Source organism: Pseudomonas sp. NY8896 (genome assembly GCF_039634505.1).
This window is the reverse complement of the sequence record NZ_CP132350.1, coordinates 1,004,493-1,061,866: the sequence shown is the minus strand read 5'-3', so window position 1 is coordinate 1,061,866 and position 57,374 is coordinate 1,004,493. Positions and strand designations below refer to the sequence as shown.

The following is a 57,374-nucleotide window of genomic DNA, read 5'->3' as shown; positions in this document are numbered from 1 at the left end:
CCGTGGGTGGAGTCGAAGCGGGTCAGGTATTCCAAGCTGGCCTGGTCGGCCAGGTCGTTCAGCGCGACGATCTCGAAACCGGCCTTTGCCCCCCGCTCGAACAGCGCGCGCAGGACACAGCGGCCGATGCGGCCATAACCGTTGAGTGCAACTTTGTAGGGACGCAGGTGGGGCATTCGTTGGCTCGCTAACGCATGATGGCTTTTGGGGCCGCGTTGCGGCCCATCGCGACACAAGGCCGCTCCTACAGGTACCGCGGCAACATCGGGGTTGCGCGGTACCTGTAGGAGCGGCCTTGCGTCGCGATGGAGGGCGAAGCCCTCCCCTTGCACGACCTGGAGGGCGTCACTGCCCTCCATTGTTACATCAGTCTTCCAGCAGCTCTTCGGCAGTACCCAGGATGTTCTCCAGGGTGAAACCAAACTCTTCGAACAGTGCCGAAGCTGGCGCCGACTCACCGTAGGTGGTCATGCCAATGATACGACCTTCCAGGCCGACGTACTTGTACCAGAAGTCGGCGTGGGCGGCTTCGATGGCGATGCGCGCACCGACTTCCAGCGGCAGCACGGACTGCTTGTAGGCAGCGTCCTGGGCATCGAACACGCTGGTGCACGGCATGGAGACCACGCGCGCCTTGCGGCCTTGCTCGGTCAGCTTGTCGAAGGCCTGAACAGCCAGGCCCACTTCCGAACCGGTAGCGATCAGGATCAGCTCAGGCTCGCCAGCGCAGTCCTTGAGCACGTAGCCACCACGGCTGATGTCGGCGATCTGCTGGGCGTTGCGGTCCTGGTGCTGCAGGTTCTGACGCGAGAAGATCAGCGCCGAAGGGCCGTCCTTGCGCTCCAGGGCGTTTTTCCAGGACACGGCGGACTCCACCGCGTCGGCTGGGCGCCAGGTGTCCAGGTTCGGCGTGCTGCGCAGGCTGGTCAGCTGCTCGATCGGCTGGTGAGTCGGGCCGTCTTCGCCCAGGCCGATGGAGTCGTGGGTGTACACGTGGATCACGCGCTGCTTCATCAGCGCCGACATGCGCACGGCGTTGCGGGCGTATTCCATGAACATCAGGAAGGTCGCGCCGTAAGGCACCAGGCCACCGTGCAGGGCAACGCCGTTCATGATGGCGGTCATGCCGAACTCGCGCACGCCGTAGAACACGTAGTTGCCGCTGGCGTCATTGGCTTCGACACCCTTGCAACCTTTCCACAGGGTCAGGTTGGAGCCGGCCAGGTCAGCCGAGCCGCCGAGGAACTCGGGCAGCAGCGGGCCGAAAGCGTTCAGGGCGTTCTGGCTGGCTTTGCGGCTGGCGATGGTTTCGCCTTTGGCAGCCACTTCGTTGATGTAGGCCTGGGCCTTCTCGCTGAAGTCGGCCGGCAGCTCGCCGCTGTCACGGCGCTTGAACTCGGCAGCCAGCTCCGGGTAGGCCTTGGCGTAGGCGTCGAAGCGCTGGTTCCAGTCGGCTTCGGCCTTGGCACCGGCGGCCTTGGCATCCCACTCGGCATAAATGTCGGCTGGGATTTCGAACGGGCCGTGGTTCCAGTTCAGTTCCTTGCGGGCCAGGGCGATTTCGTCGTTGCCCAGCGGGGCACCGTGGCAGTCTTCCTTGCCCTGCTTGTTCGGCGAACCGAAACCGATGATGGTCTTGCAGCAGATCAGGGTCGGACGGTCGCTTTTGCGCGCCGTTTCGATGGCCATCTTGATTTCTTCGGCATCGTGGCCGTCGACGTTGCGGATCACCTGCCAGTTGTACGCCTCGAAGCGCGCCGGGGTGTTGTCGGTGAACCAGCCGTGCACTTCGCCGTCGATGGAAATGCCGTTGTCGTCGTAGAAGGCGATCAGCTTGTTCAGGCCCAGGGTGCCGGCCAGCGAGGCGACTTCGTGGGAGATACCTTCCATCATGCAGCCGTCGCCGAGGAACACGTAGGTGTTGTGGTCGACGATGTTGTGGCCGTCACGGTTGAACTGGGCAGCCAGCACTTTTTCGGCCAGGGCGAAGCCCACGGCATTGGCGATACCTTGGCCGAGCGGGCCAGTGGTGGTCTCGACGCCTGGGGTGTAGCCGTATTCCGGGTGGCCCGGGGTGCGGCTGTGCAGCTGGCGGAAGCCTTTGATGTCATCGATGGTGACGTCGTAGCCGGTCAGGTGCAGCAGCGAGTAGATCAGCATCGAGCCGTGGCCGTTGGACAGCACGAAGCGGTCACGGTCGGCGAAGCTCGGGTTGCTCGGGTTGTGCTTCAGATAGTCGCGCCAAAGCACTTCGGCGATATCCGCCATGCCCATGGGGGCACCTGGGTGGCCGCTGTTGGCCTTTTGCACGGCATCCATGCTGAGGGCACGAATGGCGTTGGCACGTTCACGACGGCTGGGCATCGCTGATCTCCTGGGGGGCTTGAATAGGTGGTGTCACGAAAAAAGGCGGCCATTTTCGCCCACTGGGGGGGCTTGGGGCAATGACGTATGGTCGCAGTCGGGGGATTTTCCTGTGATTGGCATTCAATTCGGGGCAAAACCGGGTTAGCCGCCCCGCTTATCACTCAATATCAAAACTTTTTGATATTGGCCTTGCTAGGGCATCGATGCCTGTCTAGACTGCCGCCCCATGAACCTGCGCGCGCAATCGACACCCGAGCAACGCGAAGCATTGGCCGCCCTGTGCAAAGCCAGTGGCGATGCGTTGCGCCTGAACGTATTGCGCGCCCTGGCCAACGATTCGTTCGGCGTGCTGGAACTGGCGCAGATTTTCGACATCGGCCAGTCGGGCATGAGTCACCATCTGAAGGTGCTGGCCCAGGCCGAGCTGGTGGCAACCCGGCGCGAAGGCAACGCCATCTTCTACCGCCGCGCCCTGCCTGACGGCCTGCGCCTGGGCGGTCGGCTGCATGTGGCGCTGCTCGAAGAAGTCGACGACCTGGCCCTGCCGCCCGATGTGCAGGCACGCATCGCCCAAGTGCAGCAACGCCGCGCGGCCACCAGCCAGGACTTCTTCCTGCGCGTGGAAGAGAAGTTCCGCGCCCAGCAAGACCTGATCGCCGGCCTGCCGCAGTACCGCGAAAGCCTGCTGGCGCTGCTCGACAAGCTGCATTTCGACCCGGCTGCCAGCGCGCTTGAGGTCGGCCCCGGTGACGGTGGCTTCCTGCCTGACCTGGCACGGCGCTTCGCCCAGGTCACCGCCCTGGACAACAGCCCGACCATGCTCGAACTGGCGCGCCAGGTGTGCCAGCGCGAAGGGCTCGAAAACGTGAACCTGCAGTTGGCCGATGCACTGGGTGCAACGGATGTGGCCGCCGACTGCGTTGTGCTGAACATGGTGCTGCACCATTTCAGCGACCCGGCCCTGGCCTTGCGCCAGCTGGCCAAACGGGTGAAGGCAGGCGGCAGCCTGCTGGTAACCGAACTGTGCAGCCATGACCAGGGGTGGGCGCGCGAAGCCTGCGGCGACCTGTGGCTTGGCTTTGAGCAGGACGACCTGGCGCGCTGGGCCAACGCTGCCGGGCTGGCCCATGGGGACAGCCTGTACGTGGGCTTGCGTAACGGTTTCCAGATCCAGGTCCGCCATTTCCAGCGGACGGCTGACGACATACACCATCGGTAAATTTCAGGAACCTTCGAGATGAGCGAATACTCCCTTTTCACCTCCGAGTCCGTGTCCGAAGGGCATCCGGACAAGATCGCCGACCAGATTTCGGACGCTGTCCTCGATGCCATCATCGCCCAGGACAAGTACGCCCGCGTAGCCTGCGAAACGCTGGTCAAGACCGGTGTCGCCATCATCGCCGGCGAAGTCACCACTTCGGCCTGGGTCGACCTGGAAGACCTGGTGCGCAAAGTCATCATCGACATCGGCTACAACAGCTCCGACGTCGGTTTCGACGGTGCCACCTGCGCCGTGATGAACATCATCGGCAAGCAGTCGGTAGACATCGCCCAGGGCGTGGACCGCTCCAAGCCAGAAGACCAGGGCGCCGGTGACCAGGGCCTGATGTTCGGCTACGCCAGCAACGAAACCGAAGTGCTGATGCCGGCGCCGATCTGCTTCTCGCACCGTCTGGTCGAGCGCCAGGCCGAAGCGCGCAAGTCCGGCCTGCTGCCATGGCTGCGTCCGGATGCCAAGTCGCAGGTCACCTGCCGCTACGAAAATGGCAAGGTAGTCGGCATCGACGCCGTGGTGCTGTCGACCCAGCATAACCCGGAAGTGTCGCAGAAAGACCTGCAAGAAGCCGTGATGGAGCTGATCGTCAAGCACACCCTGCCGGCCGAACTGCTGCACAAAGGCACCCAGTACCACATCAACCCGACCGGCAACTTCATCATCGGTGGCCCGGTGGGTGACTGCGGCCTGACCGGCCGCAAGATCATCGTCGACTCCTACGGCGGCATGGCCCGCCACGGGGGTGGCGCGTTCTCCGGCAAGGACCCGTCCAAGGTCGACCGCTCCGCCGCCTACGCCGGCCGCTACGTGGCCAAGAACATCGTTGCCGCCGGCCTGGCCGAGCGCTGCGAGATCCAGGTGTCGTACGCCATTGGCGTGGCCCAGCCGACCTCCATCTCGATCAACACCTTCGGCACCGGCAAGGTTTCCGACGACAAGATCATCCAGCTGGTGCGCGAGTGCTTCGACCTGCGTCCATACGCCATCACCACCATGCTCGACCTGCTGCACCCGATGTATCAGGAAACCGCTGCCTACGGTCACTTCGGCCGTACCCCGCAGCAGAAGACTGTCGGCGACGACACCTTCACCACCTTCACCTGGGAGCGCACCGACCGCGCCCAGTCGCTGCGTGACGCTGCCGGCCTGTAAGTTTCCTACAGCACCAGGCGAAAGCCCCTGCCGAGCAATCGGCAGGGGCTTTTTTGTGACATATCGGCTGACAATGGTGCTTCAGCAAGCGCCAGAGAACCTGCCTAGTCTGGGGGTTCCTACCTGCCATGCAAGGATGCTGGCCATGCCGTACCTGCTGTTGTTCGCCATGCTGTTTGCGCTAAATACCCCACTGGCCTGGGCCGCCTCATGCCCCGACTGGACCCCGCAAAAGGCCGAGGCTGAAGCCGCGCAACTACAGGCCACCCTTACCGGCTGGGACGAGCACTACCATCGCCAGGGTATCGCGCTGGTGGCTGATGAGCTTTACGACCAGAGCCGCCAGCGCCTGGTGCACCTGCAGCAGTGCTTTGGCCTCGCGCCCAGCCCGTCACCCTTGACCAGCGCTCGCGGTCCACTCCCTCACCCCGTGCCGCATACCGGTGTCGACAAGCTGGCGGACCGCCAGGCCGTGGCACGCTGGATGGCCGGGAAAACCGGGGTATGGGTACAGCCCAAGTTCGACGGTGTCGCAGCTTCCCTCATTTATCGACAAGGCCAATTGGTACAGCTGATCAGCCGGGGGGACGGGCTGCAGGGGCATGACTGGAGCAGGCACATTCCCCAGCTCGGTGCAGTCACCCGGCAGTTGCCTCAGGCGATTGACCTGCACTTGCAGGGTGAGCTGTACCTGCGCCTGAACGAACACGTACAGGCCAAGGCAGGCAGTGCCAACGCTCGCGGTACCGTGGCCGGGCTGCTCGCACGCAAACAACTGACTCGCGAGCAAGGGAACACGATCGGCCTGTTCGTGTGGGGCTGGCCGCATGGCCCCGAGCGACAGGCCGATCGCCTCGCGCAGCTGGCACAACTGGGCTTCCCGGATAGCCAGCATTACAGTATCGCCGTCGACACGCTGGAGGATGCAGCGCGCTGGCGTGAGCACTGGTACCGTTCACCCCTGCCCTTTGCCAGCGACGGCGTGATCCTGCGCCTGGGCAGCCGGCCGCCTGCCGAGCGCTGGCAGGCCAAGGCGCCGTACTGGATCGCCGCCTGGAAATACCCCTATGTACAAGCGTTGGCCGAAGTACGCGACGTGCGCTTTCGGGTTGGCCGCACTGGCAGGATCACGCCCATTGCGCATGTGCAGCCGGTAACCCTCGATGACCGGCGCATCACCCAGGTCAGCCTCGGCTCGCTGGCGCGTTGGCAAGCCCTGGATATTCGCCCCGGTGACCAGGTCGCTATCAGCCTCGCCGGGCTGACCATCCCTCGCCTTGAGCACGTCGTGCACCGCGCGGTCGAACGCCAACCACTGGGCGCGCCTGCACCCGGTCGGCATCATGCCCTCAGTTGCTGGCAGCCCAGCGAAGGCTGCGAGGAACAATTCATCGCCCGGCTCACCTGGCTCAGCGGCAAACAGGGCTTGGCCCTCCCACGTACCGGGCCCGGCACATGGCGTCGGCTGGTCGATGCGGGCCTGGTAACTTCGATGACCGATTGGCTGCAGCTCGATGCCGAACGCCTGCAGCAGGTGCCCGGCATCAGCAGCCTTACAGCGGCCCAACTGCTGGGCAGTTTCGACCAAGCCCGCTCACGCCCCTTCGATCAGTGGCTGCGCGGCCTTGGCGCGCCCATTGGCAAGCATTTGCAACTGACAGGCGGCTGGCAAGAAATGGCTTCGCGCAGCGCGGGTCAATGGCAAACAGTGCCCGACATCGGCGTAAAACGCTCGCGTCAGCTTGTGGGTTTCTTCGCGGCCGCGGAGGTGCAAGCCATTGCCACACGGTTGGCGGAATCCGGCATTGAAGGGTTTTCGCCCCCCCCTGAGCGCATCGAGCAATGATTTTTTACCAAAAAGCCTGCAGGAAAACCCGGGATTCAACCGGAAAACCTCACCAAGGGTTTCTAAATGGGCAAAACCAAGGCAGGATTTCCAGCAACTTTTGCTGCCCCGCCCCGTTCAGGAGGCTTTTCATGAAACGCATTTCAACTCTTTTCCTGCTCGCATCGCTGGGTTTGGCTGCAGGCGCCGTGCAAGCGGCCCAGCCGGACCCTGGCCTGACCGGTTGCGCCGCCAAACGCAGCGCCATCGAGAACCAGCTGAAAATTGCCCGTGACCACGGTAACAGCGACCAAGTCGCGGGGCTGGAAGAAGCGCTGCGCGGCGTAGACAACTGCACGGATGCCAGCCTGCGCAAAGAGCGTGAGCAGAAGGTGCTCGATGCACGTCACGAAGTGGCGCAGCGGGAAAAGGACCTGAAGAAAGCCGAGAAGAAAGGCGACGCGGAGAAGATCAACAAGCGCAAGGACAAGCTGGCCGAATCGCGTAAAGAGCTGCAGGAAGCGGTCGACGACCTCGACCGCTGAGGCATCCGACGGATAAGCGCGGCCGCCCTACAGGAATTCAAGACAGTTCCACAGAGGGCAGCGCAGGCCATCAATGATTACGAAACTCGGTATGGCACGCCTTGCAAGCCGCTTCGACCTTGTCCATCGGCACTTTCAACTGCGCAGCATCCAGCGGCTGGCTGCGGGTTACCTCGACCAGTTCGCCGGTAACACCCTCCAGCTGACGGGCCAGGTCATGAAAGCGCGCCTGACGCACCCATACTTCGGCACGGGCGGCGCTGTCACCCCCATCGCGTACCTGTGGAAAGTGCTGCCAGGGCTGGTGCGCAAGGCCGTCCAGCTTCAACGCACCGTCGGCAAATTTCACCCCGTCGAACGGCAACCGGCCACGCAACATGCCGCCCAGGTCTTCGCTGGTCTTGAGCATGTCCTTGAAAATTACCTTGCGCTTGCCCAGCGGCGAGTTGGGGTCGACCCTATCGCACCCACTCAGGGCACCGCCCAGGGCCAGTGCGGCCAGAACAACAACGGTCAATCGCTTCAACATCACACTCACTTCGGCCTACGCAAATGGGCGGCCAGTATCGCTGCCCAAGGGCCAAAGACCAATAGCCACATAAAAAACAGGGGCGAATCTTCATGTTCGCCCATGACAGGAATGCACACATGAAATCTGCCCTGCGCCATCTGGCCTGGACACTGCCAGTGCTGGCTTTGCTGGCCGGTTGCAACGGCGGCGAAAACGCCAAGCCCGAGCCCCACGCCATCGCCACCTACGCCCCGGCCAACTGGAAAGACCTGCCCGCGGTCAGCGATGAAGACTTGCTGGCCGGTTTCTACGCCTGGCGCAGCGGCTGCGAAAAGCTCAAGCGTGACGCGGTGTGGGCCGCCACCTGCGAAGCCGCCGGCAACGCCACAGCCAGCGCCGCCCAGGTGCGTACCTTCCTTGAGCAGAACTTGCAGGTTTACGGCCTGCGCTCCGCCGAGAACAATGCCAACGGTCTGATTACCGGTTACTACGAGCCGGTCTACCCCGGCAGCCTGAGGCAATCGGCGAGCAACCATGTGGCGGTCTACGGCATCCCGGATGACATGATCGTGGTGGACCTGGCCAGCGTGTACCCCGAGCTCAAGGGTAAACGCCTGCGCGGTCGGCTCGATGGCCGGGTGCTCAAACCGTACGACACAGCCGAAGTGATCAACCGCAATGGCGTCAAGGCGCCTGTGCTGGCCTGGCTGACTGATCCAATGGACCTGCAGTTCCTGCAGATCCAGGGCTCCGGCCGGGTTCAACTGGAAGACGGCCGCCAACTGCGCCTGGGCTACGCCGACCAGAACGGCCACCCTTACCGGCCGATCGGCCGCTGGCTGGTGGAACAGGGCCAGCTGAAGAAAGAGGAAGTAAGCATGGGTGCCATTCATGCCTGGGCCCAGGCCAACCCGCAGCGCGTACCGGAACTGCTGGCCAGCAACCCCAGCTACGTGTTCTTCAGCACCCGGCCGGACAGCAATGAAGGCCCGCGCGGTTCGCTGAACGTGCCGCTCACCGCCGGCTACAGCGTGGCCATCGATCGCAAGGTGATTCCGCTGGGGAGCCTGTTATGGCTGTCTACCACACGCCCGGACGGTTCACCCGTGGTACGACCGGTAGGCGCACAGGACACCGGCGGGGCGATTACGGGTGAAGTGCGTGCAGACCTGTTCTGGGGCACCGGGCCGGAAGCCGGCGAGTTGGCCGGGAACATGAAGCAGCAAGGGCAGATCTGGATGTTGTGGCCCAAGGGCCAACCACTGCCAGAAGTACCTAAAGTACTTTGATCGGCGTTGGTTTCTTCGCGGGCGTTGCCCGCGAAGCAGGCAACGCGGCTTCAGATGGAAACCACGAAGAACGATACGATAATTGCCAATCCGGCAAACCACACCAGCGAGCGCAAGGCCGCCCAGTCGGCCAGGTAGCAGATGATGTATAGCAGGCGGCTGGTGATATACATCACCCCCAACACATCCTGGGTCACCTGCTCGGCATTGCCGACGATATCCGCCACCAGCACCGCCGCTGCAAATGCCGGAAACGCCTCATAGCCGTTCTGCTGCGCAGCATGGGCGCGCCGTGGCAGGCCCGACAAGGTATCGAGGAAGGCACGCGGATCGTGATTGTCCTTTAGTCCGAACCGGCCACTGCTCACCTTGGCGATCAAGGCACAAAGCGGGTTCAACAGCAGCGCGATCAGGATGCACCACAGGGCAACGGTCATGCTCAAGACTCCTTGTTCGAAAATGGGTTAGAGCTTCATCACCAGCGTGCCTGCCAGGACCAGCCCGCAAGCTAGGAGTCTCGGCCCGCCAAAAGGTTCTTTGAGGTAGCGCATACCCAGCAGCACCACCAGAATCACGCTCAGTTCCCGTAACGCTGCCGCCTCGGCCACCGACCCCAGGTGCATGGCCCACAACACCAGGGCATAACTGAACAATACGCAAAACCCAACCGCCAAACCCAAACGCCATTGCGTTCGCCAAAACAGGACGAACGGTGCTCGCCGCGCCACGCTGGCCAGCAACGGGAACTGCCAGGCGCTGAGCAGGGTCAGCCACACCAGGTAATCCCACGGTTTGCCCCATAGGCGCACGGCTTGGCCGTCGAACCAGGTGTAGCAGCCGATGCACAGGCCAATCAAGGCGACTACCGGCAGCATCGACCAGGGCAGCCGGTCACCGCCGCCGCCCTGCCACAACAGGCACGCCATGCCGCAGGGGATCAGCAGGATACCGATGATCTGCTGCTGGCTCAGCGATTCCCCGGCAAAGGCCAGGGTCAGCCCCAGCACCACCAGCGGCGACAGCCCGCGCATCAGAGGATAGACCAGCCCCAGGTCACCCACGCGGTAGGCCTGGATCAGCAAATAGCGGTACAGCTGCTCGGCCAACGCGGAGGCGATCAGCCAGGGCCAGATTTCGGCAGGTGGCACATCGACGAAAGGCACGGCCAGCAACGCGAACGCAAGCGCCACCGTGTCCATGCTGGCGATGACCAGCAAGCGCTCACCGCTGAATTTGATCAGGGTATTCCAGGTCGCATGCAGCAGGGCGGCGACCAGCACCAGGGATGTTGCCAACACGCCTTCTTATCCTTGTGCGGTGTTCAAGGGTTGAATATATGGCATTCCAGAGGGCCACTGCATGGGAACGATTACAGAGATTCCGGTCAAACCCTGTGTCCCGAACCCCGCGCCAGGTCATCAAAGAGCTGCCCGAGCCATTCGGGTTACGACTTGGAAGCCACTGTTACAGGATTCGGGATGCTTGAATTAGTTGCCGCGTTTATCTGCCTCACCACCCTCCTTACCTACGTCAATTACCGCTTCATCGGCCTGCCACCCGCCATCGGCGTGATGGTCACGGCACTGCTGTTCTCCCTGATGCTGCAGGGCCTTAGCCTGATCGGCTTCCCTGGCCTGGAAGAACGTGTCGAAGGCTTGATGAACCAAATCGATTTCAACGACCTGCTGATGCACTGGATGTTGGCCTTCCTGCTGTTTGCCGGTGCATTGCACGTCAACCTCAGCGACCTGCGCAGCTACCGCTGGCCCATTGGCCTGCTGGCCACCTTGGGCGTGCTGATCGCTACCGTAGTCATTGGCTACCTGTCGCACTGGGTATTCGCCCTGTTCGGCTGGCAGGTACCGCTGATCTACTGCCTGCTGTTCGGTGCGCTGATCTCGCCCACCGACCCGATTGCCGTACTGGGCGCGCTGCGTACCGCCAATGCGTCCAAACCGCTGAAAACCACCATCGTTGGCGAATCGCTGTTCAACGACGGCACGGCGGTCGTGGTGTTCACCGTGTTGCTGGGCATCATCCAGCTGGGTGAAACGCCAAGCCTGACCGACACGGCGATCCTGTTCGCCCGCGAGGCCATTGGCGGCGTGGTATTCGGCGGCCTGATCGGCTATGCCACGTACCGCATGATCAAGAGCATCGAGCAGTACCAGGTGGAGGTCATGCTGACCCTGGCACTGGTTATCGGTGGCTCGGCGATGTGCTACGAGCTGCACGTGTCGGCACCGATCGCCATGGTGGTGGCCGGCCTGATCATCGGTAACCTGGGGCGAAACCTGGCGATGAATGACATGACGCGCCGCTACATGGACGGTTTCTGGGAGCTGATCGATGACATGCTCAATGCCTTGCTGTTCGCCTTGATCGGCCTGGAGCTGTTGCTGCTGCCGTTCAACTGGATGCACCTGGCGGCCGGCGGCGTGCTGGCGCTGGCGGTGCTGCTGTCGCGGTTGCTGACCGTGGCCCCGGCGATCGTGCTGCTGCGCCGCTGGCGCCCTGTGCCCAAGGGCACGGTACGGGTGCTGACTTGGGGCGGCCTGCGCGGCGGGGTGTCGGTGGCCCTGGCACTGTCGCTGCCGTTGGGCGAGGAGCGTGACCTGCTGCTGTCGATCACCTACATCGTGGTGTTGTCTTCGATTCTGGTGCAGGGTTTGAGCATCGGGCGGGTGGTGCGCAAGGTCAGCGCCCAGCCGTGAGGTTTTTGGGGCCGCTTTGCGGCCCCAGAAAATCACTCTACTGCCGAATCCGGGAACTGGTCCTGCACGTACTTGATCTCGGTGCGCCCATGGGCTGCCGGCAAGCCGTCTTCACCCAGGTTTACGAACACCATCTTGTCGACGGTCAGGATACTCTTGCGGGTGATCTTGTTGCGCACTTCGCACTTGAGGGTGATCGAGGTGCGGCCGAACTCGGTGGCGGTAATGCCCAGCTCGATGATGTCGCCCTGGCGCGACGCACTGACGAAGTTGATTTCCGACATGTACTTGGTCACCACGCGCTGGTTGCCCAGCTGGACGATGGCGTAGATCGCCGCCTCTTCGTCGATCCAGCGCAACAGGCTGCCACCGAACAGGGTGCCATTGGGGTTGAGGTCTTCGGGTTTAACCCATTTGCGGGTGTGAAAGTTCATCTGTACTCCTGACCTGCTTGGCTAACGTGTAGCAATGATGGCAGAGCGGCCGCCATCGCTCCATTGAACATCGACTATCGTCGCGATTAATCGACAGAAAACCTTGGGTGAAGGTGCCGCTCGCGGCTATAATCTGCGCCGCTTTACATGGCTGCCCACAGCGGGGCCATGCCCGCCACCTGTCCGAGGGGCGCTGCAGCAGGCTAGGCCTGTCAGGCTCGGATGGGGCGTTGCTCGCTCTCGCGGGCGCTTAACGCACAACGGCGCCCATTCGCACACTACGAATGGAGGCTCTCATGAGCGCTGCAAACATGCCTGCTGGTTTTACCGATTACAAAGTCGCTGACATCTCCCTGGCCGCCTGGGGCCGTCGCGAAACCATCATTGCCGAATCGGAAATGCCAGCCCTGATGGGCCTGCGTCGCAAGTACCTGACCGAGCAACCGCTCAAGGGTGCGAAGATCCTGGGCTGCATCCACATGACCATCCAGACCGCCGTACTGATCGAAACCCTGGTTGCCCTGGGTGCCGAAGTGCGCTGGTCGTCCTGCAACATCTTCTCGACTCAAGACCAGGCCGCCGCATCGATCGCAGCCGCCGGCATCCCGGTATTCGCCTGGAAAGGTGAAACCGAAGAAGAGTACGAGTGGTGCCTGGAGCAAACCATCCTGAAAGATGGCCAGCCATGGGACGCCAACATGATCCTCGACGACGGCGGCGACCTGACCGAACTGCTGCACAAGAAGTACCCACAGGTGCTGGACCGTGTTCACGGCGTGACCGAAGAAACCACCACCGGCGTGCACCGCCTGCTGGACATGCTGGCCAAGGGCGAGCTGAAAGTCCCGGCGATCAACGTCAACGACTCGGTCACCAAAAGCAAGAACGACAACAAATACGGCTGCCGTCACAGCCTGAACGACGCCATCAAGCGTGGTACCGACCACCTGCTGTCGGGCAAGCAAGCCCTGGTGATCGGCTACGGTGACGTGGGCAAGGGTTCGGCCCAGTCCCTGCGTCAGGAAGGCATGATCGTCAAGGTCACCGAAGTTGACCCAATCTGCGCCATGCAGGCCTGCATGGACGGCTTCGAGCTGGTCTCGCCGTTCATCGACGGTATCAACGACGGCACCGAAGCCAGCATCGACAAGGCCCTGCTGGGCAAGATCGACCTGATCGTGACCACCACCGGTAACGTCAACGTCTGCGACGCCAACATGCTCAAGGCCCTGAAGAAGCGTGCCGTGGTCTGCAACATCGGCCACTTCGACAACGAGATCGACACCGCCTTCATGCGCAAGAACTGGGCTTGGGAAGAGGTCAAGCCGCAGGTGCACAAGATCCACCGCACCGGCGCTGGCAGCTTCGACCCGCAGAACGACGACTACCTGATCCTGCTGGCCGAAGGCCGCCTGGTCAACCTGGGCAACGCCACTGGCCACCCAAGCCGCATCATGGACGGTTCGTTCGCCAACCAGGTACTGGCACAGATCTTCCTGTTCGAGCAGAAGTACGCCGACCTGTCGGCCGAGAAGAAAGCCGAGCGCCTGACCGTTGAAGTGCTGCCGAAGAAGCTCGACGAAGAAGTGGCCCTGGAAATGGTCCGCGGCTTCGGCGGCGTGGTCACCAAACTGACCAAGCAGCAAGCCGACTACATCGGCGTGACCGTCGAAGGCCCGTTCAAGCCACACGCCTACCGCTACTAAGCGGCAAGCTTGAAGCATCGAGCTTCAAGGTTCATGAACGATGCCCAAGCCAGATCGGCCATCACCGATCTGGCTTTTACTTGCAGCTTGCCGCTAGCAGCTGGCTGCTTGAGGAACGAGTGATGTCACAAGAACGCCGCTACAGTTTCGAGTTCTTTCCGACCAAGACCGATGCCGGTCACGAAAAGCTGATGGGCGTCGCCCGCCAGCTGGCCACTTACAACCCGGACTTCTTTTCCTGCACCTACGGTGCCGGTGGCTCGACCCGCGACCGCACGCTGAACACCGTGCTACAGCTGGAAAACGAAGTGAAGGTGCCTGCCGCGCCGCACCTGTCATGCGTGGGTGACTCCAAGGACGACCTGCGCGCCCTGCTGGCCGAATACAAGGCTGCCGGCATCAAGCGCATTGTCGCCCTGCGTGGCGACCTGCCGTCGGGTATGGGCATGGCCAGTGGCGAATTGCGCTACGCCAGTGACCTGGTCGAGTTCATCCGCCAGGAAACCGCCGATCACTTCCACCTGGAAGTGGCCGCCTACCCAGAAATGCACCCACAGGCGCGCAACTTCGAAACCGACTTGGCCAACTTCGTGCACAAGGTCAAGGCCGGCGCCGACAGCGCCATCACCCAGTACTTCTTCAACGCCGACAGCTACTTCTACTTCGTCGAGCGCGCGCAGAAGCTGGGCGTGGACATCCCGGTAGTACCGGGCATCATGCCGATTACCAACTACAGCAAGCTGGCCCGCTTCTCCGATGCCTGCGGCGCCGAGATCCCACGTTGGATCCGCAAGCAGCTGGAAGCCTATGCCGACGACACCGCCAGCATCCAGGCCTTCGGCGAAGAAGTGATTACCCGCATGTGCGAACAGCTGCTGCAAGGCGGCGCACCGGGCCTGCACTTCTATACCCTGAACCAAGCCGAACCGAGCCTGGCGATCTGGAACAACCTGAAGCTGCCACGCTGAAATCTTTTGGCAAAGTCTGCTTAAGAAATGATTAAGGCTTTGGTCATAGACTAAAGCCTTATTCATTTTCGGGTTAAACAGGTCTTGCCTGCCATGCAGCACCCCCAGCCTTCGCGCCCACAGCTTGTCTACCTGGCTTTCGGCCCAGCCACCTATCATCAGGAAGCCTGCTTCAGCATCATCAGCGCCCTCGCCCAACTGGGCAGCGCAGCCAGCGACGCCATAGGCATCCAGGTTTACACCGACAATCCGCAGCCCTACGCCAGCCTGCCCGTCACCGTGCACCTGCTGGACGAGGCCACCCGCCAGGCATGGAACGCCCCGCACGGTTATCACTTTCGCAGCAAGCATGTACTGCTGCGCCAGGTACTGCAGCAACACCCGCTGGCAGTGTTGATCGACACCGACACGTTCTTCCGCACTTCGCCACTGCAACTGTTCGCGCGCGTGGCGCCCGGCCGCCTACTGTGCAACGCCATCGGCCCGCGCTATGGCGCCGACCAGAAGTGCCTGCTGTACAAAAACCTGCTGACCATTCTCGGCTCACGGGGCCTGGCCGATTGCCAGATGCCACTGATCAACTCCGGGTTGATCGGCCTTACTGCCGAAGACAGCAACACCCTGGACCGCTCCATCGCCATGATGGACGAGTTCTACCCCTTGGCGCGCGAAGCCTACACCCTCGAGGAGTTCTGCTTGGCAGTGGCGGCTTATCGCAAGCTGGAACTGGCCGAGTGCACCGACGTCATCCATCACTACTGGAGCCGCAAGGCGCAGTTCCGCGCCAAGATTCAGGCCTGGCTGCGCAAGCACGGCCACGACCCACTGAGCCCGGCAGCGTTGGCCGACGTTAGTTTGGTCAACGACCAGTTGCCGCGGCCACCCACCCTGCACCGCCTGGGTTACAAGGCACTGAGCCTGACGCTGCCCAGCCAAGAGCGCCAATTCGCCCGCGAATTACTGTATGGCTGCTACCCCTACCCCAACGAATTCGACCGTGCCTGCGCGCCGGCCTGGTGGGACAAGGCCCTGGAAAACCTCAATGCCCGCCATGGCCACATGGAACCCGAGCGACTGCGACAATGCCTGCGCCACCCAGGGTTGCGGTTGTCGCTGGGTGAGCGGCGCAAGGATGTCGAGGCGCATCTGCTGCAAACATCGCAAGGCTGAGACATTCGAGGGGCACTGGCCTTGGGCCGGCCGACCGCGTAATCTCCGGCCATGCCACACATCGCCCGCCTGTTCTGGATCCTGCTGCTCGCCTGCCTGAGCCCGTTGGCTCTGGGCGAGCGCCTGCGCCTGGTGACCGACGACTGGGCACCCTATGTGTATCAGCACAACGGCCAACCGCGCGGTATCGACTACGAAGTCACCAGCCAGGTCTTCAAGCGCCTCGGCGTAGAAGTGGAGTGGCAGTTCCTGCCGTGGAAACGCTGCCTGGCCATGGTCGAACAAGGCTTGGCCGATGGCATCCTCGACATCTTCCAGACCGAATCGCGTCAGCCCTACCTGGTGTACGCCCCCGAGCCTATGTCGGACGTCGAATTCGTCCTGTTCCAGGCGCGTGCACGTCGCCATGGCGTAGCCCACCTGGAGGACCTCGCCGGCCTCACCGTCGGCACATCGCCCGGCTACGCCTATGGTGCAGCGTTCAACGACGCCCCCTATTTCGCACGCGAACCCGCGCCTACTCTCGAGGCCAATTTCGGCAAATTGATGCTGGGCCGCATCGACCTGGCGATCACCGACCGTAGGGTTGGGCATTACCTGCTCCATCAGCTGGGCCTGCAACAGCAAGTCGAGGAATTACCGTTGGTGATCAGCCGCCAGACCCAGTATCTGGGGTTGGTGCGCAAGCCCGGGCGGGAAGCACTGGCCCTGGCCTTTGCCGAAGAACTGCAGCGGTTCAAGCAAGAACCGGCCTATGCAGCGATCAGCAACCGCTACACAGGCGACATTGGAAACATTCTCAACGCCGTTGAGCAGCAGGAAAGCAGCACAGCGCGATAGCTCTGTTATACTCGGGCCTTCCCGCCCGGCTCACGCCCGGACGCTCGGCCTCGCAACAGGCATCCCGATCGGCACAGACGCCCCTCGCGTCCAGCCCCCGTTTCCCGGATGTGCAGTGAAAGCCCAGCTGGACCGGACGCGATCGCATCCCACCGATGCCCGTCGCGCCAGGCAGAACATCCCAACGGGCCCAGCCCACACGAGAACAGGATCGCCCATGTCCTTTGCTTCCCTCGGTCTCTCCGAGGCTCTTGTCCGCGCTATCGAGGCTGCGGGCTACACCCAGCCGACCCCCGTGCAACAGCGGGCCATTCCCGCCGTGTTGCAAGGCCGCGACCTGATGGTTGCCGCACAGACAGGTACGGGTAAAACCGGCGGCTTCGCCCTGCCGATCCTCGAGCGCCTGTTCCCGGCCGGCCACCCCGACAAGTCGCAGCGTCACGGCCCGCGCCAGCCCCGCGTGCTGGTCCTGACCCCGACCCGCGAACTGGCAGCCCAGGTGCATGACAGCTTCAAGGTCTATGCCCGTGACCTGCCACTGGTCAGCGCCTGCATCTTCGGCGGCGTTGGCATGAACCCGCAGATCCAGGCCATTGCCAAAGGCGTTGACGTGCTGGTCGCCTGCCCAGGCCGCCTGCTCGACCTGGCCGGCCAAGGCAAGGTCGACCTGGCCCACGTGGAAATCCTGGTGCTCGACGAAGCCGACCGCATGCTCGACATGGGCTTCATTCACGACGTCAAGAAGGTCCTCGCCCGCCTGCCGGCCAAGCGCCAGAACCTGCTGTTCTCGGCCACCTTCTCCAAGGACATCACCGACCTCGCCGACAAGCTTCTGCACAACCCGGAGCGTATCGAGGTCACGCCGCCGAACACCACCGTCGAGCGTATCGAGCAGCGCGTCTATCGCCTGCCCGCCAGCCACAAGCGTGCACTGCTGGCACACCTGATCACCCAGGGCGCCTGGGAACAGGTACTGGTGTTCACCCGGACCAAGCACGGCGCCAACCGCTTGGCCGAGTATCTGGAAAAGCACGGCCTGACCGCCGCTGCAATCCACGGCAACAAAAGCCAGAACGCCCGCACCAAAGCCCTGGCCGATTTCAAGGCCAACAGTGTGCGCGTGCTGGTCGCCACCGACATCGCCGCCCGTGGCCTGGACATCGACCAACTGCCGCACGTGGTCAACTTCGAGCTACCGAATGTCGAGGAAGATTACGTTCACCGCATCGGCCGTACCGGCCGTGCCGGTCGCTCGGGCGAAGCCATTTCCATGGTCGCGCCAGATGAAGAGAAGCTGCTCAAGAGCATCGAGCGGGTGACCAAGCAACGCATCCAGGATGGCGACCTGATGGGCTTCGACGCCAGCCAGGTAGAAGCCGAAAAGCCTGAAGTGCGCGAGCGCCCGCAGAACAGCGGCCGCGGTGGCCGCAACCAGCAGGGCCGCGGCGAAGGCGGTAAAGACGCCAACGGCGGCCGCAAGGACAAGGGCAAGGACAAAGGCAAGGCCAAGCAGCAAGCTGCAGAAAAGCCGGCCGACAAGGAAAACAGCGGCGACAAGCAACAGCAGCCGCGCAAGCCGCGTGACAAGAAGCCACGCCAACAGCAGCAGGCCAGCAGCAACAGCGTGCCGAAAGTACCGGCCGACCGCGACCCGGAAGAATTCCTGGACGACGATGTCGACAACTTCGGTAACCGTGCCGACTACGTCAGCCCGTACCAAGGCAAGAACCAAGGCCGCAATCGCCGCCCGGGTGGCGGTGCAGGCCAGGGCCAGAATAGCGGTCAACGCAGCAACGCTGGGGGCCAGGGCCAAGCTCGCAGTGGCGGCCAGCAGCGTAGTGGCGGCAGCGGTGGTGGCGGCGAAAAGCGCCCTGCCCGCGCCAACAACGGTGGCGGTGCCCGTCGTGACGGCGGTGGCCGTGGTCGCCCAGCCCGTGATGACGCAGCCCGGCAGGAGCCTGCCGTGCGTAACCCACGCCAGCCAGAAAAACAACCGGTGATCATCCGCAAGGAATCCAAGCTCGACCGTTACCCAACGCCTGAGCAGTTGGATGACGTGCCGACCCGACCACGCGGTGAGCGCCCGGCCTTGTTGACCCGAAAAGGCTGAACCCGGAGTAGCCCGATTTCAGGGCACTCCACGGGAAACGAAAACGCCGCCCAATGGGCGGCGTTTTTCATTGCCAAGGCAATGCTTACTTCTGCTTCACACCTTCGACACTGATATCCAGGTCCAGCGTCTGCGAAGTAGCGCCTGGGCCTTTGATGCCGAAGTCATTCAGGTTCAGGGTGGTGGTGGCGTTGAAACCAGCGCGCTCACCGCCCCATGGGTCCTTGCCTTCACCGTTGAAGGTTGCCTTGAAGGTGACCGGCTTGGTTACGCCGTGCATGGTCAGGTCGCCCGTAACGTCAGCAGTCTTTTCGCCAGTCGACTTGACGGCAGTAGAGACGAACTTGGCTTCAGGATACTTCTTCACATCGAGGAAGTCGGCGCTGGCGATGTGCTTGTCACGCTCGGCGTGGTTCGACCACAGGCTGGCGGTCTTCAGGTCGACGCTGATCTTGCTGGCTTCAGGCTTGGCGCTGTCCCAGGTGAAGTTGCCGTCGAAGTCCTTGAAGGTACCGTGGATGAAGCTGTAGCCCAGGTGGCTGATTTTCCAGTCAACGAACGCGTGCTGGCCTTCCTTGTCGATCTTGTACTCGGCAGCCATGGCCTGGCCAGCGGAGAGCAGAGCGGTACCGAGCGCCAGAGCGGCAAAAGTCTTTTTCAACATCCTGTTCCTTCCTATGCAATTGAGGTTGAGAGTCAAGCTTTGCGGCCCAGCATACGGGTCAGGGTCGCGTCACGGTCGATGAAATGGTGCTTGAGCGCTGCCAGGGCATGCAGCACGGCAAAAATCACCAGGCCCCATGCCAGCCACAGATGAATCACCCCCGCCACATCTGCCTGGTCGGGCAGGTCGCTGACCAGTGCCGGCACTTCGAACAGGCCGAACACCGGAATGCCGACGCCGTCGGCGGTGGAAATCAGGTAACCGGCCGCCATCACCGCAAACAGCCCAAGGTACAGGGCCAAATGGCCCAGCTTGGCCGCCAGGCGTGTGACCGCGCCATGGTTGGCGGGCGCCGGAGGTGGGGGGCTGATGAAACGCCAGATCACCCGCAGCAACATCACTGCCAGCAAAACCAGGCCGATACTCTTGTGCAGGTCCGGCCCGGCTTTGCGCCAGGGGCTGTAGTAGTCGAGACCGACCATCCACAGGCCCAGGCCGAACAGGCCGAAGACTGCCAGCGCCACGCCCCAATGCAGGACGATACTGACCACGCCGTAGCGAGAGGGTGAATTGCGCAGTTGCATGTTGGCGTGTTTCTCCGTGAAAGCTGTGCACAGACTAACGCGTAACGTATCGAATAAAAGCGGAAAAAATTGCTTCGGATTATCGAGAAATCCGATATGTATTCTGTAAGCTTCCCATTAAGGAAACATTAACGATAGCCGGGGAAATAGAGGTTGCCAGTACCGGCCTCGTGCTGCCAAGCGGTCGGTACTGGCGATCGATCAGCCAGCCTTGGCCTGGGTATTGGCCACAGCCTTCTTCGCAGGCTCGGACTTGGCTGTCGCTTTCTTGGCCTCAACAGGTTTGTGCGTCGGCGCATGCTTGGCCGGTGCCGCCTTGGTGGCCGCAGGCTTGGCAGCCGCTTCCTTCACTGCAGGTGCAGGCGCGACCGGGGCGGGCGCGGTTTGGGGAGCAGGCGCTGGGGCTGGCGCCACTGCTTCAGCCTTGGCAATCGGTTCTGCCTTCACCTCGGGCGTGTCCGCCCCACCAAACAGACGCTTGAAGAAGCCAGGTTTGTCCTGCTTGGCCTCATCGACAGGCTTCGACTCAGCTTTGGCAGGCGCCGCGTCAGGCTTGTCAGCCTTGTCAGACGAACCACCAAACATGTTCGAGAAGAACCCACCCTTGCTCGCCTTGGCGGCCGCCGAACCCGCCGCCGCCGCTGCGACCGGTGCCGCCTTGGCAGGGTCAAACGACTTGCCGGCCAGCAGATCCTGGGCCTGGCTGGCCGCACGCTGGCCGCTGCGCAGGGCGCCTTCCAGGGTGCCTGGATACAGGGCGTCGGTGTGCTCGCCAGCAAAAGTGATGCGCTGCACAGGGCGCTCCCACAGGCGCCAGTACTTGCTGATCTGCCCTGGGCCATAGGCCAGATAGGCGCCGCCGGTACCGGCGTCGGTGCTGTAGCGCTTGACCTCATAACCGGTGAAGGCACCACGGGCCTGCGGGTAGAAGGCATGCAGGCGTATCAGCACCTGGTCGACCATCTGCTTGTCGCCAAACGCCTGCAGCAGGCGGGCGTTGTCGCCGGACAGGTTGATGACCACGTTGGCGCCGCCCTTGAGCGCCGGCTCGATCCACAGCATGCCAAGGCCGGCGTTACTGAAGATTTCGCCCGACATGCGCGCGCGGCTTTCCCATACCGGCTTCTTGAACTTGAGCATCAGCTGGTCGCGCCAGCCATAGTTGGTACCCTTGAGCGCGGCCAGGTGCTGGCTGTCCAGGCCTGGGGTCATCTGGATTTTGGCCAGGGCGCGCAGCGGCACGGCCATTACCAGGTAATCCGCCTGGTAGCCGACGCTGCCGACTTTTACCGTGACGCCGTCCTTGTCCTGGACAATGGCGGTGACCGGCGAGCTGGTCTTGATGGTTTTCAATTGCTTGACGAAGGCCTGGGCCAGCACCGGGCTGCCACCGGGCAGCCGCGCGGCGCGCAGGTCGCGGTCGCTGACGCCGCGGTACACGCGGTTCTGCTGGGCGAAGTACAGCAACGACAGGCGCGACGGTTCATCGTAGCGCGTACGGATCTGCTGGTTGACCAGCTGGCGGGCGGTGGTCGGCAGTTGCAGTTTGTCCAGCCAGGTGGAGACGTTGATCTGGTCGAGGGCGAACAACGTGCTGTTTGCTTGCGGGTTCAGCGGGTCGTCGATCGAACGGGCCAGGTCGTCGAGGGTTTTCTCGTAACGCTTGAGCGCCTCGGCGGTAGCCGGCTGCTTGGTGGCCAGGTCGGTGGCACTGAAGTACTCGCCGTCGATCAGGTAACCGGGGGTACGCACGAACTCCGGCGCTGGCAGTGTTTCAAGCTTGAAACGGTCCAGGTACTGGTTCAGCACCGGCTGCGCCTTGGCATTGCCGATCCACTCGCTGGTTGCCAGGCCAGAACGCCCGCCCATGCCCGCCTTGGCCTCCAGCAGCGTCACCTGCCAGCCTTTGTTCTGCAACTCGTAGGCGGCCGTCAGGCCTGCCAGGCCGCCACCTACGACAATTGCCGTGGGCGTCTTGTCCTTTGCCAGCGCGGCGCCGCTGGACACACCAATCAATACCAACGCGCACAGGCGCACCCAAGCAGCAGCCATGTTGGCGAACTCCGAGTCAGAGGTTACAGAAACGGGGAGAGGCAGGGATGCCCCAGGAAGATGCGTTAAGAATACGTCAGGTCCGACCACCCTGCCAGCGCAGTGACATCAAGTCCTTTTGGCAACTGACATTTTTGCCAGTAGCCATGTCACACGATGGCAGGTAAAGCTGGCGAAGTTGGCCAGCAGCCCCGCCAGGAGGGCATACGCATGATCTTCGAGGAGCACTTCCAACACGTCGAACGGCAGTATCTGTGGCACAAGCAGACGCTTCATATGGCATCCGGGCTGAGTATCCGCTCCAACAGCACCTCCTGGACCGGCTTTCATGAAGCGTTCAAGGGTGAAGACGGCACCGAACTGGTGATTGGTGAACACAGCGACGTGGAAATCACCTTCGCCCAGGAAGTCGAATGCTTGCGGCTGGAATACTATGTGGTCAGCGATTTTCTCTGCGACGACCTGCACATGTTGTTCGATGCCGAGAACCAAGGCCATGACCTGGCTGCACCGACGCTGCTCAACTTCTACTGGCTTACCTTGGAAGGCAACGGCTTGCGCGACCTGCGCCCCGGCCCCATCGCCACACACCCCTACTACCAGCTGATCGAAGGGCCATTCCGGCGCCTGACCATTTCCACCTCGCAGGCTGGCACCGTGCACATCCGTCGCCTCGAATGGACCGGCACCCACCGCCATTGAACGGCAGCGGTTGTCCTGCCCTGCGGCATTGCTTAGGCTTACGCGGTCGAACCACGCCGTAAAGCCAGGAGAAGTGCCGATGGGCCTCAATGATCAGTGGATGCAACGCGACCTCAAGGTCCTGTGGCACCCCTGCACCCAGATGAAAGACCACGAGCAGCTGCCGCTGATCCCGATCAAACGCGGCGAAGGTGTGTGGCTGGAGGACTTCGAAGGCAAGCGCTACCTGGACGCGGTGAGCAGTTGGTGGGTCAATGTGTTCGGCCACGCCAACCCGCGCATCAACCAGCGCATCAAGGACCAGGTGGATCAGCTGGAACACGTGATCCTGGCCGGTTTCAGCCACCAGCCGGTCATCGAGTTGTCCGAGCGCCTGGTGGCCATGACCCCGGCCGGCCTCGACCGGGTGTTTTACGCCGACAATGGCTCGTCGTGCATCGAAGTGGCGCTGAAGATGAGCTTCCACTACTGGCAGAATGTCGGCAAACCGGACAAGAAGCGCTTCGTCACCCTGACCAACAGCTATCACGGCGAAACCATTGCCGCCATGTCGGTAGGCGATGTGCCGCTGTTTACCGAAACCTACAAGGCGCTGCTGCTCGACACCCTCAAGGTGCCCAGCCCCGATTGCTACCTGCGCCCCGAGGGCATGAGCTGGGAAGAGCACTCGCGCAACATGTTCCAGGCCATGGAACAGACCCTGGCCGAGCACCACGCCTCGATCAGCGCCGTGATCGTCGAGCCGCTGATCCAAGGTGCAGGCGGCATGCGCATGTACCACCCGGTTTACCTCAAGCTGCTGCGCGAGGCCTGCGACCGCTACGACGTGCACCTGATCCACGACGAGATCGCCGTGGGCTTCGGCCGTACCGGCACGATGTTCGCCTGCGAGCAGGCCGGCATCCGCCCAGACTTCCTGTGCCTGTCCAAGGCCCTGACCGGCGGTTACCTGCCGCTGGCCGCCTGCCTGACCACCGACAAGGTGTACCAGGCCTTCTACGATGACTACCCGACCTTGCGTGCGTTCCTGCATTCGCACAGCTACACCGGCAACCCGCTGGCGTGCGCAGCGGCGCTGGCGACCCTGGACATCTTCGAGCAGGACAACGTGATCGAGGCCAACAAGGCTCTTGCCACGCGTATGGCCACAGCCACTGCGCACCTGGCCGACCATGCTCACGTTGCCGAAATTCGTCAGACCGGCATGGCCCTGGCCATCGAGATGGTGAAAGACAAGACTGGCAAGGTTGCCTACCCCTGGCAAGAGCGGCGTGGCCTGAAGGTATTCGAACACGCCCTGACCCGCGGCGCCCTGCTGCGGCCGCTGGGCAGTGTGGTGTACTTCCTGCCGCCGTATGTGATCACCCCGGAGCAGATCGACTTCCTTGCCGAGGTGGCCAGTGAAGGCATCGACATAGCCACCCGCGATAGCGTCAGCGTTGCCGTGCCGGCCAACTTCCACCCCGATTTCCGCGACCCGGGCTAAGCCCGAAAGCCCGCGCCGACCCCCTGTAGGAGCGGCCTTGTGTCGCGAAAGGGCCGCGCAGCGGCCCCAAGCAATTCATGCATCGCCGCTGAAACCCTGGGGCCGCTGCGCAGCCCTTTCGCGACACAAGGCCGCTCCTACAACGGGCGAGTAAACCTTTAAAACGAGCACCCCATGAGACTGTCCCGCTTCTTCATCGACGCCCCCCTGAGCCTTGGCGAACACGACCTGCCCGAGGCCCAGGCCCACTACATCGGCCGCGTGCTGCGCATGGCCCCCGGCGACGCCGTGCAGCTGTTCGACGGCAGCGGCCAGGAATACCTCGGCCAACTGCTTGAAGTGGGCAAGAAAACCGTGCGTGTCAGCCTCGACCAAGCCCTCACCGGCCAGGCCGACTCACCGCTGCACGTGCACCTCGGCCAAGGCCTGTCGCGCGGCGAACGCATGGACTGGGCGATCCAGAAGGCCACCGAACTGGGCGCCAACGAAATCACCCCGATCGTCAGCGAACGCTGCGAAGTGCGCCTGAAGGACGAACGTGCCGACAAACGTCTGGCCCACTGGCGCCAAGTGGCGATCAGTGCCTGCGAACAATGCGGGCGCTCAACCTTGCCGGTCATCCACCCACCCGTGCCCCTAACCGAGTGGCTGAGCAGCACTCAGGCTGACCTGAAGCTGGTCCTGCACCCGGTGGCCGAACCGCTCACCAGCCATGCCAAGCCTGCAGGCCTGGCCTTCCTGATCGGCCCCGAAGGCGGCCTTAGCGAAGCCGAAGTCGAACAGGCCAAAGCCGCCGGTTTCCACGCAGCACGCCTTGGCCCACGCGTGCTGCGCACCGAAACCGCGCCGGTGGTGGCGCTGTCGGTGGCACAGCAGCTGTGGGGCGACTTTTAACTAACGCACATAGAACGACACCGCCACGAAGTGCATGAGGCTGCCGGCAATTACGAAGAGGTGCCAGATGCCGTGCCAGTGGCGGAAACGGCTATCGAAGGCGAAGAAGATGATGCCGACGGTGTAGAACACCCCGCCGGCCGCCAGCCAGGTAAAACCTGCGGTGCCCAGCGTATTGAGCAATGGCTTGACTGCAACCAGCACGATCCAGCCCATCACGGCATAAATAATGATCGACAGGATCCGCGCCTCGGAGCGCGGCTTGATCTCCTGCAACATGCCGATCACCGCCAGCCCCCAGACCACACCGAACAGGCTCCAGCCCCACGGGCCGCGCAGGCTGACCAGGCAAAACGGCGTGTAGCTGCCGGCGATCAACAGGTAGATCGACAGGTGATCGAGCTTGCGCATGATCACCTTCGCCCGCCCGCGGGTGCTGTGGTACAGGGTGGAAATGCTGTACAGCAACAGCAGCGTGCTGCCGTAGATGGAGAAACTGACGATCTTCCACGGGTCGCCTTGCAGGCCCGCGACCACGATCAGCCAGATGGCACCGATACAGGCGAGGACAGCACCGACCAGGTGAGTCCAGGCGTTGAAGCGTTCACCGTAATACATGCAAACACAGACCTCCCGAGGTGGGCTGGGTTCCTGAAGCAGTCTTTTTCGGCCTTACATCCTACCCAAGATCAGGTTGCAGATCCGCGTCACGCACCAGCCTTTCCAATGCAACCAGGTCCGGCACCCTTGCCACCTGCTCGCCCACCTGCACCGCCGCCAACTCCAGGCGCCCCAGTGCCACGTCCACATAGTTGAGCTGGCTGTCGAGCTTGCATGAACGCGGGATGTCCTGCAGCAACAGCGCCAGGTAACGCAGCCCGGTATCGCCCAAGGCATTGAGCACCACTACGCGTGCCCGCTCACCGCACGGCGTCTCGCCACCGCACGCCGCCTCGAAACCAATCAGCGGCAAGCGTTGCTGGCGCCAGTCGATCCAGCCCAGGTGCCAAGCGGGATCACCGTGCTGACACACCAGGTTGCGCTGCCCGCTCAACTCGGCCACCGCCACGTTGGGCAGCACCAGGGTGCGGTCACCCAACGGCAGCAACAGCCCGGTCAGGCTGCTGCGTTGGCCGGCAATCAGTTCAAGCATGGGTCTGGCTCCAATGGGCGATGCTCTGCAACAACAGCGACTCCTGGTACGGCTTGCCCAGGTACTCGTTGACGCCGATGGCCATGGCGCGGTCGCGGTGCTTCTGCCCGGTACGCGAAGTGATCATGATGATAGGCAGGTCCTTCAGGCGGGCGTCACGGCGGATACGTGTAGCCACCTCGAAACCATCCATACGTGGCATCTCGATGTCCAGTAGCAACACGTCGGGCCGGTGCTCTTCCAGCAAGGCCATGGCGTCAACACCGTCTTTGGCTGTGAGCACGCTCATGCCGTGGCGCTCCAGCAGGCGGCTGGTGACCTTGCGCACGGTTACCGAATCGTCCACCACCATCACCAGCAAGGGGCGGCGTGGTGCCGGGCCAAGCAGTTGGCGTTGGCTGCCACCAGCGGGCAGGCGAGCCAGCCGTCGCTGCTGGCCGCGCAGCTGGCCCAGCAGGTCAAGAATCAACACCACCCGACCATCGCCCAGCAACGTTGCCCCCGACAACCCGGCAACCGCGGCAAACTGCGGCCCCAGGCTCTTCACCACGATCTCGCGGCTGGGCGACAGGCCGTCGGCCTGGATGGCGAACGATTGCTCCTTGGCATGCACCAGCAGCACCGGCAATGGCACGCTCTGCCCCAGCAGCGTCGGGCGTGGCACACCTTGCAGCAACTCGCCCAGGTAGCGCAGCTCGTATTCGTGGCCGGCGTAGACATAACGTGGCGCGTCCAACTGGTAGCACGCCGCCAGCTCGGCCGGCGGCACACGAACGATACCTTCGATGGTATTGAGCCCAATTGCGTACTGCTCTTCGCCCAGGTGCACCATCAACGCGCGGTTGATGGACACCGTGAACGGCAGGCGGATCAAGAAGCGCGCGCCTTTGCCCTGGGCCGACTCGATGCTCATCGAGCCCCCTAGTTGCTTGACCTCCTCATGCACCACATCCATGCCCAGCCCGCGACCGGAAATTTGGGTGATCTTTTCGGCGGTGGAAAAGCCCGGGCGCAGGATGAACTGCAGGATCTCGTGATCGCTCAACTGGGCCTGCGGGTCCAGCAGGCCGCGTTTGATGGCCTTGCGCCGCACCGCCTCCAGTGGCACGCCGGCACCGTCATCGGTCATTTCGATGACGATATCGGCACCTTCGTGCAACAAATTCAGGTGAATGGTGCCCTGCTCCGGCTTGCCGGCAGCCAGGCGCATTTCGCGGCTTTCCAGGCCATGGTCGACGGCGTTGCGCAGCATATGCTCCAGCGGCGCCACCATGCGTTCGAGCACGCTGCGGTCCAGCTCACCCTCGGCATTGCCGACCACCAGCTCCACCTGTTTGCCCAGCTCGCTGGCCACCTGCCGCACCACGCGCTGCAAGCGCGGCACCAGGCGTTCGAACGGCACCATCAGGGTGGCGGTCAGGCCTTCCTGCAACTGGCTGTTCACCCGCGCCTGCTGCTGCAGCAGGCTATACGCCTCCTGAGCGCGCTGGGCCAGGGTTTCCTTCAGGTCGAGCAGGTCCGAGGCAGACTCGAACAGGGCCCTCGACAGTTGCTGCAGCTGCGAATGGCGGTCCATTTCCAGCGGGTCGAAATCGTCATAGGCATCGCCTTCGAACTGCTGACGGCTGGAAATTCGCCCTTGGGTCTCGACGTCCAGGCGCAGCAACTGGTCGCGCATGCGCTCGAGGGTGGTTTCCATCTCGTTGAGGGTGAACTGCGCATCGTTGACCTGCTGCTCGATGCGCCCACGAATGATCGAGTGCTCGCCGGCCAGGTTACCCAGGTCGTCGAGCAGCTCGGCATCGACCTTGACCATGTCGCCCGGCGCCCGCTCTGGCGCCGCTGCCGGCACTTCGGCGGTTGCAGCCTCCAGCGCCCCCTGGCCCGCGGCACTGTCGGTCAGTGCCGCGCTGCTGAAATTGCGAATGTAGTCGATCAGCGCCGTGGCAGCATGCAGCGGCTGCCCCAGGCGCACGGCATCGAGCATGTGCGCCAGACGGTCGTGGCAGTTCTGTAGCAGGGCGAACAGTGGCGCGCTCGGTGGCAAACGGCCGGCGGCCAACAGTTCGTAGAGAAACTCCAGTTCGTGGGCCAGGTCGCCGATCGGGGCGATTTCGACCATGCGCGCCACGCCCTTGAGGGTGTGCAGGTCGCGCATCAGGTTGTCCACCTCGACGCTGTTGCGCGGGTCGGCCTGCCAGCGCGCCAGGGCTGCTGCGGCGCTTTCGACGATGTCCGAGCTTTCTTCGAGGAACACTTCCAGCAGTTCTTCGCCGGGGTTTTCCGGCTTCTCGACCAGCGGCTCGGCGGCCCCCGGCAGCAACGACGGGTGCCCCAGCCCCAAGGTATCGGTCAGGTCCATGTCCGGGTGCAGCGGTGTGACCGTATCAATGCCCACAAGGCCGGTTGCATCCGGGGGCAGGGCCTGGTCCAACAGGTTGCGCAGGCTGCCAACCAGTTCTGGGCGCGGCGCCAGATCCTGTCCAGCCGCCACTTCGTCGAGCATGTCCAGCAGGGCTTCATGGGCGTGCTGCGCCTGGGCGAAGAAGCGTGCATCGGCGGGCAGGCTGCCCTCTTCTACTGCACCGTACAGGTCGAGCAAGGCCTCGCACACATCATCCATCTGCCACAGGTCAGCCAGGTGAGCGGCATGGCCCAGGGTGGTCATTTCATCAAGCAGGGTGTCCAGTGCGTCACGCTGACCTGGCTGCTGCTGCCAGCGCGACAGCACCGACTCGGCATTGAGCAGAATGTCCATGGCCTGGGCCAGGAAACTGGCGACCAACTGCGGGTCGCGCTTGCTGCGCCGCGCGTGCTGCGGGTCGTCATGCAAGCTGGCCAGGCGGCCGTCCACTGCCTGGCCAACCTGCTCGATCAGCTCCGCAGCGCCGGGTATGGCAGCCAGCGGCGTACTGTCAAGTTGCGCCAGGCCCAGATGAAACAGCGAGCGCGCGGCTTCCAACCATTCCATCTCGGCCATTTGCAGCGGCAGTTGATGCCCCTTGTACTCACGGGCCAAGCGGTCGAAGGCGGTGGCGAGTTCGGCGACCGGCATCACCCCGGCCATGGCGGCACTGCCTTTGAGCGTGTGCAGGGCACGCTGCAGGCCATCGCTGACCGGCGTATCGTGACCATCGGCGCCCTGCAGGAAGGCATCGAGGCTGGCCAAGTGGCCCTGCGCTTCACTGCGGAAAATATCCAGTAACTGCGGATCCAGGCCATCGATATTGGCCGTGGCTGGTGCGTCGTTTTCAGCCAGGGCGTGCAGGTGCCCAGCCAGTTGCTCGATTTCGGTCAGTTGCGGCAGCTGGCCGGCGGCAAAGTCGGCCAGCAAATCGGGCAGATGGACAAACACCTGCTGCAGGGCCACCACGCCCTCCGGGCTGAGCACGCTGCGGCCTTCCAGTACCCGGTTCAGCAGGTGCTCGGCGCCCCAAGCCAGTTCAGCCACCGCCTCGGCATGCACCATGCGACCGCTGCCTTTGAGGGTATGCAACGCACGACGTACTTCCCCCAGCGCCCCACGCTGCTGGTTGTCCGCACGCCAGCGCAGCCAGTGACGCTCGATTTCCGGGAGCAACTCGCCAGCTTCCTCGAGAAACACTTCGCGCAGTTCGTCGTCGATGCCATCGCCATCGGCTCCCAGGCCCGCTCGGGCGTCAGCCTGCGCACAGTGCACGCCCAGCGCCGCCAGACTGGCACGCGCCCTGTCGATGAAGGGCTGGCCATCCGCCAACGGGTCGGCCACCCGCCATTGCAGGTAACACTCGGCAGCACTCAGCGCCTCGGCCAGGTGCGTCAGCTCATCGGCGGGCGGCTCTTCGTCCAGGTGCTGCAACCAACGCTGCACATAACTTGCGCAGCCGGCAAACAGCTCGGCCACGGCGGGCAACATCAACATGGCCAAAGCCCCGCGAACCTGCTGCAATAGCCCTGGCAAAGGTTGCAGGCGCTGCCGAGGCCAGTCGGACTCCAGGTAGTCGCCGATCAGGTCCTTGGCCTGCTGCAATACATTCAGCGACTCGCTCAACACCAGCTGGCGTATCTCGGCCAGGTCCGAGCCCGGCAGGCTACCCTGGCCGTTTTCCTCCAGTGGGCCGACCATGCCGTTCAGCGAAGCCTCCACGTACAGCAAGGCCCCCGCCACATCCATAAGCACCGCATCGTCCACCGACCGCTCGCCCTGGGCCAAGGCCTGCAGCGCCAGCACCTGGTCGATGATCACCCGCCGTGGTTGTTGGAAGCCCAGTACAGCCAGGGTATCGGCCACGTGGCGCAGCGGCGCCAGCAGGGCATCGAGCTGCTCGCTGTGCTGACGATCGCTGCGCACGAACTGGTCCAGGCGCTCCTTGATGCGCATGAGGTCGTCGCAGAGCGCGGTCACCACCGAGCGCAGGGCATCGCGGCCCGGCCCGGCCTGCAATTGATCGCGCCAGTTGCCCAACGACAGGTCGAGGTTGGCCAGGTCGTCGGACCCGGCAAAGCGTTGCGCAGCACCACTTATCAGGCTTGCCTGGGCTAGCGGCTCGATGCCACGGCAGGCGCGCAGCTGGTTGAGCAGTGGCAGCATCACCAACGGCAGATCGTGGCGGGCGCCGCGCAAGCGTTCAAGGTACGACGGCAACTGCTCCAGACCACGGAACAGCGCACCCAGGCAATCGCCCCGTGGGCTGACCTGGCCATCGGCCAACGCCTTGGCGAACAGCTCCAGTTCCTCTGCCAGGCGCGTGGCGCCACGCAGCTCGAGCATGCGCAGGCAGCCATGCACCTGGTGCAAGTTGTCGACCACGAAGGCCAGCATCGACAAGTCGCCCGGTTCGCCGGCGAAGCGCTCCAGCGCCTGCCGTGCCTGGCCCAGGCAATCGAGAATGGCGGCCTTGGTCCAGGCCAGCGCCACCGTTTCGTGGCGCTCGGGGCTTACAGCAGCGACAGCCATGGGCACTCCTCTGCGCGGCGCTTCACTTGGGTTCTGCCGGTGGCGGCAGGGTGAAACCGGACACCGAACGGCGCATCTCGCTGGCCATGCGGGCCAGGTGGCGAATACTGTCGGCGGTGGCACCCGAGCCTGCGGAGGTTTGCGCGGTAATCTGCTGGATCACCGCCATGGTATGGGAGATCTGCCCTGCCGAAGAAGTCTGCAACTGGGCAGCGTCGGAAATGCTGTGGATGAGGTCGGCAAGGTTCTGCGATACCCCTTCGATCTCGGCCAGCGCCACCCCGGCATCCTGGGCCAGGCGGGCGCCGCGCACCACTTCGGCGGTGGTCTGCTCCATGGAGATCACCGCTTCGTTGGTGTCGGCCTGAATGGTGCGCACCAGTGCCTCGATCTGGCGGGTGGCCGACGACGAGCGTTCGGCCAGGCGCTGTACCTCGTCGGCGACCACGGCAAACCCGCGGCCGGCCTCACCGGCCAGCGAGGCCTGGATCGCAGCGTTGAGTGCGAGAATGTTGGTTTGGTCGGCAATGTCGTCGATCAGGCTGACGATGTCGCCGATTTCCTGGGAAGACTCGCCCAGGCGCTTGATCCGCTTGGCGGTGTCCTGGATCTGCTCGCGAATGTTGTCCATGCCGTTGATGGTGTTATGCACCACCTCGTTGCCCTTGTTGGCAATAGCCACCGAGCGCTCGGCCACCTTGGCCGATTCATAGGCATGCGCCGACACCCGATCGATCGACTCGACCATGTCGCCAACCGCCTCGGACGCTTCGCTGATTTGTGCGGCCTGGTGCTCGGAGGCCTTGGCCAGTTGGCGAGCGGTGTTCTGCGTGTCCTGCACAGCGGCGGCAACCTGCATGGCGCTGTGGTTGATGGTGGCGACCAGGTCGCGCAGCTGGTCCACGGAATAGTTGATCGAGTCGGCAATGGCGCCGGTGAAGTCTTCGGTCACCGACACGGTCACGGTCAGGTCGCCGTCGGCCAGCTCTTCGATTTCGTCGAGCAGGCGCATGATCGCCTGCTGGTTGCGTTCGTTCTTTTCTGCGGTCTCGCGCAACTGGCGGTTGGTGGTACGCACCATGACCAGGCCGATGAGGATGATCGAGGCCAGCGCCAGCAGGCCCAGGGCGTAACCGCCAACGGTGTCGAGGGTGCGCCCACCGGCCAGGTTCTCGAAACCGTTGGCCAAGTGCGAGGCTTCGTCGAGCAAGGTTTGCGAAAGGCTGAAAATGTTGCCTGCGGCTTCACGCACACGGAACAGTTCGGGCGAAGTTTCGAGAATTTCATCGACCGAACCTGCAACGAACTGGAACAGTTCGGCAATTTCGGCCAGCCGTGCGCGGGCGTCGGCGTCCTCGACGCGGGTTACCTGGATGGTCGCATTGCCATTGAGCATACCCTCCAGCACCTGACCAAAGCGCCCGGCGTCGCGGCCAAAGGCATCGGCCGCCTGGGCTGCGCTGTCGTCACCGGCCAACACCGTGTTGACCGAGCCGAGAATACGCTCGGCCAGCAACAGCTGGCGCTGGGCCACCGCCACCTGATTGGCCGGGGCACCGCTCTGCAGCAGGATCTCGACCACTTTTTCGTATTCCACCTGCAACTGCGGCACGGTCTCGGCCAGGGTCGCCGCCACCTGGTGCAACGACAGCACGGTCTGCTCGCTGGCCAGGATGATGTCGGTGTTCTTACGCAGGTTTTCCCAGTCACGGCGTACCGACTCCATCTCGTCACGCACCGAGGGTGGCGCAGGCGGCAGGCCGGTGGACTTGTCACCCTGACGCAGGTAGCCCCAGCGACGCTCGAAATCGTTGCGCGCATCCGACAGCAGCTTGAACGCCAACGCCTTGCCGGTGGCCGCTTCGGTGGCGTTCTTGGCAATGCGTTGCGACAGCACACGCAGCTCACCGGCATGGCCGATGTACTGCTTGTCGTAGTTGGACTGGGTATTGAGGTAGGCGAAGTTGGCGAACAGCAGGATGATCGACAGGATCAGGATCAGGAACAGCACGGTGATCTGCGCGATGCTGCGGGTACGTGGGGTCACGGTGGTGGCAGTGACGGGGGTGGCAGGCTTGTTCACGTTCGCAGGTCCTATAACGCCACATCGAGAAAGCCCGGCGCCTGGGCCAGGGCGAAGGGGCTGAAGATCGCCCAGTTGCGTTCACGCGGGAAGTGCCCCTGCACAAAGCGTGCAGCGGCCCGGATCAGTGGTTGCGGCGGCGACAGCTGCAAGCTGTCGAGGGCAAAGTGCTGCAGGCCCAGTACCTCGTCCACCAGCAGGCCGACGAACAGGTCATCGTGGTCCAGCACCAGCACCCGCCGCTGCTTGCCTGGGGCGGCGTGGCCCAGGCCGAAGAAGCTGCTCAGGTCCATCACCGGCAACAGCCGGCCACGCAGGTTGGCCACCCCGCACACCCACGGCTGCACGCCGGGAACACGGCTACTGCGCGGTTCGCGCAACACTTCGGCCACTTCGCCCATGGGCGCGACGAACCACTGCCCGGCAATGCGAAAACCGATGCCGCTCCACTGCTGCAGGCGGTTGTCCTGCGGTGGCTGGTCGGCCACCAGCAGGCGGCAGCGCCGGTCGATGTCCAGCAACAACTCGAAGGCGGTCAACGACGCGCCCTGCGGGCGGGTGGTCAAGCCCCCAGCACTTCTTTGAGCTTGGCGATCAGCGCGTCCTCTTCCACCGGCTTGGTCAGGAAGTCACGTGCACCCTGGCGCGTGGCCCAGATGCGGTCGGTTTCCTGGTCCTTGGTGGTCACCACGATTACCGGGATGGCGCTGGTCTCTGGGTCCTTGCTGAGCTGGCGAGTGGCCTGGAAACCGTTCATGCCAGGCATGACGATGTCCATCAGCACAGCGTCGGGCTTGTCTTGCCGGGCCAGGGCCACGCCATCGGCACCGTTGCTGGCCTTGAGCACCTGGTAGCCGTGCTTCTCCAGCCATTCGGTCAATCTGTACATCTCTGTCGGCGAGTCGTCGACAATCAGAACTCGGGCCATGCTGTTTCCCCATCAGGAAAGTAGGACCGTGCCATGGCGGGGCGCGGTCAGGGTGCGTGTTGTTGAGGTACGGCAAACCCGGGCACGTGGGCGCGGATCGCGTCGAGCAATTCTTCCTTGCTGAACGGCTTGGTCAGGAACTGATCGGAACCGACCACCCGGCCACGAGCCTTGTCGAACAGGCCGTCGCGCGACGACAGCAGGATCACCGGGGTGTCCTTGAAGACACTGTTGTGCTTGATGACCGCGCAGGTCTGGTAACCGTCCAGGCGCGGCATCAGCACATCGACGAAAATGATGCTGGGCTGGTGGTCGACGATCTTGGCCAGGGCATCGAAGCCATCGCTGGCGGTGATCACCTCGCAGCCCGCTTCACCGAGCAACATCTGTGCGGTGCGGCGGATCGTGCGGGAATCGTCGATCACCATCACCTTCAGGGGTTGTTCCATAGACGCCTACCAATGGAAATTAGCTGCACTTTTAGCACACTCCGGAAGGCCATTCCATCTGCGCCGCCCCTTGACCGGCGGCGCTCGCGGCGCCACCCTGAGCCACTTTTCTTTCGAGCCATCGCGGCCAAGCGCCGCCAAGAGGAACCACCCCATGAGCGTTCGCCTCGGCATTGTCATGGACCCCATCGCGTCCATCTCCTACAAGAAGGACAGTTCGCTGGCCATGCTGCTGGCCGCCCAGGCACGCGGCTGGAGCCTGTTCTACATGGAACAGCAAGACCTGTACCAGGGCGAAAGCAAGGCCCGTGCACGCATGCGCCCGCTGAAGGTGTTCGCCGACCCGGCACATTGGTTCGAGCTGGGCGAGGAGCAGGACAGCCCGCTGGCCGAGCTGGACGTGATCCTGATGCGCAAAGACCCGCCGTTCGACATGGAGTTCGTCTACAGCACCTACCTGCTGGAACAGGCCGAGAATGATGGCGTGCTGGTGGTCAACCGCCCGCAGAGCCTGCGCGACTGCAACGAGAAGATGTTCGCCACGCTGTTCCCGCAATGCACCACGCCGACCCTGGTCAGCCGCCGCCCGGACATCATTCGCGAATTCGCCGCCAAGCATGCTGACGTGATCCTCAAACCACTGGATGGCATGGGCGGTACGTCGATCTTCCGTCACCGCGCTGGCGACCCCAACCTGTCGGTGATCCTGGAAACCCTGACAGCGCTGGGTACCCAGCAGATCATGGCCCAGGCCTACCTGCCGGCGATCAAGGACGGCGACAAGCGCATCCTGATGATCGATGGCGAGCCGGTGGACTATTGCCTGGCGCGTATCCCTGCCAGTGGCGAGACCCGTGGCAACCTGGCCGCTGGCGGCCGTGGCGAGGCCCGCCCGCTGACCGAGCGCGACCGCTGGATCGCCGCCCAGGTCGGGCCGACCCTGCGCGAGAAGGGCCTGCTGTTCGTGGGCCTGGACGTGATCGGCGACTTCCTCACCGAAATCAACGTCACCAGCCCCACCTGTATTCGCGAGATCGATGCCGCCTACAACACCGATATCGGTGGCAAGTTGATGGATGCCATTGATCGCAAGCTCAAGGCGCGCTGACAGCCAACGCGAAGCTAGACCCTAGAGTGGGGTATGATGCCGGTCCTATTCGACTGAGCTACTGCCCCGCCCTGCGGTTGCTGGATACCTGATGACGCTGCCCGCTGACATCCCTGCCGACCTGCTGCCTCCCCGTGTTCGCCCGGTGGACCGGCTCGGCTTCACCCTGTTTCTGGCTGCCCTGGTGCACCTGGCGCTGATTCTTGGCGTCGGCTTCACCGTGGTCAAGCCTGCCGAAATTCGCCACACCATGGACATCACCCTGGCCACCTTCAAAAGCGAGAAAGCGCCCGAGAAGGCCGATTTCCAGGCCCAGGACAACCAGCAGGGCAGCGGCACCCTGGACAAGAAGGCGGTCCCCACGACCACCGAACTGGCCCCGTTCCAGGACAGCAAGATCAACAAGATTACCCCACCACCCGCCGCCAGGCCCGAAGTGGTACCCCCGCCTACCCCGCAGAAGTCGGCGGTAGTGACGACCGCGCCCAAGCCGCAAAAGGTCGAACCCAAGCCCAAGGAAAGCAAGGCGCAGCCCAAACCGGCCGCGCCTGCGCCAGACTTCGACAGCTCGCAGCTGTCCAGCCAGATCGCCAGCCTGGAGGCGGAGCTTTCCAACGAACAGCAGATGTACGCCAAACGCCCGCGCATTCACCGCCTGAACGCCGCCTCGACCATGCGCGACAAGGGCGCCTGGTACAAGGAAGAGTGGCGCAAGAAGGTCGAGCGGGTGGGCAACCTGAACTACCCCGACGAAGCGCGCCGGCAGCAGATTTACGGCAACTTGCGCATGATGGTGTCGATCAACCGTGATGGCTCGCTGTACGAGGTGCTGGTGCTGGAGTCGTCCGGGCAACCGGTGCTGGACCAGGCGGCACAGCGCATCGTAAGGCTGGCGGCGCCGTTTGCACCGTTTACTGGGGATTTGGCTGAGTTTGACCGGTTGGAGATTATTCGGACATGGCGGTTTGCCCGTGGGGACCGTTTGTCCAGTAATTGAGTATTGGCCTTGGGCGTAGGGCTTGCGAGATGCGGTGGCGCGGAGATCGAGCGCCGCGCGGGCGGCGCTCGATCTCAAAGACACCAAAAACCTCAAGACAGACACCAACCAAACGACACAAATCCGCACCTTGTCAGCCTCGCCACCTGGCGCCACACTATCCCCCATGAAAACCCTAGCCCCCAGCTACCTCAAGCATCAGTTTCTGATCGCCATGCCGCACATGGCCGATCCGAACTTCGCCCAGACCCTCACCTACATCGTCGAGCACAATGAGCATGGCGCCATGGGCCTGGTGGTCAACCGGCCGCAGGAACTGAGCCTGGCCGACATCCTCGAGCAGCTGCGCCCGGACGAAATGCCGCCGGCCAGCACCTCGCAGGTGCCGATCTACCAGGGCGGCCCGGTGCAGACCGACCGCGGCTTCGTGCTGCACAGCAGCGAGTGCAGCTTCCAGGCCACAGTGGCCCTGGAAGGCCTGTCGCTGACCACATCGCAGGATGTGTTGCTTGCGATTGCCGCAGGGGTAGGCCCGAAACAGAGCCTGATCACCCTGGGTTATGCCGGCTGGGAAGCGGGCCAACTGGAGGCCGAGCTGGCCGACAACGCCTGGCTGAACTGCCCGTTCGACCCGGAAATCATCTTCGGCATGGCCAACGACCTGCGCCTGGAAGCTGCAGCCGCCAGCCTGGGGATCAACCTGCACCTGCTGACCAGCCAGGCGGGCCACGCCTGATGGCCGAGCTACGCCTACTGCTGGGCTTCGACTACGGCAGCAAACAGATCGGTGTGGCCGTCGGCCAGGTGATAACCGGCCAGGCCCGCGAACTGTGCACCCTGAAGGCACAGAACGGCGTGCCGGACTGGGCCCAGGTGGAAAAGCTGATCGCCGAATGGAAGCCGGACGCCATTGTCGTCGGCCTGCCACTGAACATGGACGGTACGCCCAGCGAAATGAGCGCCCGCGCCGAAAAGTTCGCCCGCCGCCTGAACGGCCGCTTCAACCTGCCCGTGCACACCCACGACGAGCGCCTGACCACCTTCGAGGCCAAAGGCGAACGCATGGCCCGTGGCGGCCAGCGCGGCAGCTACCGCGACAACCCGGTCGATGCCATCGCCGCTGCCTTGTTGCTGCAAGGCTGGCTGGAGGCCAACACCTGATCATCTTTGCCGCCGGGCCCACCCGGCGCACCCTTCCGAGGAGCCCGCAATGAGCCTACCCAATCCCGCCGAGCTGATCCGGCAGATGGCTGTCGACCTTCGCGCCCACCTGGCCCGCCGTCACATCAGCGAGCCGCGCTATATCGGTATCCGCACCGGCGGTGTCTGGGTTGCCCAGGCCCTGCAGGAAGCCATGGGCGACACCAGCCCCATGGGCACCCTGGACGTTTCGTTCTACCGCGATGACTTCAGCCAGAACGGCCTGCACCCGCAAGTGCGTCCGTCCGAGCTGCCGTTCGAAGTCGAAGGCCAACACCTGGTGCTGGTGGATGACGTACTGATGAGCGGCCGCACCATTCGCGCTGCGCTCAACGAGCTGTTCGATTATGGCCGCCCGGCCAGCGTTACCCTGGTCTGCCTGCTGGACCTGGATGCCGGCGAACTGCCAATCCGTCCGAACGTGCTTGGCGCCACCCTGTCGCTGGCGGCCCATGAACGGGTAAAATTGACCGGACCCGCACCGCTCGCCCTCGAGCGCCAGGACCTCGCCTCCGCTTCCGCCCTTTAAGAGTCCCCCGCGATGACGCCAATCGACGCCAAGCGCCCGCTGCAGCTCAATGATCAGGGCCAGCTGCGCCACTTCCTCTCGCTCGACGGTTTGCCCCGCGAACTGCTCACCGAGATTCTCGACACCGCCGACTCCTTCCTGGAAGTCGGTGCCCGGGCCGTGAAAAAAGTCCCGCTGCTGCGCGGCAAGACCGTATGCAACGTGTTCTTCGAGAACTCGACCCGTACCCGTACCACCTTCGAACTGGCGGCCCAGCGCCTGTCGGCCGACGTGATCAGCCTGAACGTGTCGACCTCCTCGACCAGCAAGGGCGAAACGCTGTTCGACACCCTGCGCAACCTTGAAGCCATGGCGGCCGATATGTTCGTCGTGCGCCACTCCGACTCGGGCGCCGCGCACTTCATCGCCGAACATGTGTGCCCGGACGTTGCCGTGATCAACGGCGGTGACGGCCGCCACGCGCACCCGACCCAGGGCATGCTCGACATGCTCACCATCCGCCGCCACAAGGGCAGCTTCGAAAACCTGTCGGTGGCCATCGTCGGTGACATCCTGCATTCGCGCGTGGCCCGCTCCGACATGCTCGCGCTCAAAGCGCTGGGTTGCCCGGACATTCGCGTGATCGGCCCGAAAACCCTGATCCCGATCGGTATCGAGCAGTACGGCGTAAAGGTCTACACCGACCTCGCCGAAGGCCTGAAAGACGTCGACGTGGTGATCATGCTGCGTCTGCAGCGTGAGCGCATGGCCGGTGGCCTGCTACCCAGCGAAGGCGAGTTCTACCGCCTGTTCGGCCTGACCACCGCACGCCTGGCCGGGGCCAAGCCCGACGCCATCGTCATGCACCCAGGCCCGATCAACCGAGGTGTCGAAATCGAGTCTGCAGTGGCCGACGGCAAGCACTCGGTGATCCTCAACCAGGTCACCTACGGCATCGCCGTGCGCATGGCCGTGTTGTCCATGGCCATGAGCGGGCAGAACGCGCAACGTCAATTCGACCAGGAGAACGCCCAGTGACCATCAGTATTCTCGGCGCCCGGGTCATCGACCCCAACAGCGGCCTGGACCAAGTCACCGACCTGCACCTGGAGGGCGGCCGCATTGCCGCCATCGGCGCCGCCCCGGCCGGTTTCAGCGCCAGCCGCACGATCCAGGCCGATGGCCTGGTCGCCGCGCCCGGCCTGGTCGACCTTGGCGTTTCCCTGCGCGAGCCGGGTTACAGCCGCAAAGGCAACATCGCCAGTGAAACCCGCGCGGCCGTGGCCGGCGGCGTTACCAGCCTGTGCTGCCCGCCGCAGACCAAGCCGGTGCTGGACACCTCGGCGGTGGCCGAGCTGATCCTCGACCGTGCCCGCGAAGCGGCCAACAGCAAGGTCTACCCGATCGGCGCCCTGACCAAAGGCCTGGAGGGCGAGCAACTGGCCGAGCTGGTGGCCCTGCGTGACACCGGCTGCGTGGCATTCGGCAACGGCCTGAAGGAAATCCCCAACAACCGTACCCTGGCTCGTGCCCTGGAGTACGCGGCCACCTTCGATCTGACGGTGGTGTTCCACTCCCAGGACCGCGACCTGGCACAGGGCGGCCTGGCCCACGAAGGTGCCATGGCCAGCTTCCTTGGCCTGCCGGGCATCCCGGAAAGCGCCGAAACCGTGGCCCTGGCGCGCAACCTGTTGCTGGTGGAGCAGAGTGGTGTGCGTGCGCACTTCAGCCAGATCACCAGCGCCCGTGGCGCGCGGCTGATCGCCCAAGCCCAAGCCCTGGGCCTGCCGGTGACCGCCGATGTGGCGCTGTACCAGCTGATCCTCACCGACGAGTCGCTGCGCGAATTCTCCAGCCTGTACCACGTGCAGCCGCCGCTGCGCACCGCAGCCGACCGTGACGGCCTGCGCGAGGCAGTGAAGTCGGGGGTGATTCAGGCGATTTCCAGCCACCACCAGCCGCATGAGCGCGACGCCAAGCTGGCCCCGTTCGGCGCCACCGAGCCGGGTATCAGCAGCGTCGAGTTGCTGCTGCCGCTGGCCATGACCTTGGTGCAGGATGGCCTGCTCGACCTGCCAACCTTGCTCGCCCGCCTGAGCAGCGGCCCGGCTGCCGCCTTGCGCCTGCCAGCCGGCGAGCTGAAAGTGGGTGGGGCGGCCGACCTGGTGCTGTTCGACCCGCAAGCCTCCACCGTTGCCGGCGAGCAGTGGTTCTCGCGCGGCGAGAACTGCCCGTTCATCGGCCACTGCCTGCCGGGTGCGGTGCGCTATACCTTGGTCGATGGGCACGTCTGCCACGAGGCCTGACAAAGCGCGAACTTGCTTTGTGTAGGAGCGGCCTTGTGTCGCGAACGGGCCGCGCAGCGGCCCCAGGGTCTCTGCATCACGCATGAATCGCTGGGGCCGCTTTGCGGCCCTTTCGCGACACAAGGCCGCTCCTACATCGACCGTGCCCGGTTCGAAGACCGGACCAACCATTCATCCCCCACGGTTGAAATCCTTCCCCCCACCCCCATATGAGTCTGCATCAGGCACTTTCGCCCCGCTGCGTGGAGACTCTCCCCTTGACCACCATCGTTTCTGTCCGCCGTAACGGCAAAGTCGTCATGGGCGGCGACGGCCAGGTATCCCTCGGCAATACCGTGATGAAAGGCAACGCCAAAAAGGTGCGCCGCCTGTACCACGGCCAGGTCATTGCGGGCTTCGCCGGTGCTACCGCCGACGCCTTCACCCTGTTCGAACGCTTTGAAGGCCAGCTGGAAAAACACCAGGGCCACCTGGTCCGCGCCGCCGTCGAGCTGGCCAAGGAATGGCGTACAGACCGCTCCCTGAGCCGCCTGGAAGCCATGCTGGCCGTGGCTAACAAGGACGCCTCCCTGATCATCACCGGCAACGGTGACGTGGTCGAGCCCGAAGATGGCCTGATCGCCATGGGTTCCGGCGGCGCCTATGCACAGGCCGCCGCCCGCGCCCTGCTGAACAAGACTGACCTCTCGGCACGCGAAATCGCTGAAACCGCCCTGAACATCGCCGGCGACATCTGCGTGTTCACCAACCATAACCTGACCATCGAGGAGCAGGACCTGGCCGACTGATTCAGCTGTTCTGGCGCCCCTTCCCGGTGAAGGGGTTTTTCCACGCTGACTCATCTGCCCAAGGACCCTATTGATCATGTCCATGACCCCCCGCGAGATCGTCCACGAACTCAACCGCCACATCATCGGCCAGGACGACGCCAAGCGCGCCGTGGCCATTGCCCTGCGCAACCGCTGGCGGCGCATGCAGCTCCCTGCCGAGCTGCGTGCCGAAGTCACCCCGAAGAACATCCTGATGATCGGCCCTACCGGCGTCGGCAAGACCGAAATCGCCCGCCGCCTGGCCAAGTTGGCCAACGCGCCGTTCCTCAAGGTCGAAGCCACCAAGTTCACCGAGGTGGGCTATGTGGGCCGCGACGTCGAGTCGATCATCCGTGACCTGGCTGATGCCGCGCTGAAAATGCTGCGCGAGCAAGAAATCATCCGCGTGCGCCACCGCGCCGAAGATGCCGCCGAAGACCGCATTCTCGATGCCCTGCTGCCACAAGCGCGCGTCACCAGCTTCAGCGAGGAAGCCGCACAGACCAGCAGCGACTCCAACACGCGCCAACTGTTCCGCAAGCGCCTGCGCGAAGGCCAGTTGGACGACAAGGAAATCGAGATCGAAGTGGCCGATGCCGTAGGCGTGGAAATTGCTGCACCGCCCGGCATGGAAGAAATGACCAACCAGTTGCAGAGCCTGTTCGCCAACATGGGCAAGGGCAAGCGCAAAGCGCGCAAGCTGAAGGTGAAAGAAGCGCTTAAGATGGTTCGCGATGAAGAAGCGAGCCGCCTGGTCAATGAGGAAGAACTCAAGGCCAAGGCCCTGGAAGCAGTCGAGCAGCACGGTATCGTGTTCATCGACGAAATCGACAAAGTGGCCAAGCGTGGCAACGTTGGCGGTGCCGACGTGTCCCGTGAAGGCGTACAGCGCGACCTGCTGCCGCTGATCGAAGGCTGCACCGTCAACACCAAGCTGGGCATGGTCAAGACCGACCACATCCTGTTCATTGCCTCGGGCGCGTTCCACCTGAGCAAACCGAGCGACCTGGTGCCTGAACTGCAAGGCCGCCTGCCAATTCGTGTGGAGCTGAAGGCGCTGACCCCAGAAGACTTCGAGCGCATCCTGCAAGAACCGCACGCGTCGCTGACCGAGCAGTACCAGGCATTGCTCAAGACCGAAGGCCTGAACATCGCGTTCCAGGCTGACGGCATCAAGCGCCTGGCCGAGATTGCCTACCAGGTCAACGAGAAGACCGAGAACATCGGTGCCCGTCGCCTGCACACCCTGCTCGAGCGTTTGCTCGAAGAGGTGTCGTTCAGCGCGGGCGACCTGGCCAGCACCCACGACGAAGCGCCGATCCAGATCGACGCGGCGTACGTGAACAGCCACCTGGGTGAGCTGGCGCAGAACGAAGACCTGTCGCGTTACATCCTGTAATACCGCAGGGGGCCGCTTTGCGGCCCCCTTGCACATTCCCCCAAATCTCCTGAAGCTGTGCTTTATCAGCTCCCGAGAGATTCTGCCCATGGCCCGCCTGCCCACTGCCATCAACCTGCACAAAGCCTCGAAAACCCTCAGCCTCACCTACGCCCCCGGCGAGGTCTACCAACTGCCCGCCGAATTCCTGCGCGTGCACTCCCCCTCCGCCGAAGTCCAGGGCCACGGCAACCCCATTCTGCAGTTCGGCAAGATCAACGTCGGCCTCGTCGGCCTCGAACCCGCCGGCCAATATGCACTGAAACTGACCTTCGACGACGGCCACGACAGCGGTCTGTTCACCTGGGAATACCTCGAGCAGCTGTGCCTGCGCCAGGAACAGCTGTGGGCGGAATACCTCGACGAGCTGCACAAGGCCGGCAAATCCCGCGACCCGGCCGAGTCGGTGGTCAAACTGATGCTCTAGCGCAAGGCCTGCGGGGTTTAGAGCGCATTTTCTAAATTCATCTGTTTGAATGGCTTGCAGACAGCCCAGTGAGGGGCTGTCTTGCGCATTACATGAAAGTCGGGTAACCAATGGGTGTGGCAAGTTCCCTGCATCACTTTGCAGGTCGTCAGAACCCCCGCAGCACCGCTGTTCCTTATCACTGGTCACCCGAGTAGCAGTACCGGGCTCAGCGCTGTGCACCCGCCACGGCAACCGGTACTCGTCTCAGGACAACGGAGCGTCGTAGATGAGTAACAAGAACAACGATGAGCTGCAGCGGCAGGCCTCGGAAAACACCCTGGGGCTGAACCCGGTCATCGGCATTCGCCGCAAGGACCTGTTGAGCTCGGCACGCACTGTGCTGCGCCAGGCCGTGCGCCAACCGCTGCACAGCGCCAAGCATGTGGCCCACTTTGGCCTGGAACTGAAGAACGTGTTGCTGGGCAAGTCCAACCTGGCCCCGGAAGGCGACGACCGTCGCTTCAACGACCCGGCCTGGAGCAACAACCCACTGTACCGCCGCTACCTGCAAACCTACCTGGCCTGGCGCAATGAACTACAGGACTGGATCGGCAGCAGCGACCTGTCACCCCAGGACATCAGCCGCGGCCAGTTCGTCATCAACCTGATGACCGAGGCCATGGCGCCGACCAATACCCTGTCCAACCCGGCCGCGGTCAAACGTTTCTTCGAAACAGGCGGCAAGAGCCTGCTCGATGGCCTGTCAAACCTGGCCAAGGACATGGTCAACAATGGCGGCATGCCCAGCCAGGTGAACATGGATGCCTTCGAAGTGGGCAAGAACCTGGGTACCAGCGAAGGCGCGGTGGTGTACCGCAACGATGTGCTGGAACTGATCCAGTACAGCCCCATCACCGAGCAGGTACACGCTCGCCCGCTGCTGGTGGTACCGCCGCAGATCAACAAGTTCTACGTGTTCGACCTGAGCCCGGAAAAAAGCCTGGCACGCTTCTGCCTGCGCTCGCAGCAGCAGACCTTCATCATCAGCTGGCGCAACCCGACCAAGGCCCAGCGCGAGTGGGGCCTGTCCACCTACATCGATGCGCTCAAAGAAGCAGTCGACGCGGTGCTGGCGATTACCGGCAGCAAGGACCTGAACATGCTCGGTGCCTGCTCTGGCGGCATCACCTGCACCGCACTGGTGGGTCACTATGCCGCCATTGGCGAAAACAAGGTCAACGCCCTGACCCTGCTGGTCAGCGTGCTCGACACCACCATGGACAACCAGGTTGCATTGTTCGTCGACGAGCAGACCCTGGAGGCCGCCAAGCGCCACCCCTACCAGGCAGGCGTGCTGGAAGGCAGCGAAATGGCCAAGGTGTTCGCCTGGATGCGCCCCAATGACTTGATCTGGAACTACTGGGTCAACAACTACCTGCTCGGCAATGAACCGCCGGTGTTCGACATCCTGTTCTGGAACAACGACACCACGCGCCTGCCGGCCGCCTTCCACGGCGACCTGATCGAAATGTTCAAGAGCAACCCGCTGACGCGCCCCGAAGCCCTGGAAGTGTGCGGCACCGCAATCGACCTGAAGCAGGTCAAATGCGACATCTACAGCCTTGCCGGCACCAACGACCACATCACCCCCTGGCAGTCGTGCTACCGCTCGGCACACCTGTTTGGCGGCAAGATCGAGTTCGTGCTGTCCAACAGCGGGCATATCCAGAGCATCCTCAACCCGCCGGGCAACCCCAAGGCACGCTTCATGACCGGTGCCGACCGCCCAGGCGACCCAGTGGCCTGGCAGGAAAACGCCACCAAGCATGCCGACTCCTGGTGGTTGCACTGGCAAAGTTGGCTGGGCGAGCGTGCCGGCGCGCTGAAAAAGGCGCCCACCCGCCTGGGCAACCGTGCCTACGCTGCCGGCGAGGCCTCCCCAGGCACGTACGTTCACGAACGTTGAGTAGCAGCGCCGTGGCCACCTACGGGGGCGCCACGGTGTTTACTTCACCCAAGAGTCACGCGCATGCCGCAACCCTACATTTTCAGGACCGTCGAGCTGGACGACCAGTCCATCCGCACCGCCGTCCGCCCGGGCAAGCCGCACCTGACGCCGTTGCTGATCTTCAACGGCATCGGCGCCAACCTGGAGCTGGTGTTTCCGTTCATCGAAGCATTGGACCCGGACCTGGAAGTCATCGCTTTCGACGTGCCCGGTGTCGGTGGCTCGTCCACCCCACGCCACCCGTATCGCTTCCCTGGGCTGGCCAAGCTGACGGCACGGATGCTCGACTACCTCGACTACGGCCAGGTCAACGTCATCGGCGTGTCCTGGGGCGGCGCCCTGGCCCAGCAGTTCGCGCACGACTACCCCGAGCGCTGCAAGAAGCTGGTGCTGGCCGCCACCGCTGCTGGCGCGGTCATGGTGCCAGGCAAGCCCAAGGTGCTGTGGATGATGGCCAGCCCCCGCCGCTACGTGCAGCCGTCGCATGTCATACGCATTGCGCCGATGATCTATGGCGGCGGCTTCCGGCGCGACCCGGACCTGGCCATGCACCATGCCGCCAAGGTGCGCTCTGGCGGCAAGCTGGGTTACTACTGGCAGCTGTTCGCCGGGCTTGGCTGGACCAGCATCCACTGGCTGCACAAGATCCAGCAGCCCACCCTGGTATTGGCCGGCGACGACGACCCGCTGATCCCGCTGATCAACATGCGCCTGCTGGCCTGGCGGATTCCCAATGCCCAGCTACACATTATCGACGACGGCCATTTGTTCCTGATCACCCGGGCCGAGGCCGTCGCCCCCATCATCATGAAGTTTCTGCAGCAAGAACGTCAGCGCGCAGTCATGCACCCTCGCCCGGCTTCGGGCGTGTAGGCGCGGGCTTGCCCGCGAGGCGGCGCCATGGCCAGAACGAGGGAGTGTTGCCATGAAAGACAAACCGGGCAAAGGATCGACAACGCTCCCCGCCACCCGCATGAACGTGCAGAACGCCATCCTCGGCCTGCGCGGCCGCGACCTGCTGTCCACGTTGCGCAACGTCGGCCGCCACGGCCTGCGCCACCCGCTGCATACCGCGCACCATCTACTGGCGCTTGGCGGGCAACTGGGGCGGGTGATGCTGGGGGACACGCCCTACCAGGCAAACCCACGTGACGCGCGCTTCAGTGACCCGACCTGGAGCCAGAACCCGTTCTACCGCCGTGGCCTGCAGGCCTATCTGGCCTGGCAGAAACAGACGCGCCAGTGGATCGATGAAAGCCACTTGAACGACGATGATCGAGCACGCGCCCATTTCCTGTTCAACCTGATCAACGATGCGCTGGCCCCCAGCAACTCACTGCTCAACCCGCTGGCAATCAAGGAGCTGCTCAACACCGGCGGTCAGAGCCTGGTGCGTGGCGTAGCCCACCTGCTCGAAGACTTGCGCCACAACGATGGCCTGCCGCGCCAGGTGGACGAGCGTGCGTTCGAGGTGGGCGGCAATCTCGCCGCGACGCCTGGCGCCGTGGTTTTTCGCAATGAGCTTTTGGAGCTGATCCAGTACAAGCCGCTGAGCGAGACGCAGCACGCCCGCCCTCTGTTGGTGGTGCCTCCACAGATCAACAAGTTCTACATCTTCGACCTCAGCTCGACCAACAGCTTCGTCCAGTACATGCTCAAGAACGGCTTGCAGGTGTTCATGGTCAGCTGGCGCAACCCCGACCCACGCCACCGCGAATGGGGCCTTTCCAGTTACGTGCAGGCCCTGGAAGAAGCACTGAATGCCTGCCGCAGCATCAGCGGCAACCGTGACCCCAACCTGATGGGCGCCTGTGCCGGTGGCCTGACCATGGCTGCGCTGCAGGGCCACCTGCAAGCCAAGAAACAGTTGCGTCGCGTGCGCAGCGCCACCTACCTGGTCAGCTTGCTGGACAGCAAGTTCGAAAGCCCAGCCAGCCTGTTCGCCGATGAGCAGACCATCGAAGCCGCCAAACGCCGCTCCTATCAGCGCGGCGTGCTGGACGGTGGCGAGGTGGCACGGATCTTTGCCTGGATGCGGCCCAACGACTTGATCTGGAACTACTGGGTCAACAACTACCTGCTCGGCAAGACACCGCCGGCTTTCGATATCCTGTACTGGAACGCCGACAGCACGCGCCTGCCCGCCGCGCTGCATGGCGACCTGCTGGAGTTCTTCAAGCTCAACCCCTTGACCTACCCGGCCGGGCTGGAAGTGTGCGGCACGCCCATCGACCTGCAGCAGGTCAACCTGGACAGCTTTACCGTGGCCGGCAGCAACGACCACATCACCCCATGGGACGCGGTGTACCGCTCGGCCTTGCTGCTGGGTGGCGAGCGGCGCTTCGTGCTGGCCAACAGCGGGCATATCCAGAGCATCATCAACCCGCCCGGCAACCCCAAGGCGTACTACCTGGCCAACCCCAGGCTGAGCAGCGACCCCCGCGCCTGGTTCCACGACGCCAAACGCAGCGAAGGCAGCTGGTGGCCGTTGTGGCTGGAATGGATCACTGCACGCTCCGGCCCGCTCAAGGCGCCGCGCAGCGAGCTGGGCAATACCACTTACCCACCGCTAGGCCCCGCGCCAGGCACCTATGTGCTGACCCGATGAGCATGCTGACTGGATGAAAACCCGCGACCGTATCCTGGAATGCGCCCTGCAGCTGTTCAACCAGCAGGGCGAACCCAACGTCTCCACCCTGGAAATTGCCAACGAAATGGGCATCAGCCCAGGCAACCTGTATTACCACTTCCATGGCAAGGAACCCTTGGTATTGGGCCTTTTCGAGCGTTTCGAGGAAGCGCTGATGCCCTTGCTCGACCCTCCCCTGGATGTGCGCCTGGATGCCGAGGACTATTGGCTGTTCCTGCACTTGATCGTCGAGCGCATGTCACAGTACCGCTTCCTGTTCCAGGACCTGTCCAACCTGACCGGGCGCCTGCCCAAGCTGGCCCGTGGCATGCGCGGCCTGATCAATGCGCTCAAACGCACACTCGCGGCGCTGTTGGCCAGCCTCAAGGGCCAGGGGCTGGTAGAGAGTGAGACCCAGGCGCTGGGGCAACTGGTGGAGCAGATCACATTGACGCTGATGTTTTCGCTGGATTACCAGCGGGTGCTGGGGCGCGAGGCGGATGTGGGGATCGTGGTGTACCAGGTGATGATGCTGGTGGCGCCGCATCTGCAGGCGCAGGCACGGGCGGCGGCAGAGCAATTGGCGGTGCGCTATCTGGAAGGATAAACCTGCTGTTTCGGCGCAGAGGCCTTCGCGGGCATGCCCGCCCCCACAGGGCCTGCGCTGACCTGCTGATCGGCACTGTACCTGTGGGAGCGGGCAAGCCCGCGAAGAAGGCGACGCGGTATCAGATCAGGGTACCGGTGCCAGTCGGAGCCGACGGCGTGCTGCTTGCCGGGGCGGCGGCAGGTGCCGGTGCTGCGGTCGCGGCCGGTGCGGCGCTGGCCGCTGGAGCTGCAGGCTTCGCGGCTGCCGGTTTGGCCGGTGCCTTCTTCACTGCGGGTTTCTTCGCTGCCGCTGGTTTGGCTGCTGCCGGTTTCGCCGCAGGCTTGGCTGCCACGGGTTTGGCTGCTGGCTTGGCCGCAGGTTTGGCCGCCGCAATTTTAGCTGCAGGTTTTGCCGCCGCAGGCTTGGCCGCTGCGGCCTTGGCCAATGGCTTGGTTGCTGCCTTGCTCGCAGCCGGTTTGGCCGCGGCAGTGCGCGACGATATCGGCGTAACCGAAGCACCGGTCAGTTTCTCGATCTGCTTGGTCAGGCTATCCACCTGCTGATGCAGGGCCTTGATCTCGTTGCGGCTCGGCACGCCCAGGCGTGAGATGGCGCTGTTCAGACGCTTGTCGAAAGCCTCTTCGAGCTCGCTCCACTTGCCCAGCGCACGGTCCTTCACACCAGACACACGCGAAGTGGTCGATGATTTGGCGGATTCGGCTACTTCTTCAGCCGTCTTCTTCGCCTGCTTCTCGGCCTTCTCGCCATCTTTCACCAGCGTGTCGAACAGCTTCGGGCCGTCCTGGTCGATCTTCGAATAGATACCCAGCCCCGCCAGCCAGATCTTGCGGGAGTATTTCTCGATCCCGCCGACCCAGGAGCTGCCTTCTTTTTCGGTGTTCTTCTTGCCAGCCATCCTGCTCTCCTTATGGTTTGTGCGCGACGCGTTCAAGCAGTTCGTGCAGCTGTTCAAGCTTGATCGACAACGCCTCAACGTCATGTTTAGACGGAATGCCGAGGCGATTCAAGGCGCGCCCTACCCGTGCGTCGAAAGCTTTTTCGATCTTGTCGAGTTGAATCTCTACCTTGCCGCGTACGCGGCTGACTTCTTCAGCGGCTTCATCGATCTGGTTGTTGGCAGCATCGAGCTCTTTGTCGATACGTTTCTTGCCACGCTTCTCGACGCCTTCGCCGGCCTTGACCAGCTCCTGGAAATAATCGGAGCCTTCCTGGCCCACGCGCGCATAAGCGCCGATGCCAGCCAGCCAGATCTTGCGCGCGTAGCCGCGCACTTCGCCCAGCGTACCCAGGGCGTCGTCCTTTTTCTTCACAGTCACTTTGGCCATGCTCTGTACCTCATGCTCATGAGTGGAGGAGGAACCGCCCATGGAGGCTGGGCTTGAGCATAAGGTAGAGGCTGTAATTAGAATCTTCACCCTAAGATCGCCACGCTGACTTATCTACCGCCACTGCTTCAGGTTGGCGTTTCAGCATTCGGCTCCCTTTGACCGGAGCCACAAACCATGCCCCAATCACTGCCCCTGGCATACCTATCATTCAAGCAACAGGTAGCGCAGCAGTTCGCCAACCGCCCCAGCCTGCGCGAAGTCGTAGCCAGCGCAGGTTACGACGCACTCGTGGCACGCTACCCATGGACCCGCGAAAACCACCCAGAGCTGCGCTCCATAGCGGGCTTCAGCATCCTGCATAGCCTGGATGAAGAGCTACCTGCACAGCCAAGCAACTTGGTGGATACACTGCTCGAACATTTTCTCAGCGGCCAGCCCATGGCGCTCGAGCCCACGGATCAGCTCAGCCTGAACCCACCAACCGTCTTTCGCCCCCAGCATGTCGCGCCGGCCATCGATATTCGCATGGCCGACCTGAACACTGACTACGACGATGTGCTGGCAACCCTTTGCGAGACATTTCAGCAGGCACAGATCAGTTACTGGAACGGCCGCGACGGTGACTCGGACGTAACCCGCCTTCAGTGGATGCAACAGGTACTCAAGGCCGCACTGCTCGCCACGCTTGAGCACCAAGGCCTGGACAGTGATCAGAAGGCCTTGCTGTACACCCTGCTCGCTCGATCCCATACAACGGTAGACGTACAGGCTTTGCAGGTTTCGCTCGGCAACCCAGGCAACGTGGCCCATGAGGTGTTGCCGGACCTGCTCATCACGGGCAAAAAAGATGCACGCGATCTGGTTCTGTGGTGCAGCCCCTCCGGTACCGTGCGCGGTTTCAACGGGCTCAGCGCGTTCGCCGCCGCCCTGCGCGACGAGCTTTCCGAGCACCATGCGTTCGATACGATGACCTGGGCCTGCGTGGCATTGACCGAAGACCCGTTCGCCTATCAGGCCCGGCAATTGCTCAACGGCCTGCTGCAAAAGATTGACCGGGTGCAGCTTGGCACTATCGAGCAGGTTGTTGATCTGGAGCGCGTATTCAGCAAGCTGAGCGACCCCTCATCGATATTCCCGGCGAGCTTTCGTATCGAACGGTCGGCACCCTCGATCACGCTGCCTGACTGGCTTGAAAAGGCCACGGCAACTGACCGCTTCCAATACCACATGGCACTGCTGGAGCTAACGGCAGGGCACATGCTGGCACGCGGTGAAACCTCCCTGGACGGGATCGAAGACTTGCAGCACTACACGGCTCGCCGCCTGCGCGAGCAAATGCGTCATGACCACCCGAACCAGCCGCTTTGCGACCCTGACCAGGTGCGGATCACGATTTCACAAGTCGTGCAGGTGTCCTCCGTGGGGCCCGCGAAGCTTGAGTACCTGAAAACCATCAGCCTGACCGAGCTGGCCATCTCACGTTTGCCATTGGGTAGCGACCAGGTGGCTTCGGCGGTTCAACTGGCCGGGCAACAGCCGCCCGGCAGTTGGATGGACCTTGATTATGTCGATGCACTGATCACTGCCGTGGATGTCGGAGGCCAGTACCCGAAGTATGTCCACGACCAGTTGCAGACGGGTTCTGACAACGACGAACGTCGCCAGCGCTTTGCTGAAGAATGGCGTGTTGCGCTACTGCTTAGCGCGCTACAGGCCAAGATCACGGGGCAGTTGAACGAGCGCACCTGGCAGGCCGTTGCGGATTTTTGCCGCCGTGAAGCCCATGCCAGTACATCGCTGAAGATGGGGCCACTGTCATTGTGCAGCGTGCCGGGTGGCCCAAAGACCAACCTGGTGCATGGCATGTTCGTCATCGAAGTACCCGCAACTGGGGCCTGGATACTCTACCGGCCCTTGTTTGCCAGGCAGGCCATCAGGCAGTTCGACAGCCGCAGCCAATTGATGACGAGCATTCGGACCGAACACACCCTGCAGCAAGAAGTCCTTGACTGGCTGGATGACGATGCCCGCCCCATTTATGCCAATGATGGTTTCACCCACCCACACTTGCATGCTGGTCTCGCTGAACTGGCCCACCTGTTGGGACCTGGCCCTGGGCTGGCCGCTGATGCCCTCGAGCGCTTGCGAGCACCTGCCACATTGGCTTTCACGCCATGGTCAGGCGATGTGGACAGTTCGATGTACCAGGCCAGGGCGAGCGTTCTCCTGCTACTGGCCTCACGGCAGAGCCTCTCCAATGCCCAGCAACGCTGGGCTTTGGTCGTGCGGCTCGCATGGCTGGCGTTCAACACGGTCACGCCACTGCTGCGTGGGCCGGCAGGTCTGCTGGCTTGGCTGGTGGAAGCCCTGCTCGCCATCAAGGATGACCTGACAGCCTTGACCCAGGGTAGCGACGAAGAAAAGTTGCTCGCCGGTGCCGACATCCTGCTGAACCTGGCCATGCTGCTGGCCCACGGGCCCGGTACTGCCGAGCACGAAGCTGAACTGCCGCTTCAGCCCGAACCGCGCCGTGCTCGCAGCGCAATTGCACAGCAGCCGTCCGAACAGGAAACCTGGCAAGCTCCTGCCGAGCAGTCCCGGCCCGCACCAATCCACATCAGCCAATGGGGCCACGACCAACGGCTCGGCAACCTGCCCCGCGAAGCCCGTGCGGCGCTCGCCACCTTACGCGCCAAGATCAGCCTTAACGAGCAGACTGCGCTGGCCAGCGGCCGTCTGCGGGGCCTGTACAAGGTTGACGACCGCTACTACGTGAAATTGCAGGATGTCGCCTACGAGGTCGAAGAAAGTTGGAGCGGCGTACGCATCATCGGACCGCAGGTCAGTCACAGCGAATGGTCGCAGTCATGGGGTGCAACCCCTGACGGCTACTACATTGTCGGCCGCGAACGCAGCCGCGGCCCTTGGCTGACGCGCTGGAACGGTGAATGGATGCTCGACTTGCACCTGTCGGGCGGTATGCCGAGAACAGCCAAGGCACTGATCGACGAAAAAAAACAAGCGCTGAAGAAAATGCAGGAAGACCGAGCGGCGAATGACAAAAAGCTCACCAACACAGAAATATTCCTCGACGGCTATCTGCAACGGGTAAAGCCATATGACGAGGCATACCTGGCATTTCAGCGATCCCTCGATGCCTACCCCGACACAGCCCTCGACGACCTGCCGGAGGAGCTGCAAGCAAGGCGGCGGGCACTGCGCACGCTGCGCAACGAGTCACGTGCGAACTTTGATGTGCTCGCCCTCACCTACGAAAAACAGGCCGAGCTGATAAGTAATCAAGCGCAGCTCTTCGCCAGCATGAGTGACCCCAAATACGCCAGATTCGACCCCAACGCAGTGGCCTCCTTCGCCCGTGGGCAATGGTGGGAACAGTTGCTTACCGCCGACTTGCATCAGTTCCACCGACTGCTCGATATGAATGACTATGCCGCACTTAAAGACCAGTCACGTCGGCTCTTGCAGTTACCCTTCGGCCAGGAGCAGGCACAGCTGTACCTGGACTACAGCAAGAAGGTCGAAGCAGCACTGGCCACCCATAGACGCCTCTTCAACGTCAGCCAACGCCTTGACCACAACCTCAGCGAGGCACTGACAGATGGGCAGATCCAGTTCTCTGGCAAACGCAAGAAGCTCGATGTCATCATCAACAACCGGCGATATTCCACACTGATGGTCCGAGCTCAGATCCTGAGCGACCTGTATCAGTTGGTCGTGAGCAGAGATCAGCTAACTGCGGAGGACTTCGAAAGTGTCCTGCTCTCGCATAAAACCCTGCGTAACAAGCCACTGCACGAAGCGCTGCTTAGCCACGACAGCCTGGCTGCAGCCCAGCTGGCCCCAGAAGAACAGAAAGAGCCACTGGAAAGCGCGTTAGGCGAATACAAACTGTCACTGGGCAATGCCGAGTATTTGCTTTCACGCAACATTCCGGCGGTGAACAGCAGCAAACTCAACGAATACATCGCAGAGCTGAATGCACTGATAACCCTGACTGAGCGTGACTTGGCCGCCACTTCTGCCGCGGCCGATCTGCAGGAAACAGCGCTCGAACAGCCGCTGACCCACAAAGTGCGATCTGTGAAACGCAAGGTTATCCGCACCAGCCGGGGCAAATCAGTGGTGGTCGAAGAAACCAAGGACGGCGACGAAGCCGTGCAGGTCGACCCGTTGACCGAAAAAACGGTTGCGCGCTATCAGCAACAAGGTGATCACTGGGAAGCGGTGCCGCAAGCTGCGTCAGCACCCGACTACACGCGCTTGCGCCGCACCGGCGCCGACCTGCTGGCTCAGAAAGATACCAGGATCGCCCACGCCTCCCGCCACCTGGACGGGCCAAACAGCCTGGCGGACCAGCTTGATTTCTACATTCAGGACATGGCAGACATCGCCGACGCGTTGCGCGCCGGCCCGGACCAAGGGCATGCACTGGCCACCAGGCTGGACCTGGCAGTTACCGAAGTGCGGGCAGAAAAAAAGCGCCTCTTGACCACCGCCTACCTGGGCACTCAGCACCCGGACAGCAAGGCCCTGCATTTCCTCCTGGAGGCAAACGAAATCGAGGTCAAGCTCACCAGGGCCCGCAAAAGGCTCAAGGCCAATGACTTTCTGGATGTCTATGACGTTTATCGCCTGGAACCCAGGCAGAAGCTCTGGGAAGCGCATTTCCACTACACCAGCGCAAATGCCAACCCACGGCGCTTTGCCAAAGGCCATTTGAAGTTCCCGAACACCATGAGCCGCGAGGAGCGTTTGCAACGCGCACAGGCCCCGGCAGAGCGATACGAAATCTACCGGGGTGATCTGCGCCTCGAGCAGGTCGAGGACATCATCCCGTTCCCCGATAGCTGAAGGCCGCAGGCGTCAGGCCAGCGCCTTGTCCAGCGCCCGCTCGATTTCACCCTTGATGGTGGCGCTCATCATCGACAGCATCATGCCCAGCTTCAGTTCCACGCGGATGCTGTCATCAAAGATGTGCACACTGCCATTGGCGCCGCTGCGGGCCACATCGACCCGGTCACCGTTCCAGGTGGCCTTGAGGTCATATTCGCGGCTGAGCTTGTCGACCAGCGCTTCGGCCTTGGCGCGGGCGGCATCGCGGCCGAGGGAGTGTTTGCGTTCGACGCTGATCTGGGTCATGCGGGCATTCCTGAAGATGTAGACATAATTGGCATTATGCCCGCCCCTGCCCACTGGCACACCCCGCCAAGACAAATCCGCCCGTTCGCCCTAGAATGGCGGTAATTTTTTTCGGTGAAGCGATATGAACGACCAGCGCAAAGGCGACCACGCCGAACCCACCACTCATTTTGGCTACCAGGACGTGCCTGAAAGCCAGAAGGCGAAGAAAGTCGCCGAAGTGTTCCACTCGGTAGCCGCCAAGTACGACCTGATGAACGACGTGCTGTCCGGCGGCATGCACCGGCTGTGGAAGCGCTTTACCATCGAGCTGTCGGGTGTGCGCAGCGGCAACCGCGTACTGGACATTGCCGGCGGCACCGGTGACCTGGCGGCCAAGTTCTCGCGCCTGGTAGGCCCGACCGGGCAAGTGGTACTGGCCGACATCAACGATTCGATGCTCAAGGTTGGCCGTGACCGCCTGCTTGACCGTGGTGTGGCCGGCAACATCGAGTTCGTCCAGGCCGACGCCGAAAAGCTGCCGTTCCCGGACAACCACTTCGACTGCGTGACCATCGCCTTCGGCCTGCGCAACGTCACCCACAAAGACGAAGCCATCCGTTCGATGTTGCGCGTGCTCAAGCCCGGTGGCCGCCTGTTGATCCTGGAGTTCTCCAAGCCGACCAACAAGCTGATGTCCAGGGCCTACGACGCTTACTCGTTCGCCTTCATGCCGCTGGCCGGCAAGCTGATCACCAATGACGCCGAGAGCTACCGTTACCTCGCCGAGTCGATCCGCATGCACCCGGACCAGGAAACCCTCAAGAGCATGATGGTCGAGGCCGGCTTCGACCGCGTCACCTACCACAACATGACCAGCGGTATCGTTGCCGTACACCGGGGGATCAAGCCCTGATGCTGCTGGCCGGGCTGCTCGCCAGCGTCGAACATGGCCTGAACCGCGTCCTGCGCATGGACAGCACGGCCCTGCCGCGCCTGGCCGCGCTGGAAGGCAAGGTCATCGAGATCGACTGCCGCCAACCGGCCCTGCAGGTGTTCATCCTGCCCGATGAAGACGGCCTGATGCTCGCCGCCCACTGGGAGGGCGAAGTCGACTGCAGCCTGCGTGCCCCGGCTGGCAGCCTGGCGCAGCTGGCCCTGGCCAGGGACAAGACCGCTGTGCTGCACAGCCCGCAGGTCGAGCTGCATGGCGACAGTGCCGTACTGCTCGACCTGTTCGGCGTGCTGCAGGACCTGGAGCTGGACTGGGAGCACGAGCTGCAACGCTGGCTCGGCCCCGTCGCCACGGCCATGCTGGCCGGCCATATCCGCCTGCGTGCACGCTGGACCCGCCAAGGCCTGGCACGTTTCAGCCAGAACCTGTCCGAGTACCTGGCCGAAGAGTCCCGCACCCTGGTCGGCAAGCGCGAAGCCGAAGCCGCCTTCAGCGAACTCGATGCCCTGAAGCTCGATACAGAACGCCTCGAGGCGCGCCTCAAGCGCCTCTCCCGATCCCTTGATACCAGCGATAACGCATGAAGCTGCTCGCCGTCCGCCGTCTTTTTCGCATCCAGCGTGTGGTGATCCGCTACCGTCTCGATGACCTGTTGTTCGAACAGCCACTGCTGCCTTGGTGGCTGGCCAGCCTGCGCCTGCTGATGCCGTGGCGCTGGCTGCCCCGCAAGCCCACCGAACTCAGCCGTGGCGCGCGCCTGCGCCTGGCGCTGCAGGACCTGGGGCCGATCTTCATCAAGTTCGGCCAACTGCTGTCCACCCGCCGCGACCTGCTGCCCACCGACATCGCCGACGAGTTGATGCTGCTGCAGGACCGTGTGCCACCGTTCGACCCGCAAAAAGCCGTGGCGTTGATCGAGGAACAGCTCGGTGCAAAAGTCGGCGAGGTGTTCAGCCGCTTTGACGTCGAGCCACTGGCCTCGGCCTCGGTGGCCCAGGTACATGCCGCCCGCCTGAAAACCGGTGAAGAGGTGGTGGTCAAGGTGGTACGCCCGGGCCTGAAGCCGGTCATCGCCCAGGACTTGGCCTGGCT

General features: G+C 63.2%; 51 protein-coding genes and 1 riboswitch (2 of these 52 cut by a window edge). Of the genes, 32 read left to right on the top strand and 19 right to left on the bottom strand.

The genetic code is table 11. From position 1 onward, the window contains the following. Positions 1-176 carry the 5' end (the start) of an erythrose-4-phosphate dehydrogenase gene (gene epd, locus Q9451_RS04715; RefSeq protein WP_012274524.1) on the bottom strand. It extends 886 nt beyond the left edge of the window, so 176 of the gene's 1,062 nt are visible here — the first part of the coding sequence; the start codon lies at positions 174-176; its stop codon lies beyond the left edge, outside the window. A gap of 190 nt (positions 177-366) precedes the next feature. Next, complete coding sequence (gene tkt / locus Q9451_RS04710) at positions 367-2,364, bottom strand: transketolase (RefSeq protein WP_012274525.1); 1,998 nt, start codon at positions 2,362-2,364, stop codon at positions 367-369. 229 nt (positions 2,365-2,593) lie between these two features. Between tkt and Q9451_RS04705 the strand changes: the two genes are divergently transcribed. From Q9451_RS04705 to Q9451_RS04690, 4 genes are all read left to right on the top strand, one after another. Next, complete coding sequence (locus Q9451_RS04705) at positions 2,594-3,586, top strand: metalloregulator ArsR/SmtB family transcription factor (protein WP_012274526.1); 993 nt, start codon at positions 2,594-2,596, stop codon at positions 3,584-3,586. Between the two features lie 18 nt (positions 3,587-3,604). Continuing rightward, the gene (gene metK, locus Q9451_RS04700; RefSeq protein ID WP_003249375.1) at positions 3,605-4,795 is read left to right on the top strand and encodes a methionine adenosyltransferase; all 1,191 of its coding nucleotides are present in this window, start codon (positions 3,605-3,607) and stop codon (positions 4,793-4,795) included. Positions 4,796-4,940: 145 nt separating this feature from the next. Beyond that, positions 4,941-6,641, top strand: a complete 1,701-nt coding sequence (ligB, locus tag Q9451_RS04695; protein WP_012274527.1) for an NAD-dependent DNA ligase LigB — start codon at positions 4,941-4,943, stop codon at positions 6,639-6,641. Positions 6,642-6,772: 131 nt separating this feature from the next. Then, positions 6,773-7,165: a DUF1090 domain-containing protein gene (locus Q9451_RS04690; RefSeq protein ID WP_012274528.1), complete on the top strand. Its 393-nt coding sequence runs from the start codon at positions 6,773-6,775 to the stop codon at positions 7,163-7,165. Positions 7,166-7,235: 70 nt separating this feature from the next. Here the strand turns inward: Q9451_RS04690 and Q9451_RS04685 are convergent, their stop codons facing one another. Beyond that, positions 7,236-7,694, bottom strand: coding sequence for a cytochrome c (locus Q9451_RS04685; RefSeq protein ID WP_012274529.1), 459 nt, complete (start codon positions 7,692-7,694; stop codon positions 7,236-7,238). A gap of 119 nt (positions 7,695-7,813) precedes the next feature. Between Q9451_RS04685 and Q9451_RS04680 the strand changes: the two genes are divergently transcribed. Then, positions 7,814-8,965, top strand: a complete 1,152-nt coding sequence (locus Q9451_RS04680; protein WP_012274530.1) for an MltA domain-containing protein — start codon at positions 7,814-7,816, stop codon at positions 8,963-8,965. 50 nt (positions 8,966-9,015) lie between these two features. Here Q9451_RS04680 and Q9451_RS04675 read toward each other — a convergent pair whose 3' ends face one another. Together Q9451_RS04675 and Q9451_RS04670 are read right to left on the bottom strand one after the other, a co-directional pair. Continuing rightward, a complete protein-coding gene (locus tag Q9451_RS04675; RefSeq protein ID WP_012274531.1) occupies positions 9,016-9,402 on the bottom strand; it encodes an MAPEG family protein in 387 nt (128 codons plus the stop codon). A gap of 27 nt (positions 9,403-9,429) precedes the next feature. Next, positions 9,430-10,263: an EamA family transporter gene (locus Q9451_RS04670; RefSeq protein ID WP_012274532.1), complete on the bottom strand. Its 834-nt coding sequence runs from the start codon at positions 10,261-10,263 to the stop codon at positions 9,430-9,432. Between the two features lie 180 nt (positions 10,264-10,443). On the opposite strand from Q9451_RS04670, the gene Q9451_RS04665 reads away from it, so the two are divergent. Beyond that, positions 10,444-11,679 (top strand): sodium:proton antiporter, encoded by a 1,236-nt coding sequence (locus tag Q9451_RS04665; RefSeq protein ID WP_012274533.1) that lies wholly within the window; start codon positions 10,444-10,446, stop codon positions 11,677-11,679. 32 nt (positions 11,680-11,711) lie between these two features. On the opposite strand, the gene Q9451_RS04660 is transcribed toward Q9451_RS04665, so the two are convergent. Next, complete coding sequence (locus Q9451_RS04660) at positions 11,712-12,113, bottom strand: hotdog domain-containing protein (RefSeq protein WP_012274534.1); 402 nt, start codon at positions 12,111-12,113, stop codon at positions 11,712-11,714. Positions 12,114-12,292: 179 nt separating this feature from the next. Next, a riboswitch (S-adenosyl-L-homocysteine riboswitch) is annotated at positions 12,293-12,389 on the top strand. A 20-nt stretch (positions 12,390-12,409) separates the two neighbouring features. Here Q9451_RS04660 and ahcY point away from each other — a divergent pair. The 5 genes from ahcY (at position 12,410) to Q9451_RS04635 (ending at position 18,907) form a co-directional block, all read left to right on the top strand. Further along, the gene (gene ahcY / locus Q9451_RS04655; protein ID WP_012274535.1) at positions 12,410-13,819 is read left to right on the top strand and encodes an adenosylhomocysteinase; all 1,410 of its coding nucleotides are present in this window, start codon (positions 12,410-12,412) and stop codon (positions 13,817-13,819) included. A 122-nt stretch (positions 13,820-13,941) separates the two neighbouring features. Further along, a complete protein-coding gene (metF, locus tag Q9451_RS04650; protein WP_012274536.1) occupies positions 13,942-14,787 on the top strand; it encodes a methylenetetrahydrofolate reductase [NAD(P)H] in 846 nt (281 codons plus the stop codon). 93 nt (positions 14,788-14,880) lie between these two features. Next, entirely contained in the window at positions 14,881-15,957 is a 1,077-nt protein-coding gene (locus Q9451_RS04645) for a hypothetical protein (protein ID WP_012274537.1), read from the top strand. A 51-nt stretch (positions 15,958-16,008) separates the two neighbouring features. Further along, a complete protein-coding gene (locus tag Q9451_RS04640; protein WP_012274538.1) occupies positions 16,009-16,797 on the top strand; it encodes a transporter substrate-binding domain-containing protein in 789 nt (262 codons plus the stop codon). Positions 16,798-17,014: 217 nt separating this feature from the next. Beyond that, the gene (locus Q9451_RS04635; RefSeq protein ID WP_264316621.1) at positions 17,015-18,907 is read left to right on the top strand and encodes a DEAD/DEAH box helicase; all 1,893 of its coding nucleotides are present in this window, start codon (positions 17,015-17,017) and stop codon (positions 18,905-18,907) included. Positions 18,908-18,992: 85 nt separating this feature from the next. Here Q9451_RS04635 and Q9451_RS04630 read toward each other — a convergent pair whose 3' ends face one another. The 3 genes from Q9451_RS04630 to Q9451_RS04620 all read right to left on the bottom strand — a co-directional run bounded on the left by Q9451_RS04630 (position 18,993) and on the right by Q9451_RS04620 (position 22,207). After that, entirely contained in the window at positions 18,993-19,571 is a 579-nt protein-coding gene (locus Q9451_RS04630) for a YceI family protein (RefSeq protein ID WP_012274540.1), read from the bottom strand. Positions 19,572-19,603: 32 nt separating this feature from the next. Beyond that, positions 19,604-20,155, bottom strand: coding sequence for a cytochrome b (locus Q9451_RS04625; RefSeq protein WP_012274541.1), 552 nt, complete (start codon positions 20,153-20,155; stop codon positions 19,604-19,606). A gap of 201 nt (positions 20,156-20,356) precedes the next feature. Then, positions 20,357-22,207, bottom strand: a complete 1,851-nt coding sequence (locus Q9451_RS04620) for a flavin monoamine oxidase family protein (RefSeq protein ID WP_012274542.1) — start codon at positions 22,205-22,207, stop codon at positions 20,357-20,359. Positions 22,208-22,417: 210 nt separating this feature from the next. On the opposite strand from Q9451_RS04620, the gene Q9451_RS04615 reads away from it, so the two are divergent. The 3 genes from Q9451_RS04615 (at position 22,418) to Q9451_RS04605 (ending at position 25,289) form a co-directional block, all read left to right on the top strand. Further along, positions 22,418-22,909, top strand: coding sequence for a hypothetical protein (locus Q9451_RS04615; RefSeq protein WP_012274543.1), 492 nt, complete (start codon positions 22,418-22,420; stop codon positions 22,907-22,909). Between the two features lie 79 nt (positions 22,910-22,988). After that, positions 22,989-24,395: an adenosylmethionine--8-amino-7-oxononanoate transaminase gene (locus tag Q9451_RS04610; RefSeq protein ID WP_012274544.1), complete on the top strand. Its 1,407-nt coding sequence runs from the start codon at positions 22,989-22,991 to the stop codon at positions 24,393-24,395. Between the two features lie 174 nt (positions 24,396-24,569). After that, positions 24,570-25,289, top strand: a complete 720-nt coding sequence (locus tag Q9451_RS04605; protein WP_012274545.1) for a 16S rRNA (uracil(1498)-N(3))-methyltransferase — start codon at positions 24,570-24,572, stop codon at positions 25,287-25,289. Here Q9451_RS04605 and Q9451_RS04600 read toward each other — a convergent pair whose 3' ends face one another. From Q9451_RS04600 to Q9451_RS04570, 7 genes are all read right to left on the bottom strand, one after another. Further along, positions 25,290-25,907 (bottom strand): hemolysin III family protein, encoded by a 618-nt coding sequence (locus Q9451_RS04600; RefSeq protein WP_012274546.1) that lies wholly within the window; start codon positions 25,905-25,907, stop codon positions 25,290-25,292. Between the two features lie 61 nt (positions 25,908-25,968). Next, complete coding sequence (locus Q9451_RS04595; protein ID WP_012274547.1) at positions 25,969-26,442, bottom strand: chemotaxis protein CheW; 474 nt, start codon at positions 26,440-26,442, stop codon at positions 25,969-25,971. Then, entirely contained in the window at positions 26,435-31,378 is a 4,944-nt protein-coding gene (locus tag Q9451_RS04590; protein ID WP_012274548.1) for an Hpt domain-containing protein, read from the bottom strand. The genes Q9451_RS04595 and Q9451_RS04590 overlap by 8 nt, the downstream gene beginning before the upstream one ends. A 22-nt stretch (positions 31,379-31,400) precedes the next feature. Further along, on the bottom strand, positions 31,401-33,425 hold the full coding sequence (locus tag Q9451_RS04585) for a methyl-accepting chemotaxis protein (protein WP_223296421.1): 2,025 nt from the start codon (positions 33,423-33,425) through the stop codon (positions 31,401-31,403). Between the two features lie 47 nt (positions 33,426-33,472). Further along, the gene (locus Q9451_RS04580) at positions 33,473-34,027 is read right to left on the bottom strand and encodes a chemotaxis protein CheW (RefSeq protein ID WP_012274550.1); all 555 of its coding nucleotides are present in this window, start codon (positions 34,025-34,027) and stop codon (positions 33,473-33,475) included. Beyond that, positions 34,024-34,389 carry a twitching motility response regulator PilH gene (gene pilH / locus Q9451_RS04575; protein WP_012274551.1) on the bottom strand — a complete coding sequence of 122 codons (366 nt, stop codon included), beginning with the start codon at positions 34,387-34,389 and terminating at the stop codon, positions 34,024-34,026. The genes Q9451_RS04580 and pilH overlap by 4 nt, the downstream gene beginning before the upstream one ends. Before the next feature lie 47 nt (positions 34,390-34,436). Continuing rightward, positions 34,437-34,838, bottom strand: a complete 402-nt coding sequence (locus Q9451_RS04570; RefSeq protein ID WP_012274552.1) for a response regulator — start codon at positions 34,836-34,838, stop codon at positions 34,437-34,439. A 154-nt stretch (positions 34,839-34,992) separates the two neighbouring features. On the opposite strand from Q9451_RS04570, the gene gshB reads away from it, so the two are divergent. From gshB to Q9451_RS04500, 14 genes are all read left to right on the top strand, one after another. Beyond that, positions 34,993-35,946 carry a glutathione synthase gene (gshB, locus tag Q9451_RS04565; RefSeq protein ID WP_012274553.1) on the top strand — a complete coding sequence of 318 codons (954 nt, stop codon included), beginning with the start codon at positions 34,993-34,995 and terminating at the stop codon, positions 35,944-35,946. A 91-nt stretch (positions 35,947-36,037) separates the two neighbouring features. Then, positions 36,038-36,943, top strand: a complete 906-nt coding sequence (locus Q9451_RS04560; RefSeq protein ID WP_012274554.1) for an energy transducer TonB — start codon at positions 36,038-36,040, stop codon at positions 36,941-36,943. Between the two features lie 166 nt (positions 36,944-37,109). Next, positions 37,110-37,679: a YqgE/AlgH family protein gene (locus tag Q9451_RS04555; RefSeq protein ID WP_012274555.1), complete on the top strand. Its 570-nt coding sequence runs from the start codon at positions 37,110-37,112 to the stop codon at positions 37,677-37,679. Beyond that, entirely contained in the window at positions 37,679-38,104 is a 426-nt protein-coding gene (gene ruvX / locus Q9451_RS04550) for a Holliday junction resolvase RuvX (protein ID WP_003249316.1), read from the top strand. Before Q9451_RS04555 ends, ruvX begins: the two co-directional genes overlap by 1 nt. A gap of 49 nt (positions 38,105-38,153) precedes the next feature. Then, a complete protein-coding gene (pyrR, locus tag Q9451_RS04545; protein ID WP_012274556.1) occupies positions 38,154-38,672 on the top strand; it encodes a bifunctional pyr operon transcriptional regulator/uracil phosphoribosyltransferase PyrR in 519 nt (172 codons plus the stop codon). A 12-nt stretch (positions 38,673-38,684) separates the two neighbouring features. After that, on the top strand, positions 38,685-39,689 hold the full coding sequence (locus Q9451_RS04540; protein ID WP_008099987.1) for an aspartate carbamoyltransferase catalytic subunit: 1,005 nt from the start codon (positions 38,685-38,687) through the stop codon (positions 39,687-39,689). Further along, the gene (locus Q9451_RS04535) at positions 39,686-40,957 is read left to right on the top strand and encodes a dihydroorotase (RefSeq protein ID WP_012274557.1); all 1,272 of its coding nucleotides are present in this window, start codon (positions 39,686-39,688) and stop codon (positions 40,955-40,957) included. Before Q9451_RS04540 ends, Q9451_RS04535 begins: the two co-directional genes overlap by 4 nt. Positions 40,958-41,214: 257 nt before the next feature. Continuing rightward, complete coding sequence (hslV, locus tag Q9451_RS04530) at positions 41,215-41,745, top strand: ATP-dependent protease subunit HslV (protein ID WP_003249309.1); 531 nt, start codon at positions 41,215-41,217, stop codon at positions 41,743-41,745. A 76-nt stretch (positions 41,746-41,821) separates the two neighbouring features. Further along, a complete protein-coding gene (gene hslU / locus Q9451_RS04525; protein ID WP_012274558.1) occupies positions 41,822-43,165 on the top strand; it encodes an ATP-dependent protease ATPase subunit HslU in 1,344 nt (447 codons plus the stop codon). 88 nt (positions 43,166-43,253) lie between these two features. Continuing rightward, positions 43,254-43,631: a DUF971 domain-containing protein gene (locus Q9451_RS04520; protein WP_012274559.1), complete on the top strand. Its 378-nt coding sequence runs from the start codon at positions 43,254-43,256 to the stop codon at positions 43,629-43,631. Between the two features lie 268 nt (positions 43,632-43,899). Continuing rightward, positions 43,900-45,579: a class II poly(R)-hydroxyalkanoic acid synthase gene (gene phaC / locus Q9451_RS04515; protein ID WP_012274560.1), complete on the top strand. Its 1,680-nt coding sequence runs from the start codon at positions 43,900-43,902 to the stop codon at positions 45,577-45,579. A 63-nt stretch (positions 45,580-45,642) separates the two neighbouring features. Next, positions 45,643-46,494, top strand: coding sequence for a poly(3-hydroxyalkanoate) depolymerase (gene phaZ / locus Q9451_RS04510; RefSeq protein ID WP_012274561.1), 852 nt, complete (start codon positions 45,643-45,645; stop codon positions 46,492-46,494). A 52-nt stretch (positions 46,495-46,546) separates the two neighbouring features. After that, the gene (phaC, locus tag Q9451_RS04505; RefSeq protein WP_012274562.1) at positions 46,547-48,229 is read left to right on the top strand and encodes a class II poly(R)-hydroxyalkanoic acid synthase; all 1,683 of its coding nucleotides are present in this window, start codon (positions 46,547-46,549) and stop codon (positions 48,227-48,229) included. A gap of 13 nt (positions 48,230-48,242) precedes the next feature. Beyond that, complete coding sequence (locus Q9451_RS04500; RefSeq protein WP_345960885.1) at positions 48,243-48,857, top strand: TetR/AcrR family transcriptional regulator; 615 nt, start codon at positions 48,243-48,245, stop codon at positions 48,855-48,857. Between the two features lie 121 nt (positions 48,858-48,978). Here the strand turns inward: Q9451_RS04500 and Q9451_RS04495 are convergent, their stop codons facing one another. Further along, entirely contained in the window at positions 48,979-49,755 is a 777-nt protein-coding gene (locus Q9451_RS04495) for a phasin family protein (protein WP_012274564.1), read from the bottom strand. Between the two features lie 10 nt (positions 49,756-49,765). Next, positions 49,766-50,185 carry a phasin family protein gene (locus Q9451_RS04490; protein ID WP_012274565.1) on the bottom strand — a complete coding sequence of 140 codons (420 nt, stop codon included), beginning with the start codon at positions 50,183-50,185 and terminating at the stop codon, positions 49,766-49,768. A gap of 177 nt (positions 50,186-50,362) precedes the next feature. On the opposite strand from Q9451_RS04490, the gene Q9451_RS04485 reads away from it, so the two are divergent. After that, a complete protein-coding gene (locus Q9451_RS04485) occupies positions 50,363-55,060 on the top strand; it encodes a DUF6543 domain-containing protein (protein ID WP_012274566.1) in 4,698 nt (1,565 codons plus the stop codon). A 12-nt stretch (positions 55,061-55,072) separates the two neighbouring features. On the opposite strand, the gene Q9451_RS04480 is transcribed toward Q9451_RS04485, so the two are convergent. Beyond that, complete coding sequence (locus Q9451_RS04480) at positions 55,073-55,348, bottom strand: polyhydroxyalkanoic acid system family protein (RefSeq protein ID WP_012274567.1); 276 nt, start codon at positions 55,346-55,348, stop codon at positions 55,073-55,075. A gap of 124 nt (positions 55,349-55,472) precedes the next feature. Here Q9451_RS04480 and ubiE point away from each other — a divergent pair, with 124 nt between their 5' ends. The 3 genes in view from ubiE to ubiB are tightly spaced (each overlapping or abutting the next) and all read left to right on the top strand, a layout consistent with a single transcriptional unit that may run on beyond the window. Beyond that, a complete protein-coding gene (gene ubiE, locus Q9451_RS04475; RefSeq protein ID WP_012274568.1) occupies positions 55,473-56,243 on the top strand; it encodes a bifunctional demethylmenaquinone methyltransferase/2-methoxy-6-polyprenyl-1,4-benzoquinol methylase UbiE in 771 nt (256 codons plus the stop codon). Beyond that, a complete protein-coding gene (locus tag Q9451_RS04470; RefSeq protein ID WP_012274569.1) occupies positions 56,243-56,866 on the top strand; it encodes an SCP2 sterol-binding domain-containing protein in 624 nt (207 codons plus the stop codon). The genes ubiE and Q9451_RS04470 overlap by 1 nt, the downstream gene beginning before the upstream one ends. Beyond that, positions 56,863-57,374, top strand: partial view of a ubiquinone biosynthesis regulatory protein kinase UbiB gene (gene ubiB, locus Q9451_RS04465; protein WP_012274570.1) — the 5' end (the start) only. The gene runs 1,111 nt beyond the window's last position; 512 of the gene's 1,623 nt are visible here — the first part of the coding sequence; its start codon is at positions 56,863-56,865; its stop codon lies beyond the right edge, outside the window. The genes Q9451_RS04470 and ubiB overlap by 4 nt, the downstream gene beginning before the upstream one ends.

Bases quoted from the DNA above. Each gene is read 5' to 3' on its own strand.
- Q9451_RS04480 (WP_012274567.1), bottom strand. From the start codon at position 55,348: ATGACCCAGATCAGCGTCGAACGCAAACACTCCCTCGGCCGCGATGCC.
- Q9451_RS04705 (WP_012274526.1), top strand. From the start codon at position 2,594: ATGAACCTGCGCGCGCAATCGACACCCGAGCAACGCGAAGCATTGGCC.
- ubiE (WP_012274568.1), top strand. From the start codon at position 55,473: ATGAACGACCAGCGCAAAGGCGACCACGCCGAACCCACCACTCATTTT.
- phaC (WP_012274562.1), top strand. From the start codon at position 46,547: ATGAAAGACAAACCGGGCAAAGGATCGACAACGCTCCCCGCCACCCGC.
- Q9451_RS04630 (WP_012274540.1), bottom strand. From the start codon at position 19,571: ATGTTGAAAAAGACTTTTGCCGCTCTGGCGCTCGGTACCGCTCTGCTC.
- pilH (WP_012274551.1), bottom strand. From the start codon at position 34,389: ATGGCCCGAGTTCTGATTGTCGACGACTCGCCGACAGAGATGTACAGA.
- Q9451_RS04635 (WP_264316621.1), top strand. From the start codon at position 17,015: ATGTCCTTTGCTTCCCTCGGTCTCTCCGAGGCTCTTGTCCGCGCTATC.
- Q9451_RS04610 (WP_012274544.1), top strand. From the start codon at position 22,989: ATGGGCCTCAATGATCAGTGGATGCAACGCGACCTCAAGGTCCTGTGG.
- ruvX (WP_003249316.1), top strand. From the start codon at position 37,679: ATGGCCGAGCTACGCCTACTGCTGGGCTTCGACTACGGCAGCAAACAG.
- phaZ (WP_012274561.1), top strand. From the start codon at position 45,643: ATGCCGCAACCCTACATTTTCAGGACCGTCGAGCTGGACGACCAGTCC.
- Q9451_RS04620 (WP_012274542.1), bottom strand. From the start codon at position 22,207: ATGGCTGCTGCTTGGGTGCGCCTGTGCGCGTTGGTATTGATTGGTGTG.
- Q9451_RS04625 (WP_012274541.1), bottom strand. From the start codon at position 20,155: ATGCAACTGCGCAATTCACCCTCTCGCTACGGCGTGGTCAGTATCGTC.
- Q9451_RS04560 (WP_012274554.1), top strand. From the start codon at position 36,038: ATGACGCTGCCCGCTGACATCCCTGCCGACCTGCTGCCTCCCCGTGTT.
- pyrR (WP_012274556.1), top strand. From the start codon at position 38,154: ATGAGCCTACCCAATCCCGCCGAGCTGATCCGGCAGATGGCTGTCGAC.
- ahcY (WP_012274535.1), top strand. From the start codon at position 12,410: ATGAGCGCTGCAAACATGCCTGCTGGTTTTACCGATTACAAAGTCGCT.
- metK (WP_003249375.1), top strand. From the start codon at position 3,605: ATGAGCGAATACTCCCTTTTCACCTCCGAGTCCGTGTCCGAAGGGCAT.
- phaC (WP_012274560.1), top strand. From the start codon at position 43,900: ATGAGTAACAAGAACAACGATGAGCTGCAGCGGCAGGCCTCGGAAAAC.
- Q9451_RS04590 (WP_012274548.1), bottom strand. From the start codon at position 31,378: ATGGCTGTCGCTGCTGTAAGCCCCGAGCGCCACGAAACGGTGGCGCTG.
- Q9451_RS04665 (WP_012274533.1), top strand. From the start codon at position 10,444: ATGCTTGAATTAGTTGCCGCGTTTATCTGCCTCACCACCCTCCTTACC.
- Q9451_RS04690 (WP_012274528.1), top strand. From the start codon at position 6,773: ATGAAACGCATTTCAACTCTTTTCCTGCTCGCATCGCTGGGTTTGGCT.
- Q9451_RS04495 (WP_012274564.1), bottom strand. From the start codon at position 49,755: ATGGCTGGCAAGAAGAACACCGAAAAAGAAGGCAGCTCCTGGGTCGGC.
- Q9451_RS04470 (WP_012274569.1), top strand. From the start codon at position 56,243: ATGCTGCTGGCCGGGCTGCTCGCCAGCGTCGAACATGGCCTGAACCGC.
- Q9451_RS04685 (WP_012274529.1), bottom strand. From the start codon at position 7,694: ATGTTGAAGCGATTGACCGTTGTTGTTCTGGCCGCACTGGCCCTGGGC.
- gshB (WP_012274553.1), top strand. From the start codon at position 34,993: ATGAGCGTTCGCCTCGGCATTGTCATGGACCCCATCGCGTCCATCTCC.
- Q9451_RS04570 (WP_012274552.1), bottom strand. From the start codon at position 34,838: ATGGAACAACCCCTGAAGGTGATGGTGATCGACGATTCCCGCACGATC.
- ligB (WP_012274527.1), top strand. From the start codon at position 4,941: ATGCCGTACCTGCTGTTGTTCGCCATGCTGTTTGCGCTAAATACCCCA.
- Q9451_RS04680 (WP_012274530.1), top strand. From the start codon at position 7,814: ATGAAATCTGCCCTGCGCCATCTGGCCTGGACACTGCCAGTGCTGGCT.
- Q9451_RS04520 (WP_012274559.1), top strand. From the start codon at position 43,254: ATGGCCCGCCTGCCCACTGCCATCAACCTGCACAAAGCCTCGAAAACC.
- Q9451_RS04490 (WP_012274565.1), bottom strand. From the start codon at position 50,185: ATGGCCAAAGTGACTGTGAAGAAAAAGGACGACGCCCTGGGTACGCTG.
- Q9451_RS04600 (WP_012274546.1), bottom strand. From the start codon at position 25,907: ATGTATTACGGTGAACGCTTCAACGCCTGGACTCACCTGGTCGGTGCT.
- tkt (WP_012274525.1), bottom strand. From the start codon at position 2,364: ATGCCCAGCCGTCGTGAACGTGCCAACGCCATTCGTGCCCTCAGCATG.
- hslU (WP_012274558.1), top strand. From the start codon at position 41,822: ATGTCCATGACCCCCCGCGAGATCGTCCACGAACTCAACCGCCACATC.
- Q9451_RS04640 (WP_012274538.1), top strand. From the start codon at position 16,009: ATGCCACACATCGCCCGCCTGTTCTGGATCCTGCTGCTCGCCTGCCTG.
- metF (WP_012274536.1), top strand. From the start codon at position 13,942: ATGTCACAAGAACGCCGCTACAGTTTCGAGTTCTTTCCGACCAAGACC.
- Q9451_RS04595 (WP_012274547.1), bottom strand. From the start codon at position 26,442: ATGCTTGAACTGATTGCCGGCCAACGCAGCAGCCTGACCGGGCTGTTG.
- Q9451_RS04500 (WP_345960885.1), top strand. From the start codon at position 48,243: ATGAAAACCCGCGACCGTATCCTGGAATGCGCCCTGCAGCTGTTCAAC.
- Q9451_RS04615 (WP_012274543.1), top strand. From the start codon at position 22,418: ATGATCTTCGAGGAGCACTTCCAACACGTCGAACGGCAGTATCTGTGG.
- Q9451_RS04485 (WP_012274566.1), top strand. From the start codon at position 50,363: ATGCCCCAATCACTGCCCCTGGCATACCTATCATTCAAGCAACAGGTA.
- Q9451_RS04645 (WP_012274537.1), top strand. From the start codon at position 14,881: ATGCAGCACCCCCAGCCTTCGCGCCCACAGCTTGTCTACCTGGCTTTC.
- Q9451_RS04675 (WP_012274531.1), bottom strand. From the start codon at position 9,402: ATGACCGTTGCCCTGTGGTGCATCCTGATCGCGCTGCTGTTGAACCCG.
- Q9451_RS04540 (WP_008099987.1), top strand. From the start codon at position 38,685: ATGACGCCAATCGACGCCAAGCGCCCGCTGCAGCTCAATGATCAGGGC.
- Q9451_RS04605 (WP_012274545.1), top strand. From the start codon at position 24,570: ATGAGACTGTCCCGCTTCTTCATCGACGCCCCCCTGAGCCTTGGCGAA.
- Q9451_RS04660 (WP_012274534.1), bottom strand. From the start codon at position 12,113: ATGAACTTTCACACCCGCAAATGGGTTAAACCCGAAGACCTCAACCCC.
- Q9451_RS04555 (WP_012274555.1), top strand. From the start codon at position 37,110: ATGAAAACCCTAGCCCCCAGCTACCTCAAGCATCAGTTTCTGATCGCC.